The sequence below is a fragment of the Streptomyces sp. NPDC001851 genome, from assembly GCF_040297165.1.
Classification (GTDB): Bacteria; Actinomycetota; Actinomycetes; order Streptomycetales; family Streptomycetaceae; genus Streptomyces.
Map to the genome: position 1 here is coordinate 1 of NZ_JBEOYR010000006.1, position 56671 is coordinate 56671.

General features: G+C 71.8%; 50 protein-coding genes and 3 tRNA genes (1 of these 53 cut by a window edge). 27 read left to right on the plus strand and 26 right to left on the minus strand.

Annotated features, from left to right (window positions below):
- The first annotated feature begins 171 nt into the window (after positions 1-171).
- Positions 172-993 (plus strand): YceI family protein, encoded by an 822-nt coding sequence (locus ABT171_RS10020; RefSeq protein ID WP_351241778.1) that lies wholly within the window; start codon positions 172-174, stop codon positions 991-993.
- Positions 994-1042: 49 nt separating this feature from the next.
- Entirely contained in the window at positions 1043-1516 is a 474-nt protein-coding gene (locus tag ABT171_RS10025) for a PPOX class F420-dependent oxidoreductase (protein ID WP_351241780.1), read from the plus strand.
- On the opposite strand, the gene ABT171_RS10030 is transcribed toward ABT171_RS10025, so the two are convergent.
- The 9 genes from ABT171_RS10030 to ABT171_RS10070 form a co-directional block, all read right to left on the minus strand.
- A complete protein-coding gene (locus ABT171_RS10030; protein ID WP_351241782.1) occupies positions 1517-2278 on the minus strand; it encodes a TetR/AcrR family transcriptional regulator in 762 nt (253 codons plus the stop codon).
- A 70-nt stretch (positions 2279-2348) separates the two neighbouring features.
- Positions 2349-3743: an MFS transporter gene (locus tag ABT171_RS10035; protein WP_351241784.1), complete on the minus strand. Its 1395-nt coding sequence runs from the start codon at positions 3741-3743 to the stop codon at positions 2349-2351.
- 49 nt (positions 3744-3792) lie between these two features.
- Positions 3793-5991: a glycosyltransferase family 39 protein gene (locus tag ABT171_RS10040; protein ID WP_351241786.1), complete on the minus strand. Its 2199-nt coding sequence runs from the start codon at positions 5989-5991 to the stop codon at positions 3793-3795.
- Positions 5988-7370 carry a bifunctional glycosyltransferase family 2/GtrA family protein gene (locus ABT171_RS10045; RefSeq protein WP_351241788.1) on the minus strand — a complete coding sequence of 461 codons (1383 nt, stop codon included), beginning with the start codon at positions 7368-7370 and terminating at the stop codon, positions 5988-5990. Before ABT171_RS10045 ends, ABT171_RS10040 begins: the two co-directional genes overlap by 4 nt.
- A gap of 14 nt (positions 7371-7384) precedes the next feature.
- Positions 7385-8992, minus strand: coding sequence for a sensor histidine kinase (locus ABT171_RS10050; RefSeq protein ID WP_351241790.1), 1608 nt, complete (start codon positions 8990-8992; stop codon positions 7385-7387).
- Positions 8989-9729: a response regulator transcription factor gene (locus ABT171_RS10055; RefSeq protein ID WP_351241792.1), complete on the minus strand. Its 741-nt coding sequence runs from the start codon at positions 9727-9729 to the stop codon at positions 8989-8991. The genes ABT171_RS10050 and ABT171_RS10055 overlap by 4 nt, the downstream gene beginning before the upstream one ends.
- 100 nt (positions 9730-9829) lie before the next feature.
- The gene (locus ABT171_RS10060) at positions 9830-10186 is read right to left on the minus strand and encodes an antibiotic biosynthesis monooxygenase family protein (protein ID WP_351241794.1); all 357 of its coding nucleotides are present in this window, start codon (positions 10184-10186) and stop codon (positions 9830-9832) included.
- A gap of 96 nt (positions 10187-10282) precedes the next feature.
- Positions 10283-11167 carry a DUF2797 domain-containing protein gene (locus ABT171_RS10065; protein WP_351241796.1) on the minus strand — a complete coding sequence of 295 codons (885 nt, stop codon included), beginning with the start codon at positions 11165-11167 and terminating at the stop codon, positions 10283-10285.
- A 147-nt stretch (positions 11168-11314) separates the two neighbouring features.
- Positions 11315-12208, minus strand: coding sequence for a calcium-binding protein (locus ABT171_RS10070; protein WP_351241798.1), 894 nt, complete (start codon positions 12206-12208; stop codon positions 11315-11317).
- A 121-nt stretch (positions 12209-12329) separates the two neighbouring features.
- Here ABT171_RS10070 and ABT171_RS10075 point away from each other — a divergent pair, with 121 nt between their 5' ends.
- Both ABT171_RS10075 and ABT171_RS10080 read left to right on the plus strand, forming a co-directional pair.
- The gene (locus ABT171_RS10075; RefSeq protein ID WP_351241800.1) at positions 12330-12815 is read left to right on the plus strand and encodes an RICIN domain-containing protein; all 486 of its coding nucleotides are present in this window, start codon (positions 12330-12332) and stop codon (positions 12813-12815) included.
- Between the two features lie 171 nt (positions 12816-12986).
- Positions 12987-13517, plus strand: a complete 531-nt coding sequence (locus tag ABT171_RS10080; RefSeq protein WP_351241802.1) for a VOC family protein — start codon at positions 12987-12989, stop codon at positions 13515-13517.
- A gap of 23 nt (positions 13518-13540) precedes the next feature.
- Here the strand turns inward: ABT171_RS10080 and ABT171_RS10085 are convergent, their stop codons facing one another.
- From ABT171_RS10085 to ABT171_RS10100, 4 genes are all read right to left on the minus strand, one after another.
- The gene (locus ABT171_RS10085) at positions 13541-14962 is read right to left on the minus strand and encodes a hypothetical protein (protein WP_351241804.1); all 1422 of its coding nucleotides are present in this window, start codon (positions 14960-14962) and stop codon (positions 13541-13543) included.
- Between the two features lie 1174 nt (positions 14963-16136).
- Positions 16137-16748: a hypothetical protein gene (locus ABT171_RS10090; RefSeq protein WP_351241806.1), complete on the minus strand. Its 612-nt coding sequence runs from the start codon at positions 16746-16748 to the stop codon at positions 16137-16139.
- Positions 16749-17232: 484 nt separating this feature from the next.
- Entirely contained in the window at positions 17233-17703 is a 471-nt protein-coding gene (locus ABT171_RS10095; protein ID WP_351241808.1) for an NUDIX domain-containing protein, read from the minus strand.
- Between the two features lie 2 nt (positions 17704-17705).
- A complete protein-coding gene (locus ABT171_RS10100) occupies positions 17706-18449 on the minus strand; it encodes a DUF5919 domain-containing protein (protein ID WP_351241810.1) in 744 nt (247 codons plus the stop codon).
- A 107-nt stretch (positions 18450-18556) separates the two neighbouring features.
- Here ABT171_RS10100 and ABT171_RS10105 point away from each other — a divergent pair, with 107 nt between their 5' ends.
- The 5 genes from ABT171_RS10105 (at position 18557) to ABT171_RS10125 (ending at position 21613) form a co-directional block, all read left to right on the plus strand.
- A complete protein-coding gene (locus ABT171_RS10105) occupies positions 18557-18799 on the plus strand; it encodes a hypothetical protein (protein WP_351242335.1) in 243 nt (80 codons plus the stop codon).
- 250 nt (positions 18800-19049) lie between these two features.
- Positions 19050-19493: a glycine-rich domain-containing protein gene (locus ABT171_RS10110; protein ID WP_351241812.1), complete on the plus strand. Its 444-nt coding sequence runs from the start codon at positions 19050-19052 to the stop codon at positions 19491-19493.
- 70 nt (positions 19494-19563) lie between these two features.
- On the plus strand, positions 19564-20400 hold the full coding sequence (locus ABT171_RS10115; protein WP_351241814.1) for a protein kinase domain-containing protein: 837 nt from the start codon (positions 19564-19566) through the stop codon (positions 20398-20400).
- Positions 20401-20524: 124 nt separating this feature from the next.
- Complete coding sequence (locus ABT171_RS10120; RefSeq protein ID WP_351241816.1) at positions 20525-21313, plus strand: tyrosine-type recombinase/integrase; 789 nt, start codon at positions 20525-20527, stop codon at positions 21311-21313.
- A gap of 105 nt (positions 21314-21418) precedes the next feature.
- Positions 21419-21613 (plus strand): DUF1918 domain-containing protein, encoded by a 195-nt coding sequence (locus ABT171_RS10125; protein ID WP_351241821.1) that lies wholly within the window; start codon positions 21419-21421, stop codon positions 21611-21613.
- Between the two features lie 95 nt (positions 21614-21708).
- On the opposite strand, the gene ABT171_RS10130 is transcribed toward ABT171_RS10125, so the two are convergent.
- Both ABT171_RS10130 and ABT171_RS10135 read right to left on the minus strand, forming a co-directional pair.
- Positions 21709-21781: transfer RNA gene (locus tag ABT171_RS10130), tRNA-Arg, on the minus strand.
- A gap of 185 nt (positions 21782-21966) precedes the next feature.
- Positions 21967-22057, minus strand: a tRNA-Ser gene (locus tag ABT171_RS10135).
- Positions 22058-22226: 169 nt separating this feature from the next.
- Here ABT171_RS10135 and ABT171_RS10140 point away from each other — a divergent pair.
- Both ABT171_RS10140 and ABT171_RS10145 read left to right on the plus strand, forming a co-directional pair.
- A complete protein-coding gene (locus ABT171_RS10140) occupies positions 22227-22733 on the plus strand; it encodes an SSI family serine proteinase inhibitor (protein WP_351241823.1) in 507 nt (168 codons plus the stop codon).
- Positions 22734-23075: 342 nt separating this feature from the next.
- Positions 23076-27893 (plus strand): PAS domain-containing protein, encoded by a 4818-nt coding sequence (locus ABT171_RS10145; protein WP_351241825.1) that lies wholly within the window; start codon positions 23076-23078, stop codon positions 27891-27893.
- Positions 27894-28012: 119 nt separating this feature from the next.
- Here the strand turns inward: ABT171_RS10145 and ABT171_RS10150 are convergent, their stop codons facing one another.
- Complete coding sequence (locus ABT171_RS10150) at positions 28013-28594, minus strand: TetR/AcrR family transcriptional regulator (protein WP_351241827.1); 582 nt, start codon at positions 28592-28594, stop codon at positions 28013-28015.
- Positions 28595-28730: 136 nt separating this feature from the next.
- Between ABT171_RS10150 and ABT171_RS10155 the strand changes: the two genes are divergently transcribed.
- Both ABT171_RS10155 and dnaN read left to right on the plus strand, forming a co-directional pair.
- A complete protein-coding gene (locus ABT171_RS10155; RefSeq protein WP_351241829.1) occupies positions 28731-29960 on the plus strand; it encodes an MFS transporter in 1230 nt (409 codons plus the stop codon).
- Between the two features lie 199 nt (positions 29961-30159).
- The gene (dnaN, locus tag ABT171_RS10160; RefSeq protein ID WP_351241831.1) at positions 30160-31299 is read left to right on the plus strand and encodes a DNA polymerase III subunit beta; all 1140 of its coding nucleotides are present in this window, start codon (positions 30160-30162) and stop codon (positions 31297-31299) included.
- 10 nt (positions 31300-31309) lie between these two features.
- Here the strand turns inward: dnaN and ABT171_RS10165 are convergent, their stop codons facing one another.
- From ABT171_RS10165 to ABT171_RS10185, 5 genes are all read right to left on the minus strand, one after another.
- A complete protein-coding gene (locus ABT171_RS10165; protein WP_351241833.1) occupies positions 31310-32968 on the minus strand; it encodes a long-chain fatty acid--CoA ligase in 1659 nt (552 codons plus the stop codon).
- Between the two features lie 184 nt (positions 32969-33152).
- Complete coding sequence (locus ABT171_RS10170; RefSeq protein WP_351241835.1) at positions 33153-33746, minus strand: SigE family RNA polymerase sigma factor; 594 nt, start codon at positions 33744-33746, stop codon at positions 33153-33155.
- Between the two features lie 501 nt (positions 33747-34247).
- Positions 34248-35414 carry a lipid-transfer protein gene (locus ABT171_RS10175; protein WP_351241837.1) on the minus strand — a complete coding sequence of 389 codons (1167 nt, stop codon included), beginning with the start codon at positions 35412-35414 and terminating at the stop codon, positions 34248-34250.
- A complete protein-coding gene (locus ABT171_RS10180) occupies positions 35411-35809 on the minus strand; it encodes a MaoC family dehydratase (protein ID WP_351241839.1) in 399 nt (132 codons plus the stop codon). The genes ABT171_RS10175 and ABT171_RS10180 overlap by 4 nt, the downstream gene beginning before the upstream one ends.
- Positions 35806-36714, minus strand: coding sequence for a bifunctional MaoC family dehydratase N-terminal/OB-fold nucleic acid binding domain-containing protein (locus ABT171_RS10185; RefSeq protein WP_351241841.1), 909 nt, complete (start codon positions 36712-36714; stop codon positions 35806-35808). Before ABT171_RS10185 ends, ABT171_RS10180 begins: the two co-directional genes overlap by 4 nt.
- A gap of 169 nt (positions 36715-36883) precedes the next feature.
- Between ABT171_RS10185 and ABT171_RS10190 the strand changes: the two genes are divergently transcribed.
- Positions 36884-37756, plus strand: coding sequence for a bifunctional DNA primase/polymerase (locus ABT171_RS10190; RefSeq protein ID WP_351241843.1), 873 nt, complete (start codon positions 36884-36886; stop codon positions 37754-37756).
- Between the two features lie 67 nt (positions 37757-37823).
- On the opposite strand, the gene ABT171_RS10195 is transcribed toward ABT171_RS10190, so the two are convergent.
- Positions 37824-37908: transfer RNA gene (locus tag ABT171_RS10195), tRNA-Ser, on the minus strand.
- A gap of 156 nt (positions 37909-38064) precedes the next feature.
- Positions 38065-39423, minus strand: a complete 1359-nt coding sequence (locus tag ABT171_RS10200) for a S1C family serine protease (RefSeq protein ID WP_351241845.1) — start codon at positions 39421-39423, stop codon at positions 38065-38067.
- A 221-nt stretch (positions 39424-39644) separates the two neighbouring features.
- Here ABT171_RS10200 and ABT171_RS10205 point away from each other — a divergent pair, with 221 nt between their 5' ends.
- The 3 genes from ABT171_RS10205 (at position 39645) to ABT171_RS10215 (ending at position 42435) form a co-directional block, all read left to right on the plus strand.
- Positions 39645-40475, plus strand: coding sequence for a glycerophosphodiester phosphodiesterase (locus ABT171_RS10205; RefSeq protein WP_351241847.1), 831 nt, complete (start codon positions 39645-39647; stop codon positions 40473-40475).
- 266 nt (positions 40476-40741) lie between these two features.
- Positions 40742-41293, plus strand: coding sequence for an ATP-binding protein (locus ABT171_RS10210; protein WP_351241849.1), 552 nt, complete (start codon positions 40742-40744; stop codon positions 41291-41293).
- A gap of 176 nt (positions 41294-41469) precedes the next feature.
- A complete protein-coding gene (locus ABT171_RS10215; RefSeq protein ID WP_351241850.1) occupies positions 41470-42435 on the plus strand; it encodes a DUF5926 family protein in 966 nt (321 codons plus the stop codon).
- A 241-nt stretch (positions 42436-42676) separates the two neighbouring features.
- Here ABT171_RS10215 and ABT171_RS10220 read toward each other — a convergent pair whose 3' ends face one another.
- Both ABT171_RS10220 and ABT171_RS10225 read right to left on the minus strand, forming a co-directional pair.
- Positions 42677-43387, minus strand: coding sequence for a hypothetical protein (locus ABT171_RS10220; protein ID WP_351241851.1), 711 nt, complete (start codon positions 43385-43387; stop codon positions 42677-42679).
- Positions 43388-43442: 55 nt separating this feature from the next.
- Positions 43443-44129: a bifunctional DNA primase/polymerase gene (locus ABT171_RS10225; RefSeq protein ID WP_351241853.1), complete on the minus strand. Its 687-nt coding sequence runs from the start codon at positions 44127-44129 to the stop codon at positions 43443-43445.
- Between the two features lie 610 nt (positions 44130-44739).
- Here ABT171_RS10225 and ABT171_RS10230 point away from each other — a divergent pair.
- The 3 genes from ABT171_RS10230 to pdxR all read left to right on the plus strand — a co-directional run bounded on the left by ABT171_RS10230 (position 44740) and on the right by pdxR (position 49208).
- The gene (locus ABT171_RS10230; RefSeq protein WP_351241855.1) at positions 44740-46140 is read left to right on the plus strand and encodes a PP2C family protein-serine/threonine phosphatase; all 1401 of its coding nucleotides are present in this window, start codon (positions 44740-44742) and stop codon (positions 46138-46140) included.
- Between the two features lie 147 nt (positions 46141-46287).
- The gene (locus tag ABT171_RS10235) at positions 46288-47772 is read left to right on the plus strand and encodes an aminopeptidase P family protein (RefSeq protein ID WP_351241857.1); all 1485 of its coding nucleotides are present in this window, start codon (positions 46288-46290) and stop codon (positions 47770-47772) included.
- Positions 47773-47837: 65 nt separating this feature from the next.
- On the plus strand, positions 47838-49208 hold the full coding sequence (gene pdxR / locus ABT171_RS10240) for a MocR-like pyridoxine biosynthesis transcription factor PdxR (RefSeq protein ID WP_351241859.1): 1371 nt from the start codon (positions 47838-47840) through the stop codon (positions 49206-49208).
- A 27-nt stretch (positions 49209-49235) separates the two neighbouring features.
- Here the strand turns inward: pdxR and ABT171_RS10245 are convergent, their stop codons facing one another.
- On the minus strand, positions 49236-49682 hold the full coding sequence (locus ABT171_RS10245) for an ATP-binding protein (RefSeq protein ID WP_351241861.1): 447 nt from the start codon (positions 49680-49682) through the stop codon (positions 49236-49238).
- Positions 49683-49868: 186 nt separating this feature from the next.
- On the opposite strand from ABT171_RS10245, the gene ABT171_RS10250 reads away from it, so the two are divergent.
- The 7 genes from ABT171_RS10250 to pheA all read left to right on the plus strand — a co-directional run.
- The gene (locus ABT171_RS10250) at positions 49869-50744 is read left to right on the plus strand and encodes a hypothetical protein (RefSeq protein ID WP_351241863.1); all 876 of its coding nucleotides are present in this window, start codon (positions 49869-49871) and stop codon (positions 50742-50744) included.
- A 149-nt stretch (positions 50745-50893) separates the two neighbouring features.
- Entirely contained in the window at positions 50894-51628 is a 735-nt protein-coding gene (locus ABT171_RS10255; protein ID WP_351241865.1) for a YcnI family copper-binding membrane protein, read from the plus strand.
- Positions 51629-51753: 125 nt separating this feature from the next.
- The gene (locus ABT171_RS10260; protein ID WP_351241867.1) at positions 51754-52407 is read left to right on the plus strand and encodes an SCO family protein; all 654 of its coding nucleotides are present in this window, start codon (positions 51754-51756) and stop codon (positions 52405-52407) included.
- Complete coding sequence (locus ABT171_RS10265) at positions 52404-52871, plus strand: copper chaperone PCu(A)C (RefSeq protein WP_351241869.1); 468 nt, start codon at positions 52404-52406, stop codon at positions 52869-52871. Before ABT171_RS10260 ends, ABT171_RS10265 begins: the two co-directional genes overlap by 4 nt.
- A 16-nt stretch (positions 52872-52887) precedes the next feature.
- Positions 52888-54807: a copper resistance CopC/CopD family protein gene (locus ABT171_RS10270; RefSeq protein WP_351241871.1), complete on the plus strand. Its 1920-nt coding sequence runs from the start codon at positions 52888-52890 to the stop codon at positions 54805-54807.
- Between the two features lie 8 nt (positions 54808-54815).
- On the plus strand, positions 54816-56099 hold the full coding sequence (gene efeB, locus ABT171_RS10275) for an iron uptake transporter deferrochelatase/peroxidase subunit (RefSeq protein WP_351241873.1): 1284 nt from the start codon (positions 54816-54818) through the stop codon (positions 56097-56099).
- Between the two features lie 82 nt (positions 56100-56181).
- A protein-coding gene (gene pheA, locus ABT171_RS10280; RefSeq protein WP_351241875.1) for a prephenate dehydratase crosses the window boundary here: on the plus strand, positions 56182-56671 show its 5' portion. 446 nt of this gene lie beyond the right edge of the window; only the first 490 of its 936 coding nucleotides appear in the window; its start codon is at positions 56182-56184; its stop codon lies off the right edge, out of view.

Sequence of the window (56671 nt, forward strand, 5' to 3'; positions counted from 1 at the left end):
GCCGGGCGCCCCCCCCCCTCCCCCCCCCCGCCCCCTCGGCCCACCCCAACCACCCCCCCCCCCCCCCCCCGCGCTACTCCGCCCCGGCCGGCCTGTGGCACACGGACGTCCGTGTGCCACAGGCCGGTTCTCTACGACCGATTTATAAGACTTTTTCAGGGAGTTGGCGGGATGGGACTGACCGCGAAGATCCGTACCCGGGACGGGTGGGCCGTGTCGCACGCGGTCGTCACGGTGACCGACATGACCGGTACGCAGGTGCTGCGGGCCGAGGCGGACGCCGAGGGAGCCGTACGGGATGCCACCGAGCTGGCGCCGGGGGCCTACACGGTGATCGTGACGGCCGTCGGGTACGCGCCCGCGGCCTCCTCCGCGATCGTCACCGGGAGCGGCCGGGCCGAGGCCGGCACGATCACCCTGGCCCGGCAGGGCGGCACCGAACTGCCGCCGCCCGGGCCCTGGACCATCGACCCGGTGCACTCCTCCGTCGCCGCGGTCGCCCAGCACCTGGGGATCTCCAGCGTGCACGGCCGGTTCACGGAGTTCGGCGGCACGATCGAGATCGCACCGGACGACGTCACCAAGTCCCGTGTGGAGGCGGTGATCAGGGCCGCGTCCATCGACACGGGCAACGGCATGCGCGACACGCACCTGAAGTCCGGGGACTTCCTCGACGTGGAGCGGCACCCCGAGATCACCTACCGCTCCACCGGGGTGACGGCCGTGGGTTCGGACCGCTGGACGGTCCACGGCGAGCTGTCCATGCACGGGGTCGTACGACCGGTGGACCTGGACCTGGCCTACCTCGGCACCGGCGCCGACCCGTGGGGCGGCACCCGCGCCGCGTTCCGCGCCACGGCCGAACTGCACCGCGAGGACTTCGCCATGAACTACAACCAGGTCCTGCAGGCGGGCATCGCGGCGATCGGCACGACGCTGAAGGTGGAGCTGGACATCCAGGCGGTGCAGGGAGACTCACTGCCCCAGGCGTAGGCACGACAGGGTCAGCCACAGGGGCGCCCCCTGCCCCTACGCTGCCCCCATGGCACCGAACATCGCGACCAACACCCGTGTATCGCTGGACGAGCTGCTGGACTTCGTACGCCCCCGGCACCGGGCCCTGCTGATCACCCGCCGCGCCGACGGCGGACCGCAGGCCTCGCCGCTGACCTGCGGGGTCGACGACGCGGGCCGGATCGTCGTGTCCACCTACCCCGAGCGCGCCAAGACCCGTAACGCCAAGCGGGACGCCCGGGTCAGCCTGGTCGTGCTGAGCGACGAGTGGAACGGGCCCTGGGTGCAGATCGACGGCACGGCCGAGGTCGTCGACGCCCCCGACTCGGTGGAACCGCTGGTCGAGTACTACCGCACCATCGCCGGTGAGCACCCTGACTGGGACGAGTACCGGGAAGCCATGGTCAAGCAGGGCAAGTCCGTCATCCGGGTGACGCCGGAGCGGTGGGGGCCGGTGGCCACCGGCGGGTTTCCGGCGCGGCTGGCGGCCGGCGAGGAGTAGTCAGCCGCGGTCGACCATCGCCTCGATGCCGGCGATCAGCAGGTCCAGGGCGAAGTCGAAGTCCCGGTCCATCATCTCGGCGACCGTGTCCCCGCCGCGGGCGTCCATGATCTCCTTGGACTCCTGGAGGACGTCCGCGGCCTGGGGATGCCGCTGGGCCTCGGTCATGGACTGCTGGAAGTAGTCGTCGGGGGACAGCCCGGAGTCCGCGATCCGTCCCAGGAACTGCACCTCCAGCGTGCCGTAGCCGTAGACGAACTGGAAGACGGCCGAGATGGCGCCCATCATGCGGTGCGCCGGCAGCCCGGTGCGCCGTACCACCCGCTGGACCGCGCGGGAGTACGCCAGCGCATTGGGGCCGATGTTGAGGTACTTGCCGGCCAGCGGCGACAGCCAGGGGTGACGCACCAGCAGTGCCCGGTACGCGTCGGCCAGCCCCCGCAGCTGGTCCCGCCAGTCCTCCGCCGTGTTCTCCGGGTCGGGCAGCGGCAGCTCGCCGAAGGCCGCGTCCAGGGCGAGTTCCAGCAGGTCGTCCTTGGTGTCGACGTACCAGTACAGGGACATCGCGGTGACGTTCAGCTCCGCGGCCAGCCGCCGCATGGAGAACTTCGCCAGCCCCTCGGCATCGAGCAGCCGCACGGACACCGAGGTGATCCGCTCCCGGTCGAGCCCCGAGGGCTGCCCCCCGCTCCGGCCGCCCCGGCGGGCCTGCCCCTCCAGCCAGACACTGGCTCGCGGAGACCGACCTGCTTCCTTCACCACCGGCGCACCTTTCTAGTTTCGGCCACTGGTCCAACTTAAGGGGCGGACACCTGCCCGGACCCCCGGGCCGTCAGGCGATCCTCCGCTCCGCCCGCTTCAGAAGCCCCGCGGCCACCAGCCCGCCCACCAGCACCGCGACAGCCCCGACCAGCTGACCGGCGCCGAGCCCGGCGGACAACGACTCCCCCGACGCCACGGAGGAGCTGAGCACGGCGCCCAGCACGGCGACACCGAGACCGTTGCCGAACTCGGCCAGCGTTCCGTTGATCCCGGCCCCCACCCCCGCCCGCTCCGGAGGAATCGCACTCATGATCGCGTGGGCCATCGCCGGGTTCGCGACGGCGCACCCCGCGCCGATCAGCAGCAGACCGAGCAGCGTCCCGCCGTAACCCCCGGCGTCCAGCTCCGCGATGGCCACGAGACCCGCCGCCATCAGCACCATTCCGAGCGCGATGGACACCGGCGTGCCCAGCCGGCCGGACCACTTCGCCGACAGACCGCTGAAATTGAGCAGCACCACGGTGAGCGCCAGCGGAGCGGTCCGCAGGCCCGCCTCCAGCGGTGCGTAGCCGAGGACGAACTGCAGATGCTGCGTCAGCAGGAAGAGCGCACCGCCGATCCCGAACATGAGCAGCACGGCCCCGGCGACCGCCCCCGTGAACCGCCGGTCCCGGAAGAAGTGCAGGTCGAGCATCGGGTCGGCGATCCTGCTCTCCCACCAGGCGAACAGGGACAGCACCAGGACCGCCACGGCCGCCGAACCGAGTACGTGCCGGGAGGCCCAGCCGTGGACGGGGCCGGAGATGATCGCGTACACGAGCGAGGCCATGCCGATGGTGGACAGGAGCGCGCCGAGCAGGTCGGGACGGTCCCCGCGAGGGTTCTTCGACTCCGGTACGAGGGCCGCCACCGCCACCAGGCCGAGTGCGGCGACCGGGACGTTGATCAGGAAGATCGCGCCCCACCAGAAGTGGTCGAGCAGGAATCCGCCGATGAGCGGACCGGCCGCGAAGCCCAGCGCGTTCACCGCACTCCAGATGCCGATCGCCTTCGGCTGCTCCTCGGGCGCGAAGATCTGCATCGCGACGGCCAGCGTGGTGGTCATCAGCAGGGCGCCACCGATGCCCATGCCGGCCCGCGCGGCGATCAGCTGGCCGGTGGAGCCGGCGAGTCCGGCCGTCAGCGAGCCGACGCCGAACAGGGCGAGCCCCGCCATGAGCATCTTCTTGCGGCCGTAGCGGTCGGCGGCGCTGCCCGCGGTGAGCAGCAGCCCGGACTGCACCAGGGAGTAGGCGCTGATCATCCACTGGATGTCGGAGGTGGCCGCGTGCAGCTCGCGGGTGAGCGAGGGGATGGCCACGTTCAGCACGGTGTTGTCGAGCAGCACGGTGAGCTGGGCGAGGCAGATGACACCGAGGATCAGCCAGCGCTTGGGGTGGCCCGGGGGTGCGGTGGACGGAGACATGTTGTACACCGTATAGACGGAGCTATACGGTGTACAACACGGTTTTCCGTCAGCTGCCCTTCCGCGTGAGGTCGTAGAAGGCGGCCCGGCCGACCGTGACCTTCTTGAAGTTGCTCTGTACCCACGAGCTGATCTGCGAGGACGTGCCGGAGCGGGAGCCGGGGCCCATGTCCCCGCCGGCGATGAAGTAGTGGATCCTTCCCTCCGCCACGTACTTCTTGAACTGCGCCGGCGTCGGGGACGGGTCGGTGCCGTTGAAGCCGCCGATCGCCATCACCGGGTCACCGGTGGCGAGCTGGTAGCCGGCCGCGTTCTGGGAACCGATGGACGCGGCGGCCCAGGTGTACTTCGAGGCGTCCTTCTCCAGCAGCCGCTTGGCGGCCGACGACACGTGCGCGCCGTTCAGCAGGCCGCCGAAGCCACCAGCGCCGCCCCCGCCGCCTTCGCCCATCCGGCCGCCGCCGGGGAAGCCACCGCCCGGGAATCCGCCGCCGTTCCGGCCCTGCCCGTTCTGGCCCTGACCGTTCTGGCCCTGACCGTTCTGGCCCTGGCGGCCGGGCGGGCCGCCGCCGAGGCCTCCGCCCGGGAATCCATGGCCGTTCTGGCCGTTCTGGCCCTTCTGACCCTTCTGACCCGGCATCCCGCCGCCGAAGCCGCCCCGCATGCCGCCGCCCAGGGGACCCCGGCCGCCGCCGAAGCCCATCCTGCTCGCGCCCGCCGGGCCCGCCGTCGGGATGGAGCCGGTGTGCGCGGAGTCCACCGTGCTGAGGGTGTACGCCGTCGGTCCGGCGAGCGCGGCCACCAGGCCCACGGCCACCGCCCCGAGGGCCGGCCGCCGGGAGATCCTCCCGGCGAAGACCAGGCCCAGCGCCGCCGTCAGACCGCCGATCAGCACCAGCCACTTCAGCCAGGGGAGGTAGGCGGGGGTGCGGTAGAGCAGGACGTAGCCCCAGGCCGCCGCGGCCACGACGGACGCGGCGAGGGTGATCGCCGCCCAGGTCTCCGCGCGCTTCTCCCACAGCAGCCCGGCCCCCATGCCGACGACGGCCGCGAGGTACGGCGCGAGGGCCACCGTGTAGTACTGGTGGAAGATGCCCGCCATGTAGCTGAACACCACCATGGTGACCAGCAGCGAGCCGCCCCACACCAGGAACGACGCCCGGGTGACGGACGTACGGCGCAGCCCGCGCGTCGCCCACAGGCCCGCGACCAGCAGGACCAGCGCGGCCGGGAGCAGCCAGGAGATCTGGCCGCCGACCTCGGAGCCGAACATCCGGTCCCAGCCGGTCCGGCCCCACTGCCCACCGCCCCTGCCGCCGCCACCGGGGACCACACTGCCGGTCTCGTCGCCGCTGAGCCGGCCGAATCCGTTGTAGCCGAAGGTCAGCTCCAGGAAGCTGTTGTGCTGCGAACCGCCGATGTAGGGCCGGGAGGAGGCCGGCCACAGCTCGACGACCGCCACCCACCAGCCGCCCGCGACGACGAGCGCGACGGTGGCCAGGCCCAGCTGGGCCAGGCGCCTGCGCAGCTTCACCGGGCCGCAGACGGCGTAGCCGAGCGCCAGCGGCGGCAGGATCAGGAAGGCCTGCAGGGTCTTGGCGAGGAAGGCGAGGCCGATCGCGGCGCCGGCCCGCACCAGCCACCCGGTCCGGCCGTCCTCCACCGCCCGTACGACGAAGTAGCAGGCCAGTGACATCAGGAGGGCCAGCATCGCGTCCGGGTTGTTGAACCGGAACATCAGCGCGGCGACCGGGGTGAGCGCGAGCACCGCGCCCGCGATCAGACCGGCCACCGGGCTGAACCGGCGCCGTACGGCCGCGTACACGACCGCCACCGTGCCGACGCCCATGAGGACCTGGGGTGTGAGGATCGCCCATGAGTTCAGGCCGAAGATCCGGACCGACAGCTCCATCGGCCACAGGAACGCCGACGGCTTGTCGACGGTGATGGCGTTGCCCGCGTCCAGCGAGCCGAAGAAGAACGCCTTCCAGGACCTGCTGCCGGCCTGTACGGCCGCCGAGTAGAAGGAGTTGGCGTAGCCGGAGGCGCCGAGGCCGTACAGGTCGAGCAGGAGGGTGGCGGCCAGCAGGCCGAGGAGGGCCGGGCGCGCCCAGCCCGGGTCCTCGGGCCGGCCGCGCCACAGTCTGCGCAGGACGGGCTCGCGGGGCGTGCGCGGCTGAGGCGTCCGCGGGGGAACCGTGGGAGGCGGCCCCCACCCGGTCGTACCGCTCCGCTGGTGGGTGGTCATCGAGGGTCCCCCGGGTGGGTGTCGGCGGTGGTCGGGTACGACGTCCGGTACGGCACCGCCCGCTGGGGCAGCGGTGCGCGGCTGTCGGTCGGTGAGGGCTGGACCGGGGTGGCGGTCATCGTGGGGGCGGCGTCGGACTCGCCGCGGTCCGGGAAGACCCAGGCGCGGAAGAGCAGGAACCGCAGCACGGTCGCGGCGAGGTTGGCGGCGACGAGCACCGCCAGTTCCGTGGAGTGCGCCGGGCTGTCACCGGCCGCGTCGAGGGCGGCCAGCGAGCCGCTGGTCAGGGCGAGGCCGATACCGAAGACGACCAGGCCCTGCGCCTGGTGCCGTACGGCGCCGCCCCGGCCGCGCACCCCGAAGGTGAGCCGGCGGTTGGCGGCCGTGTTGGCGATCGCCGAGACCAGCAGCGCGAGGGCGTTGGCGGTCTGGGAGCCGGAGAACTGCCGGAAGACGCTGTAGAGGAGGAGGTAGAAGAGGGTGGACAGGCCGCCCACGACGCAGAACCCGACGAGCTGGCGGGCAAGTCCCCTGGGGACTCCGGCCAGTTCGCGGTCGCGCGGGTCGTCACCGAAGGGCCGGGCGAGCCGGTCCAGCGGCAGCGAACCGCCGGCCAGTGCCCTGCCGACCCGCCAGACGCCCCTGAGGTCCTCGGCCGCGGTCCTCACGATGTGCACCGTGGAGTCGGGGTCGTCGACCCAGTCGACCGGCACCTCGTGGATCCTGAGCCCCGCCCGCTCGGCGAGCACCAGCATCTCGGTGTCGAAGAACCAGCCGGTGTCCTCCACCAGCGGCAGCAGCACCTGGGCCACGTCCCGCCGGATGGCCTTGAAGCCGCACTGCGCGTCCGAGAAGCGGGCCTGCAGGGAGCCGCGCAGGATCAGGTTGTAGGCGCGGCTGATGAACTCCCGCTTCGGGCCGCGTACGACCCGGGAGGCGCGGGTCAGGCGGGAGCCGATCGCGAGGTCCGAGTGGCCGGAGATCAGCGGTGCCACCAGCGGCAGCAGGGCGTTGAGGTCGGTGGACAGGTCGACGTCCATGTAGGCGAGGACCGGTGCGTTCGAGGCCGACCACACGGTCCGCAGGGCCCGCCCCCGGCCCTTGTGCTCCAGACGGAAGCCGGCGACCTCGGGGATCTCCGCCGCCAGCCGCGCCGCCACCAGCGGGGTGGTGTCCGTGGACGCGTTGTCCGCGATCGTGATGCAGAAGGCGTACGGGAAGGTGCGCGTGAGGTGTTCGTGCAGTCTGCGGACGCACGGCCGGAGGTCCTTCTCCTCGTTGTGGACGGGGATCACTACGTCCAGGACAGGCGTTCCGGCGTCTGCGGCCGGGAGGTGCTCCCGCGCCGGCAGGGTGCCGGGAGAAGAGTCGGTTCGCATGGGGCCGACTCTCGTCAGGCCCCCTGTTCCACCCGTGTGGTGGCGCTGTGCCGTGCCTGTGAGTGCTGTCGCCGGCTCGGCTGCGGCTGTCGCTGCGGCTGCGGCTGCGGCTGCGGGGCGAGCGCGGGCAGATGCACCGTGAACACGGTCCGTCCGGGCACGCTGTCCACGGTCACGGCACCGCCGTGCGCGGCGGCGACGGCCTGCACGATGGCGAGCCCGAGTCCGGTGGACCCCGTCGCCCGGGACCGCGCGGAGTCCCCTCGGGCGAACCGCTCGAAGACATGCGGCAGCAGGTCCGGCGGAATGCCCTGCCCGTCGTCCTCGACGGCCACGCACATCCATGGCCCGCGCCGCCGCACGCGCGCGGTGACGGTCGTACCGGGCGGGGTGTGCTTGCGGGCGTTGCCCAGCAGGTTGACCAGCACCTGCTGGATGCGGGCGGCGTCCGCGGACACGAGCGCGGGCTCGGACGGCAGGTCGAGCCGCCAGTTGTGGTCCAGGCCGGCCGCGCGGGAGTCGCTGACGGTGTCCACGACGAGCGGGATGAGATCGGTCTGCTCGAACTGCAGCGGCCGGCCGGCGTCCAGCCGGGCGAGCAGCAGCAGATCCTCGACGAGGAGGGTCATCCGCCCGGCCTCGGACTCGATCCGCCCGAGCGCGTGCCGCGTGTCCGGCCCCACCTGCTCGCGCCCGCGCCGGGTCAGCTCGGCGTACCCCCGGATGGAGGCGAGGGGGGTGCGCAGCTCATGGCTGGCGTCGGCGACGAACTGCCGTACCCGCGTCTCGCTCTGCTGCCGGGCGTGCAGCGCACCGTGCACATGGTCGAGCATCCGGTTGAGCGCGGCGCCGACCTGGCCGACCTCGGTGTGCGGGTCGCACTCGGACTCCGGGACCCGCTCGCTGAGGTTCACCTCGCCGGTGTGCAGGGGGAGTTCGGAGACCCGGGTGGCGGTGGCGGCCACCCGGCGCAGGGGGCGGGTGGCGACACCGACGAGTACGTGTCCGGCGAGACCGGCGGCGACGAGACCGGCGGCGGTGACGCTCACCTCGACGAGGATCAGGGTGTCGATCGTGTTGTTGACCGTCTCGGTCGGCAGGGCGACGTAGTAGGTGCCCTCGGCTCCGGTGACGTACCGCACGAGGTACTCGCCCAGGCCCGGGATGCCGACGGTGTGCGTGCCTTTCGTGTGGGGCACCCTGTTGAGGGCGTCGATGCGCTCGTCGCCGAGGGGGACGGCATCGTTCCGCTGGTAGGGGCCGTTCTCGGTGGAGGCCTTCCTGGCGAAGACCGCCCGGGTGACCCTGCCGTCGGCACCGACCTCGGCGGCGATGGTCTTCGGCTGCGTCGGTCCCTTGACGAAGACCGTCAGCCGGTCCGTCAGCCCCGGGTCGTGCATGCCGCCGGGCCGCATGGGCCCCGACAGGCGCTTGCCGGCCTCCGCCACCTGCCCGTCCAGCTGGTCGTACAGATGAGTCCGCAGCGCCAGGGTCGTCACCGTCCCGATCACCGCACACACGACGGCGATCAGCACCACGGAAGCGACGACGAGCCGCGCCCGCAGGGTCCGCGGCTGTCCCGCCCGGCCTGTCCGCGGACGCGTCCGTCGTCGCCCGCTCATGACACGGCGGGCTTGATCAGGTAACCGGCTCCGCGCCGCGTGTGGATCATCGGCTCACGGCCCGCGTCGATCTTCCGCCGCAGGTAGGAGATGTACAGCTCGACGACGTTGGCCTGGCCGCCGAAGTCGTACGACCAGACCCTGTCGAGTATCTGGGCCTTGCTGAGCACACGCCGCGGGTTGCGCATGAGGAAGCGCAGCAGCTCGAACTCGGTGGCGGTGAGGTGGATGTTCTCCCCGGCCCGCGACACCTCGTGGCTGTCCTCGTCGAGCGTCAGGTCACCGACGACGAGCACGGAGTCCGTCCGCCGGTCGGCGGCCCCGGACCGCCGGATGAGCCCGCGCAGCCGGGCCACGACCTCCTCCAGGCTGAACGGCTTGGTGACGTAGTCGTCGCCGCCGGCGGTGAGCCCGGCGATACGGTCCTCGACGGCGTCCTTGGCGGTCAGGAACAGGACCGGCACGTCCGGCAGTTCACGCCGCAGCCGCCCCAGCACGGTGAGCCCGTCCATGTCGGGCAGCATCATGTCCAGTACGACGGCGTCGGGCCGGAACTCACGGGCGGTCTGCACGGCTCCCTGCCCGTCCCCCGCGCTCCTGATCTGCCAGCCCTCGTAACGAAGGGCCATGCTCAGCAGTTCGGTGATCGACAGCTCGTCGTCCACCACCAGCACGCGGACGGGGCTCCCGTCCGGCCTCAGCAGTTCGGTGCGCCCCCGGGGCGAGGTCGTGGTCATGGTGGACACCTTGTCGGGGTCCTCTGAGAAGACGCTTTCCGATGTCTGTGATTTCCCTGAGAAACACACAGGTGTCTCTCAGGAAGCACCTGGGAAGCGCTCACTCCCGCGCGAAGACGTGCGCGTGCTCGACCCTGGCGACATGGATCGCGTACCGCTCGAACCAGCGCTCCCGGCCGCGTCGCTTGGCCGCGAGGTGCGCCGGGTGGTCCCGCCACCGCTCGATCCCGGCGAGGTCCCGGAAGTAGGCGACGGAGACCGCGAGTCCGCCGGGGGTGCGGGCGGCGTCCTCGCCGAGGAAGCCGGGGACTTCGCGGACGAGGCGGGAGAGGTGTTCGGCGGTGCGCTGGTATCCGTCGGGGTCGGTGTCGGTGGGGACGGAGGTGAAGACGACGGCGTAGTAAGGGGGTTCGGGAAGGCAGGCGGGTGATGCAGGGGCGTCCGTTTGATCGCTCATGTCAACCACGTTCGCCCAGGGGCGCCTTCGGGGCCATGGCCCTTACCGAAAGGGATCCGTACGGGATCGAAGTCTTTGCCCTGGCCCCCGGGACGCTCAGAACAGGCCCTCCGGCGGCTGTGTGAACTCCCGCACCGGGAAGGCGCATTCGGCGCCGGTCCCCGAAGCCGTCGGGGGCACCAGTTCCCAGCCGGTCATGAGCCGGGTGTCCAGGACGACGACCCCGCGCCGGTCTCCGGCGACCGCCAGATGCAGATCGGGCCCGGCGGCAGCGACCAGCTCACCGCTCACACCGCCACCCGGGACGAGTTCCACCACTTCCCCGAGAGCGGCCGGAGCACCGGCGAGACCGAACATGCCCGCGTGGTCGACCACTTCACAGGGCTCCGGCCGCAGCGACTCGGGCCAGCCACTGAGCGCCCCGGCCCGCGCGTGCAGCTCCCGCACCTCCCCCGCACGCTGCGCCGCGGTCTCCGGCAGCGCCGACCGCACCGCACGCTTCCCGGCGTACGGAATCCGGTCCGGTACCCGGAGCGCGGCCCGCAGCAGCTCCTCCGTGCGCCGGGCGGCCATCAGCGGTCCGGTGCCCAGCCAGCTGAAACAGACGGCACCCTGCTCCAGCAGCCGGGCCGGGCCCCGCTCGACCGCGGTGATCCCCACCTTGACCATCCCGGGACCGAACCACGCCAGATACACCCGGTACGGCCGCGGATCACCGGCGATCGTGTCGGCGGCCACGGAGTGCGCCCGGTCCAGCCGCGCGCACTCCTCGCACCGGGCCCCCGTACTCCGCCCCGGCACCACGGCACGCACCGGGCAGGCGTGCCCGCGCGCCCCGACGCACCGCCGCGTCGAGCCCGCCGCCACGGCGAACGCGACCCGCTTCCCCCGGGGCAGGGCACTGCGCCGCCCGCCGTCCCACATGAGCACGGGGCCGTCCGGTGTCCAGCGCAGTCCCGCGCATGTCCATACGTGTGCCATCACTCGTGAGCGTAGAGGCCGGGTCGGACAGTGCCCCGGGGGCGGCCCGGGAGGGGGCGGGGCGCGGGCGGGGAGGCGCATGACGAAGGCCCCGGATCGCTCCGGGGCCTTCAGTCTCACTCAGCGGTGATCAGCGGATCCCGTGGATCAGCGGACGTCGACGTAGTCGTAGGCGTCGGCGACGGACGAGTTGCCGTTGCCCGCGTAGTGGAAGCGCCACGTGCCGTCCGCGGAGGCGGTGACCGTGGTCTTCGCGTAACCGCTGGAGGAGGTCGTCACGGTCTTGACGGTGCTGTAGGTGCTGGTGCCCGCCTTCTTGAACTGCAGCTGGACGGGCTGGCTGCCGTAGCCGTAGTACTTCAGGTAGCTCCAGCTGGCGCGGTTCAGGGTGCCGGAGACGGTGATGGTCCTGCCCTTGGCGACGGGCTCGGGGCCGGCGTTGAAGCCGCTGAAGCTGCTGGCGCGCTTGACCCAGTGGTTCTTGTAGAAGTCGTCCTCCATGGCGTCCCCGTCGTTGGCGGACGCGTAGACGGTGACGTTCCACTTGCCGTTCAGCTCGCTGCGCCACAGCCCGTCGGCCTCGCCGGGCTTGGCCGTGATGGTGAACTTGCAGGTGGCGGCGGACGCGCTCCAGTAGTCGCAGCTCTCGGCGCCGTCCTGGTTCCAGAGGAAGCCGTCGACGTCGCCGGACTCCAGGCTGGTGCCGTGCCACAGGGCGACGTCCACGTCGTGCTGCCCCTGCAGGATGCCCGAGGGGTCGGTCACCGTCACATAGACGTTGAACGACTTCGGCGACAGGCCGACGACGACGTCCTTGTCGGCGTTGACGGTGACCTTGGTGACCTGGATGTCACCGTCCTCCCCGGTGGCGGGCGACGCGGCGACGGACTGCTGCTTGCTCGGCGCCTGGTGGGCGCTCTTGAACTGCTCGGCCTTGGCGGCAGCCGGGTTCCCCTCGGCGTGCGCGGCCGGTACGGCCAGGGCGGTCATGGCCGCGGCACCGGAGAGGGCCGCGGCGGCCAGGCTGGCACGAATGCGCATGTTGTTCCCCAAGTGAGGAATGGGGCCTCAGCGAGGTGGGGGACTCGCGGGCCCGACGGTTCTGAGGAGTCTGGCGACTCGTACCGGAGACCCACGGGAACTGCGAACGGTTGCATGAAAGATGAACCTTTTTTCGACCGGGTTCACCGCCCAGGCCGCCCACCGTCGACGAGCTGGGCGCCCGCACTCGGTCAGCGGCCTGTTCATCACACCGATCGGTCACACACATGACCCCGGAGAGGTCCGGCTGTGGCGGGGGGACTTCCGCACCAGCAACAAGCAGGACATGTGGGAGTTCCTGGCCGCCGACGAGGAAGGACTGTGGCGGATCAAGAACGGGCGGGACGATCTGTACCTGACGGTCAGGGACAAGCACCCGAAGGCCGTCGTCTACCAGGATCGCTGGAACGGCAGTCACAAGGGGCAGCTCTGGCGGATGGTCCAGGCCGACCCCGCTCAGGCCGATGTGGTCATCGCTTCGGCGCTGGACGAACGACTGGTGATCTCGCCGGTCGAGGGCTGCCATGGGGCGGAGACCACCCTGGAGGTCGACCAGGTCGGACCCTACTCGGACCAGTTCTGGCGCTGGCGCAGCCCGCGCGGCTGACCTCAGCGGCGGGCTGGGACCACCCGGCCGGACGCCTTCGGCGGACGACGGCCCTGCCAGGACACGTTCCTGGCGGGGTCGTCGTCCGCGCGCTCACGGCGCTTTGGAGCAGAGCGAGACGCACGGGCCCGGCTTGATCCTCACGTCGCGTGAGGATGGAGGGTGGGGTGCATGAGCGACTACTACAACGCGTTCGAGATGAGTCCCGTGCCCGCTCCCGGCCCGGACGCGGTTCCGCCGGAGCCGTTCCGCGGCATCTACGGAATGCCCGCGTTCGTGACAATCCCCACGAGCGATCTGGCGGCGTCGGTGGACTTCTGGATCCGCGGGCTCGGGTTCTTCGAGCTGTTCAGCATCCCCGGCAGGCTCGTGCATCTGCGCCGGTGGGCGTTCCAGGACGTACTCCTCGTCACGGCGCCGGACGTTCCGGAGCAGGCACCCGCGATGAGCGTCAGTTTCGCGTGCGTGCTCAGCCAGGTCGACTCCCTGGTCGAGGCCTGCCGCGCGGTGCGCCCGCACTCGGTCGACGGTCCACGGGACACCCCCTGGAACACCCGTGATGTGGCGGTGACCACCCCCGAGAACGCACGGATCGTCTTCACCGCGGCGAAGCCCTTTGATCCGGCCAGCCAGGAGGCGAGGAACCTCGAAGCCATCGGCATCACGCCACCGGGCGCCGGCCGCGGCGACCACGAGAACTGAAGCTCTCCGGGGCCTCTCGCGTTTCAGTTCTTCAGGTCAAGGACGATCAGGTGCATGCTGTCCGTGCCGGCGTAGGTGACGAACACGCCCGCCCCCTTGGCGATGGCGTTCGGGGTAATGGTCGCTCCCGCCAGGGGCTTGGCGGCGCCCGTGGTGACGGACACGGAGACCGGAGTCCTCGGCGTGTCCTCGCCGGCAAGACCGTAGGCGGTACCGTCGTCGCCGACAGCCGCGAGGGTGATCTTCCTGGCGCCCTCACCCCTGTCGGTGCACGCGCCCTTCCCCGTCTTCAGGTCGAAGACAATGCCGCCCTTGACCAGATAGCGGCCGTTGGGGGACAGGGCCGGCCGCACCTCCGCGAGGTTGTTCGGGCTCGGAGCGTCCGCGCCGTACTCGGTCTCCTTGGTTCGGCACGGGGCGGTGGCCTGGACGGCGCCGGTCGCGAGGTCGTGGACGGCGGAGACGTCGTCCGCCCCCTTGAGCCAGTTGGCGATCACGTGGTTGCCGGCGGCACCGACGATGCGGCCGTTCGGCGTCTCGTCCGTGCCGAAGCCCACGTTCTCTTCCTTGCGGACGGCTTCGACGCCGGGCGGAGCCACCTTCGTACTCTGCCAGCCGCCGTCGGCGCCGAAACCGCCGTCACCCCCGACGCCCTCTTCGCCGTTGGTCACGAGGCCCGTCGGGCCCTGGAACGACATGCGGTAGTCGGGGTCGACCGCCTTCCCGTTCAGCGTCACCTTCGCGTTGCCGGTGTCGGTGACCTTGCCGTCGGGAGACACCAGGATGCTGTCGCCGCCGTACGAGGTGACGACCAGGCCCCCGGGCCCGGGGAAGACGCCGGGCCGGTCGAACTCGCCGTCCGGCGCCTCGGCGTTCCCCGCGCCTACCGGGGAAACACTCTTCCCGGAGGCGTCGGCGGGATAGAAGGCCACGGAGATGACCTCCTTGTACTCGTGGAGCTCGTCCTTGCGGGCCTCACCGCGCGCCCACACTGCGAAGTAGTCGCGCTGTGCACCAGGGATCAAGGCGATCTGCGGGACCGCCGGCGCGCCGGACTGCTCGTCGCCCTGCTCCTTGGCGGGCTCGGGGCCCTTCCACGGCTTGCTCGTGAACAGCACCTTGCCGGACGACGCCTCCCGGACGTTGAGGACATAGCCCTGCGCGGTCTTGTCGAGGTAGGCGACGGAATCACCCTTCCCCGAAACCGCATAGGGCAAGGGCTGCCCCTGAGGAAGCCAGTCCGCCCGGACCTCCCAGCCCTTGGCGCTGTCGAAGGCGGCCGGCACAGTGATCCTGCTCTTCAGCGGGGCGCCGCTCGTACCTCCGGTGCCGCCCCCCTGCGCACTCTCGCCGCCGGTGGCGCCACCGTCGGATTCGCAGCCCGACAGGATGCCCACGAGCGCACCCGCCAGCAGCACGGACGTCGCCGCCTTGCCGATCCTCATCCTCAGCCTCTTCGGATTCATGGGGCGATGAGGCGAAGTGCCATCTCCCCCGGTGGATGGTCTTCAAACGATCAAGCGAAGGGGGAGATTAGCAGCCGTGTGCGGTGCTGAAGACTCCGTTCGGAGCCAAGCGGTCTGAAAGCCAGAGGCCCCGTGGATGACTCCACGGGGCCTCTGAACTGTTGTGCACTCGGCAGGATTGGCCGTGATCAACGGTCTCTGTGTGCCGTCGTTGCCGTCAGGGTCGCCGTCAACTCCCAACGGTGCACCGGCTAGCGCTGCCTCGCAGGGTGCGCAGTACCGCAGGCCCAGCCCGGCTGAGAGTCACAACTTTCTCTACGGGGTCAAGCCCCGGCTGCGCTCCGCTCCGCCGGGCGATAGGGCCGGTGGCCATGAGTCGATCACCGTGTACGCGACGGTCAGAACAGTGCCTCCGGCGGGGAATCGGCCGGCACCGGGATGGAGGGGGCGCCGTCGCCGACCGCGGGTCCGTCGTGGCGGATGCCGGGGGCTCCCATCCCGCGCACCATCGACCCAGGCAGAGCCGAGCAGACGCGGCCCCCTGGCGTACGGGATGGGAGCCGGGTGAGTCGTGGGCTGAGGCCACGCGTCTAACAGACCTCCGCTACCAAGTCTTGGGCCTGAAGTACCGCTTGTTTCGCTTCCAGCCATGCCTCAGTCGCGGATCGGACCCGCTCTTCTGCCTGCTGTACTTTTTCTGGGTCCGGATGTTGTTGCTCCGTCAGCTCATCAAGCTGTTTCTGGGCATCGTCCATCCGTCGTCGAGTCCGGTTGACTTCGTCTTGAGCCTTCTTGAGGGCCGCCTTTGCGTCTGTGCAGGGGTTATGCGCAGCCTCTTGGACCATCTCCAGCCTCCCTCTGAGCAGTCTGGCATCCCTTGCAGGGTGCACTCTTAGTATTTGACTCGCTCGACAGTTGCATCCGTGTGGGTGAACACTCACAGGATCGACGATCGGCCTTACGTGCCACTCTCGTGCCAGACCGGGCGGGGAGCAGCGGGGAATCACGGTGCCCAAGAGGCCAAACACCCGCAACCGGCCCAAGGTCGGAAATTTGCAGGTCAGCGGCTCGGCCGCCCAACCCTGACCGGTGACCGTCGCCTTGATAGAGGGGCCTGGTCGAGAAGTTCGACATGGCCGGTCGCATGGATCGCCTAGGTCCTAGCGGCAGTGGGCCCGGTCACTCTCCACCACCAACGGTGGATTCGAGATATCAACGAGTAGTAGCCCAATATTCGACTCAAAGTTATTCTCCTCGGCGAGGCACTAAAGAGCAGCTCGGAGCGATTCACTCCACTATGGATCCGTCCGCAGAGCCAACCAATTTGTATGGCCAGCTCCTCGAAGTAGATAAATCCGGTGCTGACTGAGTACCTTTCCTCATCCCACCTTCGGATCTGTTGAAGGTAGGCACGAACGCCTTCATTCTCCCAAGACCGAAGCGCGGCATACCCTATGGTGGTCGGCATAATGTCGGCGATCTTGATCACCGCGCGGCACCAGTTGTGACCTACCGCATTGAAGTAATCCAGGTACTGAATCAGGTCTAACTCTTTATCGGTGCCAAGGATGCTTTCGTCGTAGCGGAATCTATCGTGGTCTATATCCATGAAAATAGACGTCAGCGCCTGACTGTCATAAAAGTCGTTCGTGTAATTTCTGATAAACTCGGCCCTTTGTGTGAGGCGAGACGCTCTACTGCTTAACACCCATGTGGCGACAGTGATACCAGCTGCCACAATTGCCACAGTCACTTCAGCTTGCACAGCTCGGCCTCCTGGGGCTAGAAAACCGTCCCTGCTTGCCAAAGTAGCCGAGCCTGCTGATGTAAGCAGCCAGAATTCCAGAGACCCGGTAGGGCAACGCATTGCCATGGCTGCGAGACCTTTCCTGAACCCCAACCGCACCAGATTGAGCAGGGAACGGCGGGAGTCACCGTGGCAGCAACTGAGGCCCGGCAAGGCAGTAGATCGGCCGTACGCCCAGGTGGGGCCCGAAGCGCTTCAGTGTGCGCCCGCGGGCATCTGGCAGATCCAGCGTGCGCCTTCCCCGCCGGGGGGGAACGACGACCAAGACAGGAGGCTCGTGTCAGCGAAAGGTAGTGACAGGCACCTTCCGATGCCCGGTTCATCAGGGCCTGTGGTCCGCGTACGGTGTGGCCCAGCATAAAGAGAAGGAAGCAAAGGAGAAGAAGCGCAAGATCCGCAAGAAGCGCTAGCCCCGGCTGACATCCAGGGTGTCGCAGTTCAATCAGCCGAGATAGGGCCGATCACGGTGCTCCAAGAAGTGACGGATCCTGAGTCGCTGCGTGTGGTGCATCGGCAGTTGATCGATCTCTTCTGGCTGGACGAAGCACAGCTCCGTGGATTCCTCCGAGATCGCGAGCCGGCCACCCATCACCCGGGCAGTGAAGCAGACGTTGAACTGCCTGCGCACCTCACCGTCCGAATAGGCGATGACGTGGCGCGGGTCGGTGTAGGTGCCCACAAGCCCGGTGATCTCTACGTCCAGACCGGTTTCTTCCTTCACCTCGCGGACGGCCGTTCCCGGGAGTGAGTCGGACATCTCCATGCCGCCACCTGGCAGCGCCCAGAGATCGTTATCCCGTCGGCGCTGAAGGAGAATGCGCCCTTCGTCGTCGGTGACCACGGCGGACGCTGCGACCACCAGGCTGTTCGGCTCCGGTGCCGCTGGGTCGTCGTAGTACTCGGTTCGTGCCATGGTCACCCTTCTCGTACCGGTGTCGCGGTTCCCCACACCGCGTCGAAGCTGCTGGCGTAGGTGTCGAACATGCCGCCCTTTCCGCTTCGCCGGAGATGCCACACGGGAGCACCGTAGGCGTTCACGCCCCAGACATGGGCATTGACCAGTGCCTGGTCATCCGCACGATAGATCGAGTTGTAGAGCGTGGTGGCATGGGTCCGCACCTCGATGCCAGGTACCCCGGCAAGGGGGCGGTAGTGCATGACGGCGAGTCGGCAACGAGACTCGATACCGTGACCGAACCTCTCCTCCTCGCCGCGCTGTTGGACATTCGTGCTGTCGGGATCGCCGATCGCGATGCGGACCGCACACCCGTCATCCGCTCGCTCTCGCAGTAGGTCATTGAGCCGCGGGTATGCCTCGTGCAGGAAGACGGCTGCATACACCAACACGTCGATCCGCTCGCGGGCCTGGGTCAACATGTCCACGAAGGTGGACACGGGGATGTCCGCTCGCTGGTCATAGAGGGCCACAAGTTCCGGACTGACAGCGCGGGCAGGGCGTGCCTGCCGGAGCGCGGGCCATAGAGCGTGCACGTCTTCTCCTAGTATTTCCGCTGCCAGCATGGCCGTGGCACGGCGCGGCGTACGCCCCAGATTGACCCATCGCTCAACGGACTTGGGGTCGACTTCGAGCTTGTCCGCAAGGGCGGCGTACGTCCAGCCGCCGGCCGCCATGGCAGCACGTAACCTCTCGTTCGGCATCCCAATCTCTCCTAATACCCCGGGACGGCACTAGGGACGTTCTACCCGACGCGGGACGTCCCGAAGTGGGGTTTGTCGGAGGTTCCGACGTCCTGATGAGCGGCAGGATGCTCGTCTGCATGGCGAGCAACCAGCAGACCAGACCAGGCATCGGCGAACTGGCGAAGGACACCGCCAGTGGACGAATCGGCGTCGTCATGGGCGAGGTCGGCGCCAGGGTGCAGATAAGGCCCGTCGGCGGCGGCGTCGAGTGGGACGCCCTGCCGGACAACGTGGTCGCGCTGACCGCGCGGGAGGAACTGAGAGCCCGCCTGGCCATCAAGAACGGCAACAGCCGGGACGGACTGTGATGGGCGCCATCGGCCGGTACGCAGGGGTTCTCTTCATCATCATGATCAGCGGGTCCTGTGGCCTGGTGATCGGCATGGCCCTCGGTATCAGCCGGTAGACCGGCCGCCCCGAACAGGGGTGCCACCTTCCTTGGCTCCCCCTTCCCCGCTCGGGGCGCCCTTCCAAGCCCTCCGGTGGTCCGTGGTCCACGCCTCGGCGACCGATGTGGGCGCAAGTGCCAGAGCACAGCGACACTCAAGGAGTATTCGCATGACAGCAACGGCCAACGACCAGAAGACCGGCCGCGCGGTGGCTGGTGAGGAGCTGTTCGACAGCCTCGCCCACTTCGTGGTCACCCACAACGGCCAGTCCCGCGAGCGGGCCGAACGGATCGCGGACCAGGCGGTGGCCTTCGTGGTCACCGCAGCGACCGCCACCGTGCCCATGGTCCCGTCGGACGACGTGGACCTCGGCCTGCACGCCCTCATCCTGCACACCAAGGAGTACGCCGACCTCTGCGAACGGTTCGCGGGCCGCTTCCTCCACCACAACCCCAAGCCGGGCGGAGGGCCCCGTGACCCGAAGAAGGTCGCCGCCTCCGCGCACGCGATGAAGGCGGCCGGGTTCATGGTCTTCGACGACCTGTGGACCGTGGGCGGCACGAACCTCGCGCAGTGCGACTCGGACTGCGGCCGGCCCTACGGTCAGGCGTAGCGACACGACACCAGCGACGCGGCCGACTTCGACATGCGGTCGGCCGCGTCGCCCGGAAGGAGAACAGACGTTGTCCGGGACACCCCCTGAACTGCCGATCGTCGTGCTCGACGCACTCATGCCCACCACTCAGCGCCTGATACTCAATCGCAGGGGCTCCATGGTCTGGGAGGTCGAGAGCCATCGAGGCCACTACGCCGTGAAGATCGGTTACCCCATCGAGGCAACGGCCGAATGGTCTGCCCAGCCCTGGACGGCGCTCGCACCCGCACGCGAAGGCGCCGTGCTGCACCGCCTCGGCTTCCATGACTTCGCGTACGGCGAATGGGACGGTGGTACCTGGAACTTCCAGCCGTGGCGGGAAGGACCGGACCTCTACCGGCTGTGGGAGCACTGCCGGACGCCGGACTCACGCGTGGAACCGCACACCAGCGTGGCGCTGGGCTGCGTGGAGGCGCTGGCCGAACTGCACGCCCAGGGCTGGGCTCACGGTGACGTGCAGCCCGCGCACTTCATCATCGGCCCGGATCGCACGCACCTCATCGACCTGGCCCTGGCGCGCGGCGGCCACGTACCCGAGGGGTACGACTTCCCGTTCCGCGGCTGCCTCGTCCACTACGAAGCCCCGGAGATCGCGCGCAGCGTGCTCGCGACCGGAGAGGCAGAGCCCACTCAGGAAGCCGACATCTACGGGCTCGGCGCGTCACTGCTCATCTCCGCCACAGGCTGGCGGGCCGTCGAGTACCCCGATGACGCACCGCGCCCCGTGCAGCGAAGGGCCGTGGCAGACGGCAAGCGTCGGCCCGTCAAGGTGCGTGGCGAACTGGGCGAGCTGATCGAGGCCATGCTCAGCCATGCTCCGGAAGACAGGCCGACGATCTATGAGGTCGGCAAGGCCCTCAGCTGATCCCGAAGCGCCGGCGCTCCCCGACGACGCATCCCACACCGAAGACCAACCACACAAAGACCGGACCACCCCTCAGCCTGGACAGCATTCCGGGTGCTGCAAGAAGCTTCCCTCTGATCGGACCGTGCGCTTCCTGCTCGTGATCCTGCGGGCCGCCCTCCAGCACGCCGTACGGGAAGACGAGCTGCCGCGCAACGTCGCCCGGAACGTGGAGCTGAGCATGGGAACGAAGCGCGAGATCGAACCGCTCACCGCCAAGGAAGGGCGTCAGCTCCTGGCGGCGGCCCGTGACAACCGGCTGTGGGCCGTCTACGAGGTGGCGGTCCGCGTCGGACTGCGTCGGGGTGAGCTGCTGGGGCTGCGCTGGTCGGACGTGGATCTTCACGAAGGTGTCCTCACCGTACGGCAGGCCCTACAGCGGGTCGGCGGCGAACTGCTGATCGTCGCGCCGAAGACTCAGCGCTCGGCCCGCCGCGTGGCCCTGCCAGCCGAGTGCGTGACCGCGCTCCGTGCCCAGCGCGCCCAGCAGATGGCCGACCGGAAGGCCGCCGGTAACAACTGGACGGGCACCGGTCAGGGTCTCGTCTTCACCACGAAGAACGGGACCCCCATCGAGCCGCGCAACCTGAACCGGTCCTTCGAGACGCTGTGCGTCCGCGCGGGAGTCCGTAAGGTCCGCTTCCATGACCTGCGCCACACCTGCGCGTCCCTGCTCCACGAACAGGGCGCAGACGCTCGGATGATCATGGAAGTCCTCGGCCACAGCTCCATCCGCGTGACCATGGACACCTACACCTTCGTCCGGCTCGACTCCCAGCGCTCCGCCTTCGACCGCGTCGGGGACGCACTCCGGGGTGACGACGACAGGCCAGACGATGACGACGGCGCGGCCAGCGCCCACGTAGCCGTTTGATCGGCCCCACACTCACCCGGTTAGGTCGAACCGATGACCACGTCGTTGCGACCCAGCGCTTCGGGGGAAGAGCAGTGGAGGACAACTCGACAGAAGGGTGACAGCGTGCAGGCCAGTGTCGGTGACAGGATTCTTGTTCACGGTCGGATCGTGGGACAGCACGATCGCACCGCAGAGATCATCGAGGTGCTCGGGGCGAATGGGGGACCTCCCTACCGGGTCCGTTTCGAGGACGGGCACGAGACGCTGATGAGTCCAGGCCCGGACACCATCGTCCGCCCCTTCGCGTCCAACGACTAGGAAGCCCTCCGACCCCGGCGGTTGCCGTCAAACACTGCCGTCAAGGCAAAAGCCAGAGGCCCTGTGGATCACTCCACAGGGCCTCTGAACTGTTGTGCACTCGGCAGGATTCGAACCTGCAACCTTCTGATCCGTAGTCAGATGCTCTATCCGTTAAGCTACGAGTGCTTGTGTTCTTTTGTGTTGTCTCCGTTTCGGCCCTTTCGGCCCGTCCCGGCGACAGGAAGAACATTACATGACTGCCGCCGTCATGTGAAATCCGATAGGCAAACCCCTTGTGACCTGCGAAAACGTCGACGGAGGGCGGGAACGCCGAAGCCCCGGTCCTGGGGACCGGGGCTTCGGGATCGGTGCGGAGGCGGAGGGATTTGAACCCTCGATCGGGTGTTAGCCCGAAACCGCATTAGCAGTGCGGCGCCATAGACCGGACTAGGCGACGCCTCCAGCACAACCGCTCACGCGAGCGCGCGAGTGGTGCGTGCAGATGATGACACAGCCGAGCGGCCTGTCACCAATCGCCCCCCACGGTACTAGGCAGTCGGGCCGCAGAGCAAAGGGCTTCCTCCGGCGAGGCGCGCCGCAACGTCCGGGGGCCGGAGGCGTTGGGCAGGTCATGGTCTTTCTTCTTCAGCGAGGTCCGGCGCGCGCCGGTGTCCGGCCGGGTCCGGTTCGGCGCGGCGTCGGGCCTGTCCTCGCCGCCGCCTCGGGGCTCCTCGCCCTGTCCGCCGTACCCGCCGTCGCCGCGCCCGCCGGGCCGCCGCCCGTGCGGCCCGGGGACCGGGGCGGCGATCACCTCACCGTCGTCGTGCAGCAGGCCGGATCCGGGCGGGACGGGACGTACGAGCTGTCCTGCCATCCGGCCGGCGGGAACCACCCGGACGCGGTGGAGGCCTGCCGGGTGCTGGACGAGCGCACGCGCTGGGGGCGGGACCTCTTCGCTCCGGTGGCGCCCGGCAGCACCTGCACGATGCTCTACGGCGGACCGGCCACCGCACGGGTGACCGGCACCTGGGCCGGACGCAGGGTCGACGCCGGCTACGACCGCAGCAACGGGTGCGAGATCGGGCGGTGGGACGGGCTGGTGCCGCTGCTGCCGAAGCTGGGCTCGGTGCCCGTCTGAGCGGCTGGGGAAGGGTCTGGGTGGGGGAAGGGTCTGGGTGGGGTGGCTCATGGGCTCATGGGGGCCTCCGGTGGATCAGCGGTCCGGTAAAGGTCTCGCGGAGGTCTCGCGGAGCCGGAGAGGAGCCGGGGGCGGGCTGGAGGAGGCGCCTCGGGGGCAGCCGGAGGGTGTGGTCCGCGGGTGGTCACGCGTTCGGTGTCACTTCGTCGTGGGACCTCCCTCTCATCCGGCGTCGCGAGCGCAACGCGTGCGCTTAGACTCCCTCGCGTGACACGTCGCGGGCCGGTTGGCAAGATGGCCCGAGCGGTCGGCAAGGTGCGGTAACAGGGAGGAAGGCGTCTCGTGAGCAGCAGGCCATCCCGAGGCGCTGCTCGCCTCGCAGCCATACTCGACGCGCTGCCGGACGCGTTGGTCCTGGTCAACGCCAACGGAACCGTCGTCAACGCGAACACCATCGCGCTGGAGGCCTTCGAGGCGCCGGGCACGGCGCTCGTCGGGCGCGGGTTGCTCGACCTGCTGCCGGAGTTCGACTCACGGCTCATCCCCGGCTCGATGCGGCGGCCCGATCACATGGACCCGCACGGGCGCACGAAACCGACACGGATGATCGCGCGGCGGACCGACGGGACCGAGTTCCCGGTCGAGGTCACGAGCGCGAACCTGGAGAACGGCCAGCAGGCGTACGACGGTTACGGCTACACCGGCGACGAGCTGCTGATGGTCGTCGTACGGGACCTGTCCGGGACCGTCGACACCGAGGCCGAGCTGGCCCGCTCGCAGCGGCAGACCGAGATGATCCTGCGGGCGGCGTCCGAAGGCGTCGTGGGCACCGACACCGAGGGACGGATCGTCCTCGTCAATCCGGCCGCCGCCCAGATACTGGGTTACCGGGCCGGCGAGCTGGGCGGCAAGGAGCTGCACACGCTCGTCCTGCACTCGCGTGCCGACGGGTCCCCCTTCCCGTACGAGGAGTCCCCGCTCGCCGACACCCTCCGCTCCGGGCGCAAGCACCGGGTGCGCGGGCAGGTGCTGTGGTCCAAGGGGAAGGAGAAGGTCTCCGTCGACCTCACCACCGCTCCCGTGCGCGACGGGGACCAGCTCGTCGGCGCCGTGATGACCTTCACCGACCGGCGGCCGCTCGAAACCCTGGCCGAGGAGAAGGCGGCGCTGGAGAAGGCGCACGCCCAGGAGGTGGAGCGGCTCTCCGAGGAGCACGCCTCCGACCTGACCGCGCTGCGCCAGCAGCACGTCACCGAGCTCGACGAACTGCGCGAGAAGCACGCGGAGGAGCTGGCGGCCGGCGAGGAGCGGTACGCCGCGCTCGCCGAGCGGGAGAAGGACCGGTACGAGGCCATCGCCGGGCGGCACGAGCAGCTGCTGACCCTGCTCGGGCAGTCGCTGCGCGGGCCCCTGGAGGAGCTGCGGCGCGAGCTGGCGGCGCTGGCGGCGGACGACGCCGGGCAGCTGTGGCCCGAGGCCAACCAGGTGCTGCATCACCTTTCCGCCGGGTACTCGCGGATCACGACGCTCATCGACAACGTCCTCGGCTATCAGCGGCTGGACGCCGGCACCGAGGACATCACCCGTACGAAGGTGATGCTGGACGCCGTCGTCGCCGCGGGTGTGGACGGGGCCGTCGAGCTGATCGGGCCGGGCCGGGTGCAGTTCGCCGTGCACGCGCCGCCCATCGAGGCCGAGGTGGACCCGCAGCGGCTCGCCACCGCGCTCGCCCACCTCGTGGCGGACGTGGCCGGCGTCGACGCGACCGGCAACTCGCCCGTCTCCGCGGGCGGTTACCTGGACAACACCGTCGTGGTCGCCGCCGCGCAGCGCGGTGAGGTCGCGCGGATCGAGGTGCGCGGACCCTACGCCGGGGGAGACGCGGTGCACGAGCCGATCGTGCGCGGGATCGTACGGGCCCACGGCGGCGTGCTGCAGACCCACGAGGTGCCGGGCATGAGCGGCAGCGCGTATGTGCTGGAGGTGCCGCTCGGCGGGGGTGCCGGGACGGTCGACGGGCAGGTGCCGGCGGCTGCCGCGCTTCCGGCCGGACAGGGTCCGGGCGAGCTGGGGCCGGGCACGCCGGTCTCCGGCGTCGGTGAGCCGGCCGCTGAGGAGGCGGCCGGTGGCGGACGGCGGCGGGCCCGGCGCGCTTCCACGGACGCCTTCCTGGAGAGTGAGGTGCCCGCGGCGGGTCGGACCGGTGACGCGGAGGCGCCCGCACCGACCGGGCGGCGCCGCAGGCGTGCCGCCGCGGCCCCCGAGGAGACCGGTGTGGTCCCGGCGGCCGAGGGCACGGAGAGCGCGTCCGGTGGTACCGGGCGCCGGCGTGGCCGGCCCGCCGAGAGCAGCGGCGGTGACGGTGCGGCCGTGAGTGAGGGTGCGGTGGTGACGGCTGCCGAGCATGCCGCCGGGGCCGCCGCCTCGGGTACGGGCCTCGGCTCCGCCGTGCCGCCGCAGGGCGTGCCCGCGCCCACGGGCCGACGCGCCCCCCACGGCTCGGGCGCCCCGCAGCTGGCCCTGCCCGCCACAGCGGCGGACAGCGGGGCGGCGCCGGGGGCTCCGGCCCTTCCTGGTGCGCAGGCGGAGGCCGTTCCGGCCGAGGGCGGGCAGCCGACCGGGCGGCGCCGGCGTGCGCTGGCCGCCGCTGCGGAGCGGGCCGCCGCCCAGGAGGCCGGCGCCCGTACGGTCTTCGCCCTGCCGCCGGCCGAGGCCGACCGCTCACCGCAGTCCGCGGACGCGACGAACGGCGTGGGTACGGTTCCGGCGACCGGTGGAGTCCCGGGGGCGGGCGCGCCTGCGGCTCCCGGTACCCCTGCGCCCATGGGACAGGCGGCCTCCGTGCCTCCCGGTCCCGGGGCCTTCGTGTCTCCCAGTCCCGGGGCCTCCGTGCCGGTTGGGCCCGGGGCCGTCGCGCCTGCCGGTCCGGGGGCCGGTACGCCTACGGGGCCCGGGGCCTCCGTGCCGATTGGGCCCGGAGCCGTCGCGCCTGCCGGTCCCGGCAGCGGTGCGCCTATGGGACACGGGGTCTCTGGGCCCGCCGGACCCGGTGCCGTCGCGCCTGCCGGTCCCGGAGTGATGGCGCCTGCCGGTCCCGGTGCGGGGGCCGTCCCGGGAGCCGCCGAGGGGCAGCCGCAGATTCCGGCGCAGGGCGCGGGGCAGGTGCAGGTGCCGGCTCAGCAGCCGCTGCCCGTCACGGGAGTACCCGGTGACGACGGCCGGCACGACGCCGTACCGCTCGACCAGGCCTCGGACCACACCCCGCCGCAGCCGCATCCGACCAGCGCGCCGACCGGTCGCCGTCGCCGGGCCGTGGCCCAGCCGGCGGAGCCCGCGCAGCCGATGGCAGCCGGGGCACCGGAGAGCGCACAGCCGGCCTCGGCACCTCCCGCGCCGACGCCTTCCGTACCGACGCCTCCGGCACAGGCCGCTCCCGGCCAGGCGCTCCCCGGGCAGACCGGGCCGCATCCCGCCGGGGTGCCGACTCCCGGGCCGGGGACTCCCGTTCCGGTCCTTCCGGCGCAGGGTACGGCCGGGCAGGGCATCCCCGTCCAGGCCGGTACCGCGGCAGCCGTGGGGCAGCCGCCCGCTCCCGCGCAGGCGGCGCCGGGCGCCCCCACCGGTGTGTCCGCACCCGGTCAGCAGCCCGCCGTAGCTCACCCCGCCGCGCCCGCGACGCCCCCGCACGGCACCGCCGGCCGGCCCGTGCCGGCCGCCTCCGGACCGGCTCTCCCGGCCCAGCAGACCCCCGCGCCCCCGGCCGGGGCGGGTACCGGGCAGGTGCCGGCGGCCGTCCAGGCACCCGGGGTGCCCCAGCAGTGGCCCGGCGCCGATGACACCTCCGGCGCGGGCACGCCCGTACCGCAGACCGGCACGCCGGCCACCGGCACCCCGCTGCCCACGGAACGCGCCGGTGCGCAGGCGCCGCGGGCCGCGCAGCCGTTGCCCGCCGAGGACGCCGCGGTCGACCCCAACTCGACGCAGGGGCGGGCGATCAGTGTCCGCACGCTCGGTCAGGGCGTGCCGTTCGCGCGGCAGGCCGCGCAGGTGCAGCAGCCGTCGGCGACCCCGCCGCCGCACGCGCCGGGCGGTTCCGGCCGGCGGCGCAAGCTGGGCACGCCTCCCGACCCGGCCCAGCGCGCCGAGCAGCAGCCGGAGCAGGCCGCCCTGCCGCATCCGCCAGCCGAACCGGCGCCCGCGCAGCCGTCGCCCGCACAGCCGTCGCTCGGCGGACAGCCGGTCACCGCGCAGGCGCAGCCGTCGCTCCCCGGGCAGTCCCTGCTCGCCCCCGGCACCGAGGGCGTCGGGCGGTCGTACGCCATAGGCGCGCCGGACGCCGATGCCGCCGAGGGGCCCGAGCCGCTGGACGGTCCGGGTGGGGCGGTCGAGGTCTCGGACGCGCCGCTGCCGCAGCCGCTCGACGACGAGCTGCCCCCGGAGCCGCTGGACAACCCGCGCCGGCTGCTGGTGTGGCCCGCGCCGGACGCGACGACCCAGCAGGCGCTGAGCGACCGTGGCTACCGGCCGGTGATCGTGCACTCCCGTGAGGAGGTCGACGCGCAGATCGCGGCGTTCCCGGCCGCGCTGTTCGTGGACCCGCTGACGGGGCCCATCACGCGTACGGCCCTGCAGGCGCTGCGGCAGGCCGCGGTCGCGGCGGAGGTACCGGTGCTGGTGACGGCCGGCCTCGGGCAGGCGACGCGCGAGGCGGCGTACGGCGCCGATCCCGCCGTACTGCTGAAGGCGCTGGCGCCGCGGGACAGCGAGCAGCACCCGCCGCGGGTGCTGCTCATCGAGGAGCACGCGGAGATCGCGCTGGCGCTGACCGCGACGCTGGAGCGGCGCGGGATGCAGGTGGCGCGGGCCGCCAGTGACAACGACGCGGTGACGCTCGCGGGGCAGTTCCGGCCCAACCTCGTGGTGATGGACCTGATGCAGGTGCAGCGGCGGCAGGCCGGCTTCACCGGGATCATCGACTGGCTCCGGGCGAACGGGCAGCTCAACCGCACCCCGCTGGTCGTCTACACGGCCGCCGTCGACCAGGCCGACCTGCCCCGGCTGGCCTCGGGCGAAACGGTGCTGTTCCTCGCGGAGCGGTCGACCAGCAGCGAGGTGCAGAGCCGGATCGTGGATCTGCTGGCCAGAATCGGCACGAACTAGGCTTGCGCCGGGCGCCGGTTCGGGGTGGCTCGGCATGCCGGGCGACCGCGGGTCCGCCGTGGTTGCTCGCGCCCACGCGGCGGAGCCGGATACCGGTACAGCCCCGCCCCCTGGGGGCACTAGCGTGCCACCAGCCTGCGGGCCGCCTCCTTGATGGAGGCCCGCAGGCGGTCGCGGTCGGAGTCCTCCGTGCCGGTGAGGATGCGCCGCATCTGCGGGACCGCGGCCATCCAGTTGGTCAGGGCGGTCAGCAGCAGGAGGAGGTCGCCGGGCGGGAACGCGTCGGTGATCACGCCCCGGGCCTGGCCGTCGGCGACGGCGGCCACCTTCCCGGCGTAGTGCTCCCGGCGGGTCGGCTCGTCGGGCAGCTCGGCGGTGCCGTACGCGATGCCCTCCCAGAACAGCAGGCGCAGCAGTTCGGGGTGGGTGGCGTGGTAGTCGATCAGACGGTCGACCCAGCCTTCGATGTCGTCGGGGTCGATGGGGACGGCGGCGGCCAGGTCGACCATGCAGGTGCCGAGTACCTGGGTGAACAGCTCCGCCTTGTTGCCGAAGTAGGCGTAGATCAGCTGCTTGTTGGCCTTGGCCTCGGCGGCGATGCGGTCGATGCGGGCGCCCGCGATGCCGTGCCGGGCGAACTCGGCGACCGCCGCCTCGAAGATGCGGGCCTTGGTGGCCTCGGGGTCCCTGACTGCTGCCATGGGGACAGGGTAGGGGCCGGTCAGGCAAGTAACCAACTATTTGGTTGACGGGAATGAAGGGCGGGTGCACCCTGTTGTCCGAGCTACCAACCAACCAGTTAGTTATTAGAGTCGGCTCCAAGGAGTGTCCCCGCCCATGCCGTCAGCCACCCGCACCCGCCCGGCACACCGGATACGTGTCCGCGACCGTGTCCCCGGCCGCGGGCCCGCCGCCGCACCCGGCGCGTCCGGCGGACCGTTCCTCCTGCTCATCGCCGTCTGCACCGCCGTCACCGCCGCCAACATCTACCTCGCGGCCCCGCTGCTCCCCCTGATCGCCCACGACTTCGGTACGGTCCCCGCGGCCGTGACCTGGATCGCGTCCGTCGCCCAGCTCGGCTACGCGGCCGGCCTGCTCTTCTTCGCCCCGCTCGGCGACCGCGTCAACCGGCGCCCGCTCGTCGCCGGCCTGTCCGTGGCCACCACGGTGGCGCTGGCCGCCGCCGCCGCGGCCCCGGGCACCGCCGCCCTCGCCGCCGCCGTGTTCCTGGCCGCCGCCGCGACCGTCGTACCGCAGCTGCTGGTCCCGCTGGTCGCCGAACGGGCTCCCGCGGACCGGCGCGCCCGGCATGTCGCGGCCGTCATCGCCGGGCTGTTCACCGGGATCGTGGCCGCCCGTGTCGTCGGCGGCCTGGCCGGACAGGCCTTCGGCTGGCGCTGGGTGTTCGCCGGGTCCGCGGTACTGACCCTGGCGCTGGGCCTGGCCACCGCCCTGGCCCTGCCCTCGGAGCGGCGGGCGCGGCGCGGCGGGCTGTTCTCCGGCCTCGCCGAGCTGCCGGGGCTGCTGCGCCGCTCGCCCGACCTGTGGCGGGCGTGCCTCAGGCAGGCGGGCATGTTCGGCGCCTGGAGCGCGCTGTGGACGTCGCTGACGCTGCTGCTGACCGGCCCCTCCTACGGCCTGTCCACCGCGACCGCCGGGCTCTTCGGCCTCTTCGGACTGACCGCCAGCGCGGTGGCACCGCTGGCCGGAGGCCTGGTGGACCGTTTCGGCGCCGCACGGGTCGTCGGCACCGCGTATCTGCTCGCGGCCGTGGCCGTCCCGCTGTTCTGGCTCGGCGGGCACGTCCTGGTGGCGCTCTTCGCCGCCGCGATCGCCATCCATGCGGCGCTGGTCGCCTCCCACGTCGCCAACCAGACCCTCGCCCTGACCACGACGTCCGCCCCGGCCACCGCCAACACCGCCTACGTGGTCTCCGGCTTCGCCGGCGGTGCCCTCGCCTCGGCCGTGGCGGGCCCCGCCTTCGGCCACTGGGGCTGGGCCGGGGTGTGCGCGGTGGCGGGTGTGTGGCTGCTGCTGGGCTGGACGACCACGCTGCGGCGCGGGTGAGGCACCGCGGGGCGGGGCGGGGCGGAGCCGTACGGCGGGCGCCGCGGAGCCGGCCGGCCGTACCCCGCGAGCCGGCAGCCGGCAGCTGGTGGCTGGTGGCTGGTGGCCGGACCCTGGGTGCCGGGACGGACCGGGCGTTGTCAGTGGCGACGTATAGCGTGCGCGGACCAACTGGTGCGACGCGACGGGGGATGTACGGATGGAGTTCCGGATCGAACGAGGCGCTCTCGCCGAGGCCGTGGCCTGGGCGGCCAGGTCGTTGCCCGCACGTTCACCCGTGCCTGTGCTGGGCGGCCTGATACTGGACGCGGCGGAGGGACGGCTGCGCATCTCGGGCTTCGACTACGAGGCGTCCGCGACCATCGAGGTCCCGGCGGAGACGCTGACAGCCGGTCGGGTGCTCGTGCCCGGGCGCAGACTGCTGGACATCTGCCGGGTACTGCCCGATGCGATGGTGGCGTGCGCGCTGGAAGGAGCGCGCTTCACGATGGAAGGCGGCGGTACGCGCTTCGGGCTGTCGACCTTGCCCCTGCAGGAGTATCCGGCCCTTCCCGAGCTTCCCGCCTTTCGCGGGACGTTGGACGCGGCGGAGTTCGCGGCGGCGGTCGCACAGGTCGCGACAGCCGCCGGCCGTGACGACTCCCTCCCGGTGCTCACGGGGATCCAGCTCCGGCTGCATGGCGAGTCCATGACGTTGGCCGCTACGGACCGGTACCGGTATGCCGTGCGTGTGGTGCCGTGGAAGCCGGAGGGGGCGGCTTCCGATCCGGTGGAGGTGGTGGTTCCCGGCCGCAGGCTGACCGAGATCTCCCGTGCGCTGACGAAGTCGGGACCGATCCGCATCGGGCTGAGCGGCACGGGTGGCTCGGGTGGTGGCTTGATCGCCTTCGAGGGCACCGGCATGCGTACGACACTGCGGTTGCTGGAGGGGCGGCTGCCGCGCTACGACACGTTGTTCACACTGGACAGCCCGGCGGTCGCCGTGACGGAGCGGGAGGCGCTCGCCGACGCGGTCCGCCGTGTCGCGGTCGTCGCGGAGCCGAACAGCCCGATCCGGCTCGACTTCTCCGCTCAGGGAACCGTCCTCCTGCAAGCGGGGTACGAGGACGACGTCGCCTCGCAGCAGCTCGCGGCCACGTTGGCCGACGCCGATGACCTGGCGGTCGCCTTCAACCCCGCGTACTTGCTGGACGCCCTCAACTCCTTCAACGCCGCCCAGGTGCGCTTCGAACTTCTGGGCCCCGGCCAGCGGGCCCTGCTCAGTGGCGTACCGGACGAGGACGGCGCGGCACGCGAGGACCACCGCCATCTGCTCATAGCGGTACGCCAACTGAGCTGACCCAAGCAGGTCAGTGCAGCTCGGTCACGTCGAGACTCCCCGACCTGTGCGCTTCGCGGATCTTCTTCTTGTCGAATTTGCCGACGCTCGTCTTCGGCACCGAATCGACGACCGTCCAGCGTTCGGGCAGCTGCCACTTGGCGATGCGGCCCTCCTCGGCGAGGAAGGTGCGCAGGGTCGCGAAGTCGGCGGTGGCGCCCTCCCGCAGGACGACCGTGGCCAGCGGGCGCTCGCCCCACTTCTCGTCGGGCACGGCGACCACCGCGGCCTCGGCGACGTCCGGGTGGGACATCAGCGCGTTCTCCAGCTCCACCGAGGAGATCCACTCGCCGCCGGACTTGATGACGTCCTTGGCGCGGTCGGTGAGGGTGAGGAAGCCGTCGGGGGAGATGGTGCCGACGTCGCCGGTCTTCAGCCAGCCGTCCTCGCTGAACTTGTCGGCGGGGCGGAGGGGGTCGGCGTCGGGGCCGTTGTAGTACGCGCCCGCGATCCACGGGCCGCGCACCTCCAGCTCGCCCGCCGACTCGCCGTCCCAGGGCAGGCGTTCGCCGCGGGGGCCGGTGAGGCGGGCCTCGACGCCGGCCGGGAAGCGGCCCTGGGTGAGGCGGTAGGCGAACTCCTCCTCCGTACCGGCCGCGTGGGCCGGCGGGCGGGCCACCGTGCCCAGCGGCGAGGTCTCCGTCATGCCCCAGGCGTGGCAGACGCGCATGCCGAGCCGGTCGAAGGCCGCCATGAGGGAGGGCGGGCAGGCGGAGCCGCCGATGGTGACCTGGGTGAGGGACGCCGTGTCCCGGGGGCGCGCGGTGAGTTCGGCGAGCAGGCCCTGCCAGATGGTCGGGACGGCCGCCGCATGGGTGGGCCGCTCGCGTTCGATCATCTCGGCGAGCGGGGCGGGCTGCAGGAAGCGGTCCGGCATCAGCATGTTCACGCCGGTCATGAAGGTGGCGTGCGGCAGGCCCCAGGCGTTGACGTGGAACTGGGGGACGACGACCAGTGAGGTGTCCTGGTCGGTCAGGCCCATCGACTGGGTCATGTTGACCTGCATGGAGTGCAGGTAGATCGAACGGTGGCTGTACACCACGCCCTTGGGGTCCCCCGTCGTGCCGGAGGTGTAGCACATGGCGGCGGCCTGGCGTTCGTCCAGCTCCGGCCAGTCGTACGTGGTCGGCCGGCCCGCGATCAGCTCCTCGTACTCGTGCACCCGCGCGGTGGCGCCCGCGAGCGGCGTACGGTCGCCGGGGCCGGACACGACGATGTGCTCCACCGTCGGCAGCTCGGGCAGCAGCGGCGCGAGCAGCGGGATCAGCGAACCGTTGACGATGACGACCTTGTCGGCCGCGTGGTTGACGATCCACACCAGCTGCTCGGCGGGCAGCCGGAGATTGAGCGTGTGCAGCACCGCGCCCATGGACGGGACCGCGAAGTACGCCTCGACGTGCTCGGCGTTGTTCCACATCAGGGTCGCGACCCGGTCGTCGCCGCGGACACCGAGTTCGTCCCGCAGGGCGTTCGCCAGCTGTACGGCACGCGTCCCCGCCTCGGCGAAACTGCGCCGCTGCGGCTCGGCCTCACCGGTCCAGGTGGTGATCTGGGACCGCCCGTGCACCAGCGTCCCGTGTACGAGGATGCGGGTCACGGTCAGCGGTACGTCCTGCATGGTGCTCAGCACGGAGTCCTCCCGGGGCGGCGTTGCCTACGCGGTGGTAGAGGTAGCGCTGATTCTGCTCACATACCGCGCGGTATGTCACTAGGGGGTGGGTCACCACAGGCGGAAAACGGAAGGAAAATCCGGGCTAGGGCGGCGAGAGTGCGTGCATGGCGTCGCGCGGCAGACGGGAATTGTCAGACAGGCCCTAGCGGACCAGTTCCAGCTCGGGGTCCTCGCGCAGCTTGCCGAGCGCGCGCGACACCGCCGACTTCACCGTGCCCACGGACACCCCGAGCACTTCTGCGGTCTGGGCCTCGCTGAGGTCCTCGTAGTAGCGCAGGACGACCATCGCCCGCTGCCGCGCCGGCAGCCTCATGACCGCCTGCCACATGGCGTCGTGCAGCGCCTGCCGCTCGGCCGGGTCGCCGTCGCCGGGGACGGGCTCCGGCTCGGGCAGCTCGTCGCAGCTGAACTCGTCCACCCTGCGCTTGCGCCACTGCGAGGTCCGGGTGTTCAGCAGCGCCCGGCGCACATAGCCGTCGAGCGCCCGCTGGTCCTCGATCCGCTCCCACGCCACATAGGTCTTGGTGAGCGCGGTCTGCAGCAGGTCCTCGGCGTCGCTCAGGTTCGCGGTCAGCGAGCGGGCGGTGCGCAGCAGGACCGGCTGGCGGGCCCGCACGTACGACGCGAACGACGGGTAGGCGGGAGTCTCCCCGCCCGGCCTGAGCCGTGCGTGGGGAACGGTCTGCCGCCTTGGTGCGGCGGCGGCCGAGGCGCTGGTGCAGACGGGTGCGGTCATGGCTCCACGCTAGGAGCGGGTCCCCCTCCGGCGGATCGCCCGCAGGTCCCGAAGCGGGGTCCCCCTCAGGTTGTAGGGGTGGGGCTGACTCCACCTCCTGAAGGTGGACGGCCGACGCACCCGCTCTACGGGTACGACCCCGACTCCCCACCGATCACCCGTGGCTCCGCCCACCGGCCGCCCCAGCCCCGGGGCGCCGATCGGGGTACCGGTCAGCGGCACCTGAACCGCGGGTCCGGCGCCTTCGGGACGGATCCGCCGAGTGAGACCCGGGCCCGCCGACCGCCAACTCCGGAACGGGCCCCGCCTGGCGAGCGACTCCGCAGGTGATCCGGCCCGCCGACAGGCAACTCCACGGCCGGCCCCACCCTGCCAGCGACCCCGCAGGCGATCCGACCCGCCGGCCGGCGACGGCGGTGGGAACCGGCACGGCGAGCAGCGACTCGGGGGGCGGTCCGGCCCGTGCGGCAGCGGGGGCCGAGTGCGGGGCCGCCCCGCGGGTCAGCCGTCCCTCGTCAGGACCAGGCCCGACGTGGGTACTCCGGTACCGGCCGTCACCAGGGTCCGGGCGGCTCCCGGTATCTGGTTCACCGCCGTGCCCCGCAGCTGGCGTACCGCCTCGGCGATGCCGTTCATGCCGTGCAGGTACGCCTCCCCGAGCTGCCCCCCGTGGGTGTTGAGCGGCAGCCGCTCCTCGGCCACGAAGCCGGCCGCCTCCCCCTTCCCGCAGAAGCCGAACTCCTCCAGCTGCATCAGCACGAACGGCGTGAAGTGGTCGTACAGGATCCCCACATCGATGTCGGCCGGGCCGAGACCCGAGCTGCGCCACAGCCGGCGGGCCACCCCGGCCGTCTCCGGCAGGCCGGTCAGATCGTCCCGGTAGAAGCTGGTCATCTGCTCCTGCGCCCGGCCCGCTCCCTGGGCGGCCGCCGCGATCACGGCGGGGGGCTGCGGCAGGTCCCGGGCCCGCTCCAGGGACGTGACGACGATCGCCTGCCCGCCGTCGGTCTCCTGGCAGCAGTCCAGCAACCGCAGCGGTTCCACGATCCAGCGGGAGGCCGCGTGGTCGGCGAGTGTGATGGGGCGGCCGTGGAAGTAGGCCGCCGGGTTCGTCGCCGCGTATTTCCGGTCGACCACGGCCACGTGCCCGAACACCTCCGGCGTCAGCCCGTACGCGTGCAGATACCGCTGGGCCGCCATCGCCACCCAGGAGGCCGGGGTGAGCAGCCCGAACGGCAGCACCCAGCCGAGCGCCACGCCCTCCGCGGAGGGCTCCCGGTGCTGCACGCCCGCGCCGAACCTGCGGCCCGACCGCTCGTTGAAGGCGCGGTAGCAGACCACCACCTCGGCCACGCCCGCCGCCACCGCGAGCGCCGCCTGCAGGACGGTCGCGCAGGCCGCGCCGCCGCCGTAGTGGACCCGGGAGAAGAAGGACAGCTCCCCCATCCCGCACGCCTGGGCCACCGTGATCTCGGGGTTGGTGTCCATCGTGAACGTGACCATCCCGTCCACGTCCGCCGGCGCCAGCCCCGCGTCGTCCAGCGCGGCCCGTACCGCCTCCACGGCCAGCCGCAGCTCACTGCGCCCGGAGTCCTTGGAGAACTCGGTGGCCCCGATGCCGGCGATCGCGGCGCGTCCGGCCAGGCTGTCGCGGTCGCGCACGCTCATGGGCGGTCCTCCCGGCCCGGGACCGTGACCGTCACCGTGCCCGTCACATGTCTGCCGAGGGCGTTGGCGCCGACGACCCGTACGGTGGCGGTGTCGCCGTCGACCGCCTCGATCCTGCCCGTCAACACCATCGTGTCCCCCGGGTAGTTGGGCACCCCCAGCCTGATGGCGACCTTGCGGAGCACCGCCGTGGGGCCGAAGTGGTCCGTGATGTACCTGCCGACCAGACCGTTCGTCGTCAGGATGTTCATGAAGACGTCCGGCGAGCCCTTCTGCCTGGCGAGCTCGGCATCGTGGTGGACGTCCTGGTAGTCCCGCGACGCGATCGCCCCGGCCACGATCAGTGTCCGCGTCACCGGGATCTCCAGCGGGGGCAGCTGCTCCCCGGCCCTCACCGTTCCACCACCCGGAACACCGGCACCGTCAACTCCTCGTCGCAGGCCTGGAATTCGAGCCGTACCGGCAGCCCGATGCGCACCTTGTCGTACGGCACCCCCACCACGTTGCTCACCATCCGCACCCCCTCGGCGAGCTCGATCAGGCCGACCGCGTACGGGGGTTGGAAGGCCGGAAAGGGCGGGTGGTGCATCACCACGTACGAGTAGACCGTCCCCGCACCGCTCGCCTCGACGGTGTCCCAGTCGAGGCAGCCGCACGCGTTGCAGCCCGGCAGCCAGGGGTGGCGCAGGGTGCCGCAGCCCGTGCAGCGCTGGATGAGGAGCCGGCGGGCGGCCACCCCCTCCCAGAAGCCCGCGTTGTCCCGGCCCACCACCGGGCGGGGACGCGGGGCCGGGTGTTCCCGGCGGGCCGGGGCGTACTTGAGGATGCGGAAGCGGTGTACGCCCGCCAGGTCGCCGTCGACCCGGATGTCCGTGCGGGTCGTGATGAAGTACCCGGTGCCGAGCTTCGTCGTCTTGCGGCCGGAGACCGACTCGATCACCGAGTCGAACGTGATCCGGTCGCCCGGGCGCAGGGGCCGTAAGTACTCCTGCTCGCAGTCGGTGGCCACCACGGCCGTACAGCCCGAGGCGTCGAGGAGGGACAGCAGCTCGTCGTAGGCGCCCGTGCGGCCCTCGTGTCCGGACAGGCCGCCCATCGTCCAGGCCTGGAGCATGGCGGGCGGGGCGATAGCGTCCGGGCCCGAGTAGGCCGGGCTGGTGTCGCCCATGGCCTCGCACCAGTGCCGGATCATCGGCGCGTTCACCGGGTCCTTGCCCACCCCGTCGACGGCGGCCGGCCGCCCCTCGTACGCCTTGAGCCGCGCGCCGAGCGGGTCGGACGCCGCATCTGCCGTGCTCACAGCCGCCCCCTCGCCATCCCGGGCCGCGTCACCGCGACACCGGTTTCTGACTGTCCGTCAGATACCTGCGGGTGTCAAGGTCCGGAAGGCGCCCGTGCGGCGGCGCTGCCGCGCGGCGTCACCGCTGCCCCCTCTTCCCTTTTTCGAACATGCGTACGAACATGGAGTCATGGCCACCACCGACCGGCAGGCCACGACGCTGGCCCTCGCACACGCCCTGTCAGCCGCCGAACGCGGCCTGGCCGTCATCCCCCTGTCCCGGACGAAGCTCCCGGCCCTGCGCTCCCCCCACCGCGACGACCCCGGCCCGGCCGGAGCGCGCTGCCACGGCGAGTGCGGCCGCTTCGGCCACGGCGTGTACGACGCCTCGACCGACCCGGTCCGCATCCGCGAGCTGTTCGCCGCCGCCCCCTGGGCCACCGGCTACGGCATCGCCTGCGGGCTGCCGCCGTACCACCTGATCGGCGTCGACCTGGACACCAAGTCCGGCACCGACTCCCCGGCCGCCCTGCGCGAACTGGCCCTGCGTCACCTGTTCACCCTTCCGGAGACGGTCGTCGTGCACACCCCGAGCGGCGGGCGGCACCTGTGGCTCACCGGCCCGCCGGACGTCGTCGTACCGAACTCCGCCGGCCGTCTCGCCCCCGGTATCGACATCCGCGGCGCCGGCGGCTACCTCGTGGGCCCCGGCTCCCGTACCGACCACGGCGTGTACGCAACCGCCCCGGGTACCGCGCACCTGCCCCCGGCCCCCTGCCCGCCCTCTCTGCTGCGCCTGCTCGTGCCCCCGCCCCGGCCCCCGCACCCGGGCCCGCCCGACCACGGCGACCACGGCCGGGGGCTGGTCCAGTTCGTCCTCTCCGCACACGAGGGCCAGCGCAACACCCGCCTGTTCTGGGCGGCCTGCCGCGCCTACGAGAACGGCATCGGCCCCGCCCTGGCCGACCCGCTCACCGAGGCGGCCCGGGGCACCGGCCTGTCGGAACGCGAGGCCCGGGCGACGATCGCCTCGGCGGCACGGATGACGGGCCACCGGCCCTGACCAGCGGAAGGACGACCGGGCACACGGAAGGGGCGCCCCCTTCGGAGGCGCCCCTTCCCTGCATCAGCGGTGGGTGTGGGATTTGAACCCACGGTGACTCGCGCCACGACGGTTTTCAAGACCGTTCCCTTAGGCCGCTCGGGCAACCCACCTCGGCCCCGCCCACCTGGGCCGGAGCGGGTACAGCGTACCGGGATCGGGCGTCGCGCGGGCGGCGTGGGCCGTACCGGACGCCGGAAACCGGTCCCGACGCCCGGCGGCGAACGGCGCCGCCACGCGCGGCCCCCGCGTGCGTGCCCTCCGCAGGGTCAGTTGTCGCCCACCCGTGCCCCCAGCGTCAGCTGCGCCGTGTGTTCCTGGCCGTCCCGCTTGTAGGTGACCGTCACCTTGTCGCCCGGCTTGTGGGTCCAGATCTCGCCGATCAGGGTCGGGCCGCTGTCGATGACCATGTCGTCCAGCTTGGTGATCACATCGCCGGGCTTGAGGCCCGCCTTGTCCGCCGGGCCGCCCGACTCGACCGGGGCGGCACCGGACGCGCCCTTGTCGGTGATCTTCGCCCCGTCCGTGGAGTCCTCCAGCGAGACGGAGGCACCGATCTTGGCGTACACCGGCTTGCCGGTCCTGATCAGCTGCTGGGCGACGTACTTGGCCTGGTCGATCGGGATGGCGAAGCCCAGGCCGATCGAGCCGGACTGGCCGGAGCCGAAGCCGCCGCTGCTGCTCGACTGGATCGCGGAGTTGATGCCGATGACCGCTCCGGAGGCGTCCAGCAGCGGGCCGCCGGAGTTGCCCGGGTTGATCGACGCGTCGGTCTGCAGGGCGCTCATGTACGACGCCTTGCTGGTGGCACTGCCGTCGCTGGAGGCCACCGGGCGGTTCTTGGCGCTGATGATGCCGGTCGTCACCGTGTTGGACAGGCCGAAGGGCGCGCCGATGGCGATCGTCTCGTCGCCGACGGCCACCTTGTCGGAGTCGCCGAGGGGGAGCGGGTTGAGGTCCGAGGGGGCGTTCTTGAGCTTGATGACGGCGACGTCGTAGCCCTGCGCGTGGCCGACGATCTCGGCGTCGTACTTCCTGCCGTTGGGGAACGTGGCCGTGAGCTTGCCGCCGTCCACCGCGTCCGCCACCACGTGGTTGTTGGTGACGATGTGACCCTGCTTGTCGAAGACGAAGCCGGTGCCCGTGCCGCCCTCGCCGCTGGAGCTCTCCGCCTCGATGGTGACCGTGCTGGGCAGCGCCCTGGCGGCCACGTTGGCGATCGTGCCGGGCGCGCGCCTGACCTGCGCGGCGCTGCCGTCCGAGGCGGAGACGGTGGTGGAACCGCTGCTGTCGTGGTCCTTGGCCAGGGTGTAGCCGAGGCCGCCGCCCAGGCCGCCCGCGACCAGCGCGGCCACCAGGACCGCGGCGACGAGGCCGCCGCGCCCGCTGCGGGGCTTGGGGCCGGGCTGCTGGTACGACGCTCCCCAGGCGCCGTCGCCGTACGGCGGGGTGGCCGGCGGCGGGGGCGGCCAGGAGCCGTCGGGGGCCGGGCCGGGGGCGGGCGGCGCGCCGGCCGGGCCCGCCTGCGCCTCGGGCGCGGGGCCCTGCGGGGAGGCGGGAGCGGCCACCGGCGCGGGAGGCGCGGACGGGGCCGGGGGTACCTCGTTGCCCTCGTTCTCGGTGCTCACAGCTCTTCTCCTCGATCCACGGCTGTTGTCCCGTTGTATGCAGTCAGCTTTTCCCACGGGCCGTCAGAGCACGATAAGCGGTGGCTGTGGGTCCGGGGGTTCTCTTTATATAAGACTATTCAGGCAAAAGTTATATAAATGATCAGAGTGGATGGCGTCGTTCGCCGCACGGACGCGTCCGCGCCGCCACGCGTACCCCGCGACGGTGGCACCATGACGCGGTGACCCACGCACCACACCGCTCCCTGCAGGTCGTAGCCCACCGAGGCGCCTCCGAAGACGCGCCCGAGCACACCCTGGCCGCCTACAAGAAGGCGATCGAGGACGGTGCCGACGCCCTTGAGTGCGACGTACGGCTGACCGCCGACGGCCATCTGGTCTGCGTCCACGACCGGCGGGTGAACCGTACCTCCAATGGCCGCGGCGCCGTCTCCGCGCTGGAACTGGCCGATCTCGCCGCCCTCGACTTCGGCTCCTGGAAGACCCGCGAGGCCTGGCGCGGGCGGGACGAGGAGCCCGACTGGGTGTCCCGTCCGGAGGACCCCGCGGACACCTCCGTGCTCACCCTGGAGCGGCTGCTGGAGCTGGTCGCGGACGCCGGGCGGCGGGTGGAGCTGGCCATCGAGACCAAGCACCCCACGCGCTGGGCGGGCCAGGTCGAGGAGCGGCTGCTGTCACTGCTGAAGCGGTTCGGCCTGGACGCACCGGCCTCCGCCGCCGAGTCACCGGTCCGGATCATGAGCTTCTCGGCACGTTCGCTGCACCGCGTGCGTGCCGCCGCGCCCACGCTGCCGACCGTCTACCTGGTGCAGTTCCTCACCCCGCGGCTGCGTGACGGGCGGCTGCCCGCGGGCGTGCGGATCGCGGGGCCCTCGATCCGCATCGTGCGCAACAACCCCACCTACGTGGAACGGCTGAAACACGCCGGTCACCAGGTGCACGTGTGGACCGTGAACGAGCCCCAGGACGTCGATCTCTGCGTGGAACTGGGGGTCGACGCCATCATCACCAACCGGCCGGGCGCCGTCCTGCGCCAGTTGGGGCGCGTGTGACCTCAAGAGACCGGTAAAGAGCTGTGCACATGCCTTGACCCGGCTGTGCGGCTGCTGGATTCTCCCTCTCGGCCCCGGCAATGAAATCCAGCCATACGACAGCCATACGACGACCCGAGGCAAGGGCCTTCGTCACAGCGAGTGCTCCGGCGCGTTCGCTCCGTACAGGCATGTTGCGAACGCGTCACCGGAAGCGGGTTGGCCGGTTTCCGGTACAGGCCAATGGGGCATCCACACCGTGGCGTGGGGCAAAGGAGGTCTCGGGGGTGGCGTTGGTGGTGGCACAGGAGGTGCCCACGTCGTCGAGCATGGCCGTACCCCATGGCCCTGCGGGCGTGGGGAAGGCGCGGCACCGGATGCGCGCGCAGTTGCGCAGCGGGGGCGTGGCCGAGTCGGTCATCGACGATGCCGTACTGATCCTTTCGGAACTGTTGAGCAATGCCTGCAAACACGGGCGGCCGCTGGGCGACGCGCTGTCGGGCGACGGCGATGTGCGCGCCGCGTGGCGGGTCGACGCGCGCGGCCGGCTCATCGTCGAGGTGACGGACGGCGGCGGTCCGACCCGGCCGGCGCCGGCCACCCCGTCGGTGACCGCGCACGGCGGCCGCGGGCTGAACATCATCACCGCCCTCGCCGACGACTGGGGCGTCCGGGACGACGCCCACGGCGAGGTGACGGTCTGGGTGGTGGTCCACGAGGACGTGCACGATCCCGATGCCGGGGGACGCCCGGACGGTTTCGCTACGCGCGTCACCGCCCCCGCGCTGCCGGACCTGGCCGGCCTGGACTTCAGCAAGGCCTTCGAGGACCTGGACTGACGGGACTTCACGGACCGGGACACCCCGGACCGGGCCGCGGCACACCCGGGGTTGTCCACAGGTTCACTCCCCTGGCGTCCAGCGGGCGTGCGTTGTCCACAGGTTCCCGCCGGTCACGGCCCGAACGGCTAGGCTCCCGCACGTACGAGAAGAGCCGTAACCGGGAGACACCCACGATGGCCAAGAAGCGACCCCAGACGAAGGCCGAGCGGCCGCAGCTCAGCGATGCAGAGGTCCCGGTGGTCGGCGCCCGCGAGCCCTGCCCCTGCGGCAGCGGCCGGCGCTACAAGGCGTGCCACGGCCGGGCCGCGGCGCACGCGGCGACCGAGCTGGTGCAGCGCCCGTTCGAGGGGCTGCCCGGCGAGTGCGACTGGGTGGCGCTGCGCGAGCTGGTGCCGGCCGCGACGGCCGGGCTGACCCTCAAGGACGGCCTGCCCGAGGGCGTTCCCTCGGTCACTCTCGCCACGGTGCTGCCGATGGCCTGGCCCGCGCTGCGCCGCGACGACGGCTCGGTGCTGCTCGGCCTGCAGAACGACACGGCGTCCGGCGACCTCAGCCGCGACCTCGCCGACATCCTCCAGCGCGCGCTCCAGGCCGACCCCGGCACCCCGGTGCAGGGCCGCCGCGCCCCGTCCGGCGGTCCGCGGCTGCAGGACCTGCTCGACCTCGACGCGCCGTTCGAGCCGGTCGTGCACAGCGGCTTCGAGTTCTGGGTGCCGGACGCGGAGAACGCCACGCCGGAGGTGACCGCCTCCCTGGAGCGGGCCAACGCCGCCGCCATCCCGACGGCCAAGCTGACCGGCGTGGACGCCGCGTACTGGTGCCAGACCCCGGAGAAGAACCACCTGCGCTGGGTCATGCCGCATCCGGAGGAGCAGCTTCTGGACGCTCTCGCGCGCCTGCACGCGGCGGGCCGCTCCAGCCTGGGCGAGGGCACCCGGCTCGTGGGCTCCTTCCGTGCTCACGGCCTCACGGTGCCGGTCTGGGACCTGCCGAGCGGGGTCACGGCGGAGGACGTGGAGAAGCCGGCCGCCGAGTTCGCCGAGCGGCTCGCCGCCGCCCTGGCCGCCGACGAGCCGCTCACGGCGGACGAGCGCCGGGCACGCGGCGGACTGACCAACCGGCAGGTCACGCTCAGCTGACGGCATGCGCGCGGGGCCGCGACTGAACGGTCGGTAAGGCGGGACGCGGCCCGCACACCAGGTGACTCCTGTCACAACTCCCCGTTGCGGCAGGGAAATCGGTGGCCGAATGACCGATGCGGAATTTGCGAACCGCCGATCTCTTGTTACCGTTCCAGTAGCCCGGTTGCTGGTGCATCCCCCGTCGCCAGCAACCGGGTCTTTCCATCTCCGCGTACGGCGCACCACGCGCCGCGGACCGTCAACTCCCCTTTTGGATGACGGAGTTGCCGTCGGTGTCCGCCGAGTCGCTGCCCGCGCGCAGCAGCAGGGCACCGTCGGCTCCACGCGAGGCGAACTCGGTGACGGCCGTGTAGGCGTCCGGGCCGCCCTTGCTGTGCCGACGGGGTGTCTCGCAGGTGGCGGGCTCGTCGTCCGCACTGGTGACACAGCGCATCTGCAGGGTGCGGCCGTCCGGCCCCATCAGGCTCAGCACGGAGTCCAGCGGCTTGCCGGTGGTGTTGCGGTAGTAGGTGCGGGCCCAGGTGTCCTCGCCCTGGGTCAGTACGCAGGTCTGCGCCTCGACGCCGTCCGGGGAGGTGAGCTGGGGACCGCACCGCGCGGCGGTGTCCAGGCCCAGCCCGAGCAGCCGGGGTGCCCCGCCGGACGGCAGGATCTTGCCGTCCGCGATCGCGGTGCCGTCCTCGCGGGAGCCGGCACCGTCCTCGCCTTCCGAGGCCTTCTGTCGCCCCGCCTTCTCGCCGTCGTGCGGCTTTGCAGCCGTCGCGTGCCGGGCCGCCTCGCCCACCTGCACCGCGGACGCCACCGCCAGCGGCAGCACGACCGCGGCCGTCACGCCGCCGAAGAGCGCGAGCAGCCGCAGCCTGTGGGATTCCGGTCCGCCGCGCTGTGGCGATCTACGGCCGTGCCGCCCGGAGTGTCGACGGGCATGTCCCCCAGAAATTCGCAGCATGTGCGGAAGATAACGATCGGGTGGGGCTCGCCCGCCACGACCGTGCCGCAGACTCCTACAACTCGGGTGCGATCACACCCGTACGAGTGAGGGCGTCGACCACGGCGTCGACCACGGCCTCCACATCGGGCACCCAGGGCGCGGCCGAACCCGGCAGCGGGGCGCGCTCCCAGCGGACGGCGCCCTGGCCGGTCTCGGACGGGGGCAGGGCGAGATAGCCGCCCTCGCCGTGGAAACGCAGGGAGCCGGGGACGAAGTCCTTGGCGTAGAGCAGTTCGCCCAGCTGCTCCAGGGAGTACGGCTTGACGAGCAGTGCCCAGCGGTTCGGCGCGGCGATCACCGGGCCGAGGCGCATGCCCCGCCGGTCGAGCAGGGCCAGGGCGCGCGAGGCGGCGAGCGCCGGCAGGCTGACCGCGCAGGGCGCCCTGCCTCCGGTGGCCAGGACGATCGGCGCGCTCGGCCGGTTGGTCCACCACCAGCGCACCATGCGCGCGTCGGTCGTGGCCGTGAGCAGGCCGGGGTCGAAGGGGTGCGCACCGGGCACCGCGCACTCGGGATCGGGGCAGGCGCAGCGCGCCCGTCCCTGCGGGTCGGGGGCCACGCCCGGGAGTACGGGCCACTGCCACTCGGTCGCGAAGGTCAGGGCCGCGCCGATCAGCTCAGGCCTCTTGTCGTTCCGCCCGGGCTTCCCGTCGTCCCGCCTGGACAGGAGCCTGCGTCGCCTTCCGAGGATCTCGCGCATGAGCGCTCGTTCCTTTCCGTTGCACCGCTGGCAACACCGTGGTCCACATCACAACATGTGTCGATCACTTCACTGTGCGTACCTGTTGGCGCATCACACCCCCGCGTACGGCAGGGGGAACCCCAAGGGGTCGAGCATGGGCCGCGTCCGCGTCCGTGGTGCGTCCATCAAAAGCACGGGTGCGTCGCGGGGGTGGCGAAGTATGGCGTTTTGCCGTCGCGCGTGGTTCTCTCCGCCTCCGCCAGGGAGGATGGGGCTCGGCCGTCGGTGGCTATGACGCCCGGGTCCGTCGCCAGGTTCCGGGTAGCCCCCAACCACCCCTGGCCTTCTCCGAGTACGTACCCATCACGACCGCTGTGACGCTCCGTGGAGCAGTGCCAGTCGACCGCAATGAACCGATACCCGAGGCAGTTTCAAGCCAACTTGGCAGTAAGGCAAGGGGTTCGGAAGAAACCCTCGCCCACCCCATGGACACCAGGAATCCTCGCAGGACAATGCTGGACATCCCCTCACGAGTGCGTGTACATGTGGAGACACTGCAGCGGCGCAGAATGACATGGGGGTTTGCGATGCTTTTCAGCAATACGCACCGGTCTGAAGGCCGGACGCCATGAACGCCCCGCACCCTCCGAAAGTGGCTGGAATCGATCCCACAATTTCCACGTCCGCCCACACTGTCGCGCCGGCTCCCCCCGCCCCCGGCGCCGCCCCCTCACCAGGGACCCCTCCGGTCCCCGCCCCGCACACCCCCGCGCCCGGCACCGTCCTCCAGGACCGGCTGGCCGGCTGGGTCTCGGACCTCACCACCCTCCACGAACTCACCGAGCGCCTGTCCCGCACGGACACGCTGGACGGCGCCCTCCACGAGCTGCTGCGCGCCGGAGCCGCCCTCGTCGGCGCCCGCCGCGGCCTCGCCGCCCTGGAACCCGGCGACGGACTCGGCCCCCGCACCACCGTCGGCCTCGGTCTCGGCCGCGCCGACCTCGGCCACATCGAGACCGTCCCGCGCGGCGCGCTGCCGTACGACACCGGCGCCGCCGCCGAGATCGTCCACCCCGACCTGTTCGCCGAGGACGGCCTGGACCCCCGGCACCGCGAGGTGGCCGCCCGCCTCGGCTACGCCGCCAGCTACTGCCTGCCCCTCGCCACCGACTCGGCCGGCCGCCTCGGCGCCGCCGTCTGGCTCTACGACGAGCCGGCCGAACCCCACGAGCGCCGGCGCCACCTCGCCGGCCTCTACGTCCGGCACGCCACCGAACACCTCGCCCGGCTGCTGGAAGTGGAACGCACGCGCGCGTGCGCGGCCACCCTCGCCGAGGAGCTGCTGCCCACCCGGCTGCCCCGGGTGCCCGGCGTCCAGCTCGCCGCCCGCCGCCGCACCGGCCCGCGCGGCGGCGGCGACTGGTACGACGCGCTGCCGCTGCCGGACGCCGCGCTCGGCCTCTCCGTCGGCTCGGTCACCGGCTCGGGGCCGAGCGCCGTCGCCGCCATGGGCCGGCTGCGCGCCTCGCTGCGCGCCTACGCGGTGATGGAGGGCGAGGACCCGGTCGCCGTCCTGTCCGACCTGGAGCTGCTGCTGCGGCTGACCGAGCCCGCCCGCTCGGCCACCGCCCTGTTCGCCTACTGCGAGCCCGCGCTGCGCAAGGTCACCCTGGCCGGCGCCGGACACAGCCCGCCCCTGCTGATCGGCGAGCGGCGCACCGAGTTCGCCGAGACCTCCGTCTCCGCACCGCTGGGCATGCTCGCCTGCTGGGAGGCGCCCAGCGTGGAGATCCAGGCCGAGGCCGGGGAGACGGTTCTGCTGTACACCGACGGGCTGCTGCACCGTACCGGCGACTCGATGGACCGCGCCTTCGCCCGGCTGCACTCGGCCGCCGCGAGCATCCCGCGCGCGGTGCGGCACGACCCCGGCGCCGTCGCCGACCACGTCCTGCGCACCGTCCTGCCGGACGGCCTGGACACGGCCGACAGCGAGGAGGACGTGGTGCTGCTGGCGGCCTGCTTCGACTGAGCCCGCCTGGAATGACCGGGCATAACAGGGCATCCGGCCCCGGCCCGCTCCCGGTACGACCGTACGATGATGGAGGTCCCCGCTCGGCCACAAGCAGGAGCGTCGCGGGCCCCGGGGGAGATCACCAGGCGTATCGAGGAGGATCACGTGTCCGACGAGCTCAACCCGGTCGTGCCCGACACCGCTACCGCGGAGGGCCCCGAGACCGAGTCCGAGGAGCCCATCAAGCAGCGGAAGAACGGCCTGTACCCGGGCGTCTCCGACGAGCTGGCCGAGAACATGAAGTCCGGCTGGGCCGACACCGAGCAGCGGGACCTGAAGCCGATCCCGCAGGCCGCCGAGACCGCCCGCCGCCGCGCCGCGCTCTCCGCCCGTTTCCCGGGCGAGCGCCTGGTCGTCCCGGCGGGCAACCTGAAGACCCGCTCGAACGACACCGAGTACCCCTTCCGCTCCTCCGTCGAGTACGCCTACCTCACCGGCAACCAGACCGAGGACGGCGTCCTGGTCCTGGAGCCCAAGGACGACGGACACGAAGAAACGATCTACCTCCTGCCCCGCTCGGACCGCGAGAACGGCGAGTTCTGGCTCTCCGGCCAGGGCGAGCTGTGGGTGGGCCGCCGTCACTCCCTCGCCGAGTCGGAGGCGCTGTACGGCATCCCGGCCGCCGATGTGCGCGAGCTGGCGGACAAGCTGCGCGAGGCCACCGGCCCGGTGCGCGTGGTGCGCGGCTACGACGCGGGCATCGAGGCCGCGCTGACCGACAAGGTCACTGCCGAGCGCGACGAGGAGCTGCGCGTCTTCCTCTCCGAGGCCCGGCTGGTCAAGGACGCGTTCGAGATCGGCGAGCTGCAGAAGGCCGTCGACTCGACGGTGCGCGGCTTCGAGGACGTCGTGAAGGTCCTCGACAGGGCCGAGGCCACGTCCGAGCGCTACATCGAGGGCACGTTCTTCCTCCGCGCGCGCGTGGAGGGCAACGACGTCGGCTACGGCTCCATCTGCGCGTCCGGCCCGCACGCCTGCACCCTGCACTGGGTCCGCAACGACGGCCCGGTCCGCTCCGGCGACCTGCTGCTGCTCGACGCCGGCGTGGAGACGCACACCCTCTACACCGCCGACATCACGCGCACGCTGCCCGTCAACGGCACGTACAGCGAGCTCCAGAGGAAGATCTACGACGCCGTGTACGAGGCCCAGGAGGCCGGTATCGCGGCGGTCAAGCCGGGCGCGAAGTACCGCGACTTCCATGACGCCGCCCAGCGCGTGCTCGCCGAGAAGCTCGTCGAGTGGGGCCTGGTCGAGGGCCCGGTCGAGCGCGTCCTGGAGCTGGGCCTGCAGCGCCGCTGGACCCTGCACGGCACCGGCCACATGCTCGGCATGGACGTCCACGACTGCGCCGCCGCGCGGACCGAGACGTACGTGGACGGTGTCCTGGAGCCGGGGATGGTGCTCACCGTCGAACCGGGGCTGTACTTCCAGGCCGACGACCTGACCGTGCCGGAGGAGTACCGGGGGATCGGGGTGCGGATCGAGGACGACATCCTCGTCACGGAGGACGGCAACAGGAACCTTTCGGCCGGTCTGCCGCGTCGTTCCGACGAGGTGGAGGCGTGGATGGCCTCGCTGAAGGGCTGACAGGACACGGATGGCCGGGCACCCGTACGGTGCCCGGCCATGCACATGCCTAGGGGGAGGCTTTCGTGGAGGACTTCTGGTCCGGTGTCGGCGTCGATCTGCATCTGGAGCCGGACTCGGCGGACGGCCGCCGGGCCGGGCTCGAACGGGCCCTCAGGGACGCCGTGCGGGACGGCCGGCTCACCCCCGGCACCCGGCTGCCGGCGACCCGGCGGCTCGCGGCCGAACTGGGTGTCTCGCGGGGCACGGCGAAGGCGGCCTACGACCAGCTGGTGGCCGAGGGCTATCTGACGGCGCGACAGGGCTCGGGCACCCGGGTCGCCTCGCTGCCCCCCTCGCTCGACGCCGAGGCGCCGCAGGCCGACGCACACGCGCGTGCCCCGCGTTTCGACCTGCGCCCCGGCAGCCCTGACGTCGGCGCGTTCCCGGCGGCGGCCTGGCTGCGCGCGCTGCGCCGGGCCATAGCGACGGCGCCCTCACTGGCGTACGACTACGGCGACCCGCGCGGCCGGATCGAGCTGCGCACGGCGCTCTCCGGCTATCTGGGCCGGGCGCGCGGGGTGCTCGCGCCGCCGGAGCGGATCGTCATCACCTCCGGGTACGTGCAGGGCCTCGCGCTCCTCACGCGCGTGCTGGACGGCGCGGCCGTCGCCATGGAGGACCCCGGACTGCCGTTCCACCGGGAGGTCGTGCGGCGCAACGGCGGAACGGTCCTGCCGGTCCCGGTGGACGCGCGCGGGGTGCGCCCAGGGGAGCTGGGCGAGGCGGCCGCGGTGGTGGTCACCCCGGCGCACCAGTACCCGACCGGGGTGACCCTGCGTCCCGAGCGGCGACGGGAGCTCGGCGACTGGGCACGCGCGCGTGGTGGGCTGATCGTCGAGGACGACTACGACGGGGAGTTCCGCTACGACCGCCAGCCGGTGGGCGCGTTGCAGGGCATGGCGCCCGGCCAGGTGGTGTACCTCGGCACGGCCTCCAAGACGCTCGGCCCGGCGCTGCGGCTCGGCTGGATGGTGCTGCCGCCGCACCTGGTCGACGCGGTCGCCGACGCCAAGCTGCACAGCGACCACCACACCGAGACCATCGGGCAGCTGGCGCTGGCCGAACTGATCGACAGCCATGCCTACGACCGGCACGTCCGCGCCTGCCGGCTGCGCTACCGGCGCCGCCGCGACCAGCTGCTGGACCGGCTGGGCGCGGGCCGGAGCGTGCACGGCGTCGCGGCCGGCCTGCACGCCCTGATCGACGTGCCCGACGAGGCCGAGGCGCTGGCCCGCGCGGAGGCGGAGGGCCTCGCGCTGGGCGCCCTGGGCGACCACTGGCATGCCCCCGGCCCCGGCAGGCCGCAGGGCCTCGTCGTCGGCTACGGCACGCCCCGTGAACGCGCGTACCCGGAGGCGCTGGAGGTGCTGGCGAAGGTGCTGGACACGGGGTGAACGGCCCTCACAGGACCGGGTCCGTCCCTATGCCGTCAGCAGTGAAGGATCCTTCTTCCACTTGAGGATCTTGTCGAAGCTGACCACCGTGCCGCCGCGGCCGGGCTTCGCGCCGATGTGGACGTGGTCGGCGAGTTCCCGGATGAGACAGAGGCCGCGGCCGTGCTCGGCGTCCGGGCGGGCGGGCCGGATCTCAGCGGCGCGGGAGAAACCCGGTCCGGAATCGGCCACTTCGATGCGGCACTTCTCACCGTCGAGATACGCGGTCACCCGATAGGCCTCCGAGGCGCCGCCGTTCGGGGCGCCACCGCCGTGCTCGACGGCGTTCGCGCAGGCCTCGCTCAGGGCGACGGAGAGATCGTAGGAGATCTCGGGGTCGACGCCCGCCGTCTCCATGGTGCCGATCAGCAGCCGCCGGGCGAGCGGCACGCTCGCGGCCTCGCGGCGCAAATGGAGAGACCACCAGATGCTCATGCTCCAGCCTCCTGGCCGCGGCTCGACATACCGATACGTATTGCCGCCCGTAGGGGGACGTAAGCACACCGTTGACGTGACTCCGCCCATACAGCCGATGCGCCGGGGGAGGAATCGGTGTATGAGGGACGTTCCCACGGCCCTGCCGTAGGGCGCCGATAAGCCCAGTGGGATGATGAGGCCGCCATGACTGCCCCCCACCCGCGCACGGCGCGCCCCGGAGCCGGGCTCCGGATCCTGCGGGCCGCGGTGTTCGCCGCGGTCTGTGTCGCGCTGTCCGCGTGCGGACACACCCTCGCCTCCTGCGCGGGACTGCCGCTGTGGACGCTGGGTGCGGGCTTCGTCGGCTGTCTGCTGCTCGTGGTGCCGCTCGCCGGGCGGGCCCGCTCGCTGCCGGGCATCGCCGCGCTGCTGGCCCTCGGCCAGACCGCGCTGCACACGCTGTTCGGGCTGGGCCAGCACGGGGCCGCCATGGTCTCGGCCGGGATGACCTCGGGCGGGATGACCTCGGACGGCATGGCGACGGCGGCACCGGGTGCGCGCGGCTCCTCGTTGAGCGACACCGCGCTCGTGGAGCAGGCCGCGCGCTTCCTGTGCGGGGCGAACCCCTCCGCCCTCACCCCCGGGCGCGCCTTCCACGTCCTGTTCGCCGCCCACCTCATCGACCGCTCGGGCCGGCCCGTCACCCTCCTGGGCGGTATGGACCACACCCAGGACGCCACCGGCTCCGCCGCCGGGCTGCTGCCCTCGCTGCCGATGCTGCTCGGCCACGTCCTCGCGGCCGTCGCCGCCGGCTGGCTGCTGCGCCGCGGCGACCTGGCCCTGCTGAGGCTGATCGAGCTGTCGGCGCACGGAGTCGCCGAGGGGGCGCTCGTACGGTCCCTGCGGGCAGCGCTCGCGCTGGCGCACGTCCTGTGCGCCGGGCTGCTCCCCGCCTCCGGGCCCGGTCCGCGCGGCCGTCGCAGCGCGCGGGACGACGCGCCCGGCCCGCACGCCCTCGCACTCCAGCACACGGTGATCCGCCGCGGCCCGCCGGCCGCCGGTTTCCTCCTCGCCGCCTGACGCGACGCGTGCGCCACTCCACTGATCCGAGCTGATCCGAGCTGATCCGAGCTGATCCGAGAGGGAGAGGGCTGCCGCCGTCGCGCGGCACGCGCGCGTGCGCGTACCTCTCCTCGCCCTCAGAACTCTCAGAGTGGAGTGCTCCTGTCATGCAGGCTTTCCGTATCGCTTCCCGTGTCACCGCTGCCGGCGCCGTCGCGGGCACGGCCGTACTGGCGCTGTCCGCCCCCGCCTTCGCGCACGTCACCGTGCAGCCGGAGGGCGCCGCGGCCAAGGGCGGCTACGCGGTCGTCGACTTCAAGGTCCCCAACGAGCGCGACAAGGCCTCGACCACCAAGGTCGAGGTCAGCCTCCCGGCCGACCACCCGATCGCCTCGGTCATGGCCCAGCCCGTCCCCGGCTGGAACGTGCAGGTCACCAAGGCCAAGCTGGCCAAGCCGCTGACCGTGCACCACGAGAAGATCGACGAGGCCGTCACCAAGGTCACCTGGACCGCCGCCGACGGCCAGGGCATCCAGCCCGGCTACTTCCAGAAGTTCCCGCTCTCCCTCGGTGCCCTGCCCGACAACACCGACCAGCTCGTCTTCAAGGCGGTCCAGACGTACTCCGACAAGGAGGTCGTCCGCTGGATCGAGGTGCCGCAGGCCGGCCAGGACGAGCCGGAGAACCCGGCGCCGGTGCTGGAGCTGTCCGCCGCGACCGACGACCACCACGGCACGGCGAGCGCCAAGGACGCCTCCGACCCGACCGGGAACCCGGCCGCCGCCACCGGCTCCGGCTCCCGCACCGACACCACCGCGCGCGTGCTCGGCGTGGCCGGCATCGTCGTGGGCGTCGCGGGCGTGGCCTACGGCGTCCTCGCGGGCCGCCGCCGCACCGCCTGAGCCCCCTCCGCTTCCGGACCGCGCCCCGGGGCCGTACGACGCGTGCGACGCTGACATGGCCGTTGTCACGGCTGTCGTACGACCCCGGTGCGCACCGGAGTACTCACCATCTGGGACATTTTTCTATGCGCAAGAAGACGTTCGCCGCGGCCGCGCTGCTCGCCGCCGCCACCCTGACCCTGACCGCCTGCGGCAGCGGGAACGACGGCAAGTCGCCGATCGCCGTGGTCACGGAGGAGTCCGACTCGGGCAAGGCCGCCATCGTCCTCGACAAGCCCTTCGAGAAGCCGGACCTCGTCCTCACCGACACGCACGGCGAGAAGTACGACCTCCGCAAGGAGACCCACGGCCGTCCGACCCTGCTGTACTTCGGCTACACCCACTGCCCCGACATCTGCCCGACGACGATGAGCAACATCGCCGTCGCCAAGAAGGCGCTGCCCAAGGCCGAGCAGAACGACCTGCGGGTCGTGTTCGTCACCACCGACCCCGGCCGTGACACCCCGGCCGGACTGGGCAAGTGGCTCAAGGGCATCGACCCGCAGTTCATCGGTCTGACCGGGGACTTCGCCACCATCCAGGCCGCTGCCCGCTCGGTCGGCATCACCGTGGAGCCGACGACGAAGGACAAGAACGGCAAGCTCGTCTCCGTCCACGGCACCCAGGTCATCGCCTTCTCACCGAAGACGGACGGCGGTTACGTCTACTACGGCGAGAACGCCACGGTCGACGACTACGCCAAGGGCCTGCCCAAGATCGCGAAGGGGGCGAAGCCGTGAGGCGCCACACCCTTCTGACGGCGGCTGTCTGCACCGGTGCCCTCGCCCTCGCCGGCTGCGCGGGCTCCGGGCCGAAGGCCGGCTCCCCGGCGGCCGAGCTGTCGGTGAACGGGCCGTACATGCCGCAGCCGGTCTCCGCCGACATGGCCGCGGGCTTTCTGACGATCACCAACAAGGGCGGCGCGAAGGACGAGCTGACCGCGGTGAGCAGTGACGCCGCCGGCCAGGTCACCATGCACAGCACCATGGGCGGCGCCATGCAGGAGAAGTCCTCCTTCGCGATACCCGCCCATGGTCAACTGGTGTTCAAAAGCGGCGGCAACCACCTGATGTTCGAGAAGCTGAAGCGCAAGCCCAGGCAGGGCCAGACGGTCACCGTGAAGCTCACCTTCGCCAAGTCCGGGCCCCTCACCGTCGAGATGCCGGTGAAGTCCGCCACGTACAACCCGTCGACCGGCCACTGAAGGAGGGACCGACCACGTGACGCGGACCATCACCCCCACACGGCACCGGGGCAGCCTGCGCACCCTGGTGCTGCTGCTCCTCGCCGTCTTCGGCGCACTGCTCGCGGGTGCCGGACCGGCCTCCGCCCACGCGGCGCTGACCGGCAGCGACCCCGCGCAGGGGGTGGTGGTCAAGCAGGCCCCCAGCCAGGTGGCGCTCACCTTCTCCGAGAAGGTGGCGATGAACGACGACTCCCTGCGCGTCCTCGACCCCAGGGGCAAGCCGGTCCAGACCGGCAGACCCGCCAACCTGAGCGGGACGACCTACGCCGTGCGGCTCAGGAGCGGCCTGGGCAAGGGCACCTACACGGTGACCTACCAGGTCGTCTCGGCCGACAGCCACCCCGTATCGGGCGCCTACACCTTCTCCGTCGGGGCGCCCTCGCCGACCGTGGTCTCCGGCACCGGGCCGGTCGCGGGCGGCGGAGTCGTGGGCGGGCTCTACGCCTTCGGGCGGTACGCCTCGTACGCCGGGTTCCTCGTGCTCGCGGGCGGCGCGGCCTTCGTGCTCGCCTGCTGGCAGCGCGGCGCGGGCGTACGGGCCCTGCAACGGCTGGTCGTCGGCGGCTGGCTCACGCTCACCGCGGCCACCCTGTGGCTGCTGCTCCTGCGTGGCGCGTACACCACCTCCGGGAAGGTCGCCGACGTCTTCGACCTCGGTCTGCTCGGCCAGGTGCTGCAGACCAAGACCGGTGCGGCGCTGGTCTCCCGGCTGCTGCTGCTCGCCGCCGCCGCGCTGTTCATCGCCGTCCTCTTCGGCGCCTACACCAAGCGGGAGGAGGGCCAGGAGAAGCGCGATCTGACCTTCGGGCTAGCCATCGGCGGTGTGGTCGTCGCGGCGGGGCTCGCGACCAGCTGGGCCATGGCCGAGCACGCCTCGGTCGGACTCCAGCCGGGCATCGCCATGCCGGTCGACGTCGTCCACCTGCTCGCCGTCGCCACGTGGCTGGGCGGGCTCACCGCCCTGCTGGTCGCCCTGTACCGGGCGCCCGCCGAGACACCGGTCCAGGCCGCGGCGGTGCGCCGTTTCTCCCGTGTGGCCTTCGGCTCCGTCGTCGCGCTCGTCGCGACCGGCACCTACCAGTCCTGGCGCCAGCTCGGCTCCTGGTCGGCGTTCACCGACACCCGGTACGGACAGCTGCTGCTGGTCAAGATCGGGCTGGTGGCGCTGCTGGTCGGCATCGCCTCGGTGTCACGGCGGTGGACGGGCCGGCTCGCCGACACGGCCGCCGCCACAGCCGAGAAGCCCGCGAAGGAACGGGTCACCTCGGGTGCGGCCAAGCAGTCCAACAAGGGCAAGACCAGCGGAGACCCCCGGCGCGCCGCCCAGCTCGCCCGGCAGCGGGCCGCGATGGACGCCGCCCGGCAGAAGCGGCTGCGGGACGGCGACCCGAACCGTTTCGGGCTGCGCCGCTCGGTGCTCGCCGAGGCCGGTGTCGCGGTCGTCCTGCTCGCCGTCACCACCTGGCTGACCCAGACCGAGCCGGGCCGTACCGAGCTGGAGGCCAAGGCCGCCACCTCGTCCTCTGCGAGCTCTTCCACGGCGCCCTCGAACGGCGCGCTCACCCTGGACATGCCCTTCGACACCGGCGGCACCGACGGCAAGGGTGTCGTCAGCATCGACCTCGATCCCGCGCGCGTGGGCGGCAACGAGATGCATGTGTACGTCCAGCGGCCCAACGGCCGGGCCTTCGACATCCCCGAGGTGAAGGTCGCCTTCACCCTGGAGGCGAAGAAGATCGGCCCGCTTCCCGTGACCCCCGACCACATCACGACCGGCCACTGGTCGGCGAGCGGTGTGCAGATCCCCATGGCCGGCGACTGGAAGATCGCCGTCACCGTGCGGACCTCCGACATCGACCAGGTGACCGTCTCCAAGAACGCGCAGATCGGCTGAACGACACCATGCCCGACCAGTCCATCCCCCAGACCCGCATACCGGCCGAGGCATCCGAGGCGTCCGAGCCCGCGGGCGGCCACGGCATCTCCCGGCGTGCCCTGCTCGGAACCGCGGGCGCCACCGGGCTGGTGCTCGGCGCGGCCGGCGGGGCCGTGGGGTACGCCTCCGCCCCCGCCCAGGCGACCCCGCTGACCTCGGTGGGCTCCGACCGGGCGATGTTTCACGGGAAACATCAGCCCGGTATCACCGAGGGACTCCAGGCGTGCGGCCATGTCGTCGCCTTCGACCTGGTGGCGGGCGCGGGCCGCAAGGAGGCAGCGGCGCTGCTGCGCCGCTGGTCGGCGACGGCCGAGCGGCTGATGGCGGGCGAGGCCGCGCCGCACGACGACACCGATGTGGCCCGCGACGCCGGGCCGTCCTCGCTGACGATCACCTTCGGCTTCGGGCACTCCTTCTTCGGCAGGACCGGTCTGGAGAAGCAGCGGCCGACCGCGCTGGACCCACTGCCGGACTTCTCCTCCGACCACCTCGACAAAGCGCGCAGCGACGGCGACCTGTGGGTGCAGATCGGTGCGAACGACGCCCTGGTGGCCTTCCACGCCCTGCGCGCGATCCAGAAGGACGCGGGCGGTGCGGCCCGGCTGCGCTGGCAGATGAACGGTTTCAACCGCGCCCCGGGGGCCACCGCACACCCCATGACGGCCCGCAACCTCATGGGCCAGCTGGACGGCACCCGCAATCCGAAGCCGGCGGACCCCGACTTCGACCGGCGGATCTTCGTGCCCGCCTCGGGCGAGCCCGCCTGGATGGCGAACGGCTCCTATGCCGTCGTACGCCGCATCCGCATGCTCCTGGACGACTGGGAGAAGCTGTCGGTGCCGGCTCAGGAGGCGGTCATCGGGCGCCGGAAGTCCAACGGGGCGCCGCTGTCCGGGGGCGACGAGACGACCCCGATGGACCTGGAGAAGGCCGATGCCAAGGGCGGATACGTCGTCCCGCTCAACGCGCACGCCCGGATCACCCGGCCCGACAGGAACGGTGGCGCGGCCATGCTGCGGCGCCCCTTCTCCTACCACGACGGCTTCGACGCGGACGGCACTCCGGACGCCGGTCTGCTGTTCATCTGCTGGCAGGCGGACCCGCTGCGCGGCTTCGTACCGGTGCAGCGCAAGCTCGACCGGGGCGACGCGCTGTCGCCGTTCATCCGGCACGAGGCGAGCGGACTGTTCGCGGTGCCGGGCGGAGCGGCGAAGGGCGAGTATGTGGGGCAGCGGCTGCTGGAAGGGTGAATATCCGGAACCAAACCACCCGGTCGTGTGGTGTTCACGGGACGCCGGGGCCGCTGGGCCCTGCGCCCATTAGGGTGAGGACATGCCAGCGAGCTATGCGTATCTCGGCCCGGAGGGCACCTTCACCGAGGTCGCCCTGCGGACGCTCCCGGAGGCGGCCACCCGGGAGCTGATCCCGTATGTGTCGGTGCAGTCCGCGCTGGACGCGGTGCGGACCGGGGAGGCCGAGGCGGCGTTCGTACCGATCGAGAACTCCGTCGAGGGCGGTATCACCACGACTCTGGACGAGCTGGTCGCGGGCGAGCCGCTGATGATCTACCGCGAAGTGCTGCTGTCGATCACCTTCGCGCTGCTGGTCCGGCCCGGCACCGAGCTGTCGGACATCAAGACGGTCTCCGCCCACCCGGCGGCCCAGTCGCAAGTGCGCAACTGGCTGCGGAAGAACCTTCCCGACGCCGCGTGGGAGTCGGCCGCCTCGAACGCGGACGCCGCCCGTCTGGTGCAGGAGGGCCGGTACGACGCCGCCTTCGCCGGCGAGTTCGCCGCCTCGCGGTACGGCCTTGAGGCCCTGG

What these genes read in the sequence shown, in the direction of transcription:
- ABT171_RS10020 (WP_351241778.1), top strand. Translation starts at nt 172, where the DNA reads ATGGGACTGACCGCGAAGATCCGTACCCGGGACGGGTGGGCCGTGTCG.
- ABT171_RS10025 (WP_351241780.1), top strand. Translation starts at nt 1,043, where the DNA reads ATGGCACCGAACATCGCGACCAACACCCGTGTATCGCTGGACGAGCTG.
- ABT171_RS10035 (WP_351241784.1), bottom strand. Translation starts at nt 3,743, where the DNA reads ATGTCTCCGTCCACCGCACCCCCGGGCCACCCCAAGCGCTGGCTGATC.
- ABT171_RS10040 (WP_351241786.1), bottom strand. Translation starts at nt 5,991, where the DNA reads ATGACCACCCACCAGCGGAGCGGTACGACCGGGTGGGGGCCGCCTCCC.
- ABT171_RS10045 (WP_351241788.1), bottom strand. Translation starts at nt 7,370, where the DNA reads ATGCGAACCGACTCTTCTCCCGGCACCCTGCCGGCGCGGGAGCACCTC.
- ABT171_RS10050 (WP_351241790.1), bottom strand. Translation starts at nt 8,992, where the DNA reads ATGAGCGGGCGACGACGGACGCGTCCGCGGACAGGCCGGGCGGGACAG.
- ABT171_RS10055 (WP_351241792.1), bottom strand. Translation starts at nt 9,729, where the DNA reads ATGACCACGACCTCGCCCCGGGGGCGCACCGAACTGCTGAGGCCGGAC.
- ABT171_RS10060 (WP_351241794.1), bottom strand. Translation starts at nt 10,186, where the DNA reads ATGAGCGATCAAACGGACGCCCCTGCATCACCCGCCTGCCTTCCCGAA.
- ABT171_RS10065 (WP_351241796.1), bottom strand. Translation starts at nt 11,167, where the DNA reads ATGGCACACGTATGGACATGCGCGGGACTGCGCTGGACACCGGACGGC.
- ABT171_RS10070 (WP_351241798.1), bottom strand. Translation starts at nt 12,208, where the DNA reads ATGCGCATTCGTGCCAGCCTGGCCGCCGCGGCCCTCTCCGGTGCCGCG.
- ABT171_RS10075 (WP_351241800.1), top strand. Translation starts at nt 12,330, where the DNA reads ATGAACCTTTTTTCGACCGGGTTCACCGCCCAGGCCGCCCACCGTCGA.
- ABT171_RS10080 (WP_351241802.1), top strand. Translation starts at nt 12,987, where the DNA reads ATGAGCGACTACTACAACGCGTTCGAGATGAGTCCCGTGCCCGCTCCC.
- ABT171_RS10085 (WP_351241804.1), bottom strand. Translation starts at nt 14,962, where the DNA reads ATGAGGATCGGCAAGGCGGCGACGTCCGTGCTGCTGGCGGGTGCGCTC.
- ABT171_RS10095 (WP_351241808.1), bottom strand. Translation starts at nt 17,703, where the DNA reads ATGGCACGAACCGAGTACTACGACGACCCAGCGGCACCGGAGCCGAAC.
- ABT171_RS10100 (WP_351241810.1), bottom strand. Translation starts at nt 18,449, where the DNA reads ATGCCGAACGAGAGGTTACGTGCTGCCATGGCGGCCGGCGGCTGGACG.
- ABT171_RS10105 (WP_351242335.1), top strand. Translation starts at nt 18,557, where the DNA reads ATGCTCGTCTGCATGGCGAGCAACCAGCAGACCAGACCAGGCATCGGC.
- ABT171_RS10110 (WP_351241812.1), top strand. Translation starts at nt 19,050, where the DNA reads ATGACAGCAACGGCCAACGACCAGAAGACCGGCCGCGCGGTGGCTGGT.
- ABT171_RS10140 (WP_351241823.1), top strand. Translation starts at nt 22,227, where the DNA reads ATGGTCTTTCTTCTTCAGCGAGGTCCGGCGCGCGCCGGTGTCCGGCCG.
- ABT171_RS10150 (WP_351241827.1), bottom strand. Translation starts at nt 28,594, where the DNA reads ATGGCAGCAGTCAGGGACCCCGAGGCCACCAAGGCCCGCATCTTCGAG.
- ABT171_RS10155 (WP_351241829.1), top strand. Translation starts at nt 28,731, where the DNA reads ATGCCGTCAGCCACCCGCACCCGCCCGGCACACCGGATACGTGTCCGC.
- dnaN (WP_351241831.1), top strand. Translation starts at nt 30,160, where the DNA reads ATGGAGTTCCGGATCGAACGAGGCGCTCTCGCCGAGGCCGTGGCCTGG.
- ABT171_RS10170 (WP_351241835.1), bottom strand. Translation starts at nt 33,746, where the DNA reads ATGACCGCACCCGTCTGCACCAGCGCCTCGGCCGCCGCCGCACCAAGG.
- ABT171_RS10175 (WP_351241837.1), bottom strand. Translation starts at nt 35,414, where the DNA reads ATGAGCGTGCGCGACCGCGACAGCCTGGCCGGACGCGCCGCGATCGCC.
- ABT171_RS10190 (WP_351241843.1), top strand. Translation starts at nt 36,884, where the DNA reads ATGGCCACCACCGACCGGCAGGCCACGACGCTGGCCCTCGCACACGCC.
- ABT171_RS10215 (WP_351241850.1), top strand. Translation starts at nt 41,470, where the DNA reads ATGGCCAAGAAGCGACCCCAGACGAAGGCCGAGCGGCCGCAGCTCAGC.
- ABT171_RS10220 (WP_351241851.1), bottom strand. Translation starts at nt 43,387, where the DNA reads ATGCTGCGAATTTCTGGGGGACATGCCCGTCGACACTCCGGGCGGCAC.
- ABT171_RS10225 (WP_351241853.1), bottom strand. Translation starts at nt 44,129, where the DNA reads ATGCGCGAGATCCTCGGAAGGCGACGCAGGCTCCTGTCCAGGCGGGAC.
- ABT171_RS10230 (WP_351241855.1), top strand. Translation starts at nt 44,740, where the DNA reads ATGAACGCCCCGCACCCTCCGAAAGTGGCTGGAATCGATCCCACAATT.
- ABT171_RS10245 (WP_351241861.1), bottom strand. Translation starts at nt 49,682, where the DNA reads ATGAGCATCTGGTGGTCTCTCCATTTGCGCCGCGAGGCCGCGAGCGTG.
- ABT171_RS10250 (WP_351241863.1), top strand. Translation starts at nt 49,869, where the DNA reads ATGACTGCCCCCCACCCGCGCACGGCGCGCCCCGGAGCCGGGCTCCGG.
- ABT171_RS10255 (WP_351241865.1), top strand. Translation starts at nt 50,894, where the DNA reads ATGCAGGCTTTCCGTATCGCTTCCCGTGTCACCGCTGCCGGCGCCGTC.
- ABT171_RS10260 (WP_351241867.1), top strand. Translation starts at nt 51,754, where the DNA reads ATGCGCAAGAAGACGTTCGCCGCGGCCGCGCTGCTCGCCGCCGCCACC.
- efeB (WP_351241873.1), top strand. Translation starts at nt 54,816, where the DNA reads ATGCCCGACCAGTCCATCCCCCAGACCCGCATACCGGCCGAGGCATCC.